General features: G+C 38.4%; 54 protein-coding genes and 2 pseudogenes (1 of these 56 cut by a window edge). 36 read left to right on the top strand and 20 right to left on the bottom strand.

All coding sequences use genetic code 11. From position 1 onward, the window contains the following. From RM539_RS15370 to RM539_RS20140, 13 genes and pseudogenes are all read left to right on the top strand, one after another. A pseudogene (locus tag RM539_RS15370) lies at positions 1 to 219 on the top strand (sulfite exporter TauE/SafE family protein); the annotation flags it as partial. A gap of 1,137 nt (positions 220 to 1,356) precedes the next feature. Continuing rightward, entirely contained in the window at positions 1,357 to 1,875 is a 519-nt protein-coding gene (locus RM539_RS15365; RefSeq protein ID WP_311504301.1) for an RNA polymerase sigma-70 factor, read from the top strand. Between the two features lie 140 nt (positions 1,876 to 2,015). After that, a complete protein-coding gene (locus tag RM539_RS15360) occupies positions 2,016 to 3,149 on the top strand; it encodes a FecR family protein (protein ID WP_311504300.1) in 1,134 nt (377 codons plus the stop codon). A gap of 110 nt (positions 3,150 to 3,259) precedes the next feature. Continuing rightward, on the top strand, positions 3,260 to 6,931 hold the full coding sequence (locus RM539_RS15355; RefSeq protein WP_311504299.1) for a SusC/RagA family TonB-linked outer membrane protein: 3,672 nt from the start codon (positions 3,260 to 3,262) through the stop codon (positions 6,929 to 6,931). 10 nt (positions 6,932 to 6,941) lie between these two features. Beyond that, positions 6,942 to 8,375 (top strand): RagB/SusD family nutrient uptake outer membrane protein, encoded by a 1,434-nt coding sequence (locus RM539_RS15350; RefSeq protein ID WP_311504298.1) that lies wholly within the window; start codon positions 6,942 to 6,944, stop codon positions 8,373 to 8,375. 54 nt (positions 8,376 to 8,429) lie between these two features. Next, positions 8,430 to 9,575, top strand: coding sequence for a redoxin domain-containing protein (locus RM539_RS15345; protein WP_311504297.1), 1,146 nt, complete (start codon positions 8,430 to 8,432; stop codon positions 9,573 to 9,575). A gap of 59 nt (positions 9,576 to 9,634) precedes the next feature. Continuing rightward, the gene (locus RM539_RS15340; protein WP_311504296.1) at positions 9,635 to 10,681 is read left to right on the top strand and encodes a thioredoxin family protein; all 1,047 of its coding nucleotides are present in this window, start codon (positions 9,635 to 9,637) and stop codon (positions 10,679 to 10,681) included. Between the two features lie 154 nt (positions 10,682 to 10,835). Continuing rightward, positions 10,836 to 11,975 (top strand): redoxin domain-containing protein, encoded by a 1,140-nt coding sequence (locus RM539_RS15335; protein WP_311504295.1) that lies wholly within the window; start codon positions 10,836 to 10,838, stop codon positions 11,973 to 11,975. Between the two features lie 163 nt (positions 11,976 to 12,138). Then, complete coding sequence (locus RM539_RS15330; protein ID WP_432264634.1) at positions 12,139 to 14,169, top strand: protein-disulfide reductase DsbD family protein; 2,031 nt, start codon at positions 12,139 to 12,141, stop codon at positions 14,167 to 14,169. A gap of 18 nt (positions 14,170 to 14,187) precedes the next feature. Then, entirely contained in the window at positions 14,188 to 17,010 is a 2,823-nt protein-coding gene (locus RM539_RS15325) for a M16 family metallopeptidase (protein WP_311504294.1), read from the top strand. A gap of 100 nt (positions 17,011 to 17,110) precedes the next feature. Beyond that, positions 17,111 to 19,825 (top strand): M16 family metallopeptidase, encoded by a 2,715-nt coding sequence (locus tag RM539_RS15320; protein WP_311504293.1) that lies wholly within the window; start codon positions 17,111 to 17,113, stop codon positions 19,823 to 19,825. Positions 19,826 to 19,955: 130 nt separating this feature from the next. Then, positions 19,956 to 21,419, top strand: coding sequence for an aminotransferase class V-fold PLP-dependent enzyme (locus RM539_RS15315; protein ID WP_311504292.1), 1,464 nt, complete (start codon positions 19,956 to 19,958; stop codon positions 21,417 to 21,419). A gap of 209 nt (positions 21,420 to 21,628) precedes the next feature. Then, positions 21,629 to 21,813: pseudogene (locus RM539_RS20140) on the top strand (transposase); the annotation flags it as partial. 151 nt (positions 21,814 to 21,964) lie between these two features. Here the strand turns inward: RM539_RS20140 and RM539_RS15310 are convergent. From RM539_RS15310 to RM539_RS15300, 3 genes are all read right to left on the bottom strand, one after another. Continuing rightward, positions 21,965 to 22,444 carry a hypothetical protein gene (locus RM539_RS15310; RefSeq protein WP_311504291.1) on the bottom strand — a complete coding sequence of 160 codons (480 nt, stop codon included), beginning with the start codon at positions 22,442 to 22,444 and terminating at the stop codon, positions 21,965 to 21,967. A 120-nt stretch (positions 22,445 to 22,564) separates the two neighbouring features. Then, positions 22,565 to 23,425: an SDR family oxidoreductase gene (locus RM539_RS15305; RefSeq protein WP_311504290.1), complete on the bottom strand. Its 861-nt coding sequence runs from the start codon at positions 23,423 to 23,425 to the stop codon at positions 22,565 to 22,567. A 37-nt stretch (positions 23,426 to 23,462) separates the two neighbouring features. After that, entirely contained in the window at positions 23,463 to 23,918 is a 456-nt protein-coding gene (locus RM539_RS15300) for a VOC family protein (RefSeq protein WP_311504289.1), read from the bottom strand. Positions 23,919 to 24,039: 121 nt separating this feature from the next. Between RM539_RS15300 and RM539_RS15295 the strand changes: the two genes are divergently transcribed. Then, positions 24,040 to 24,462: a winged helix-turn-helix transcriptional regulator gene (locus RM539_RS15295; protein ID WP_311504288.1), complete on the top strand. Its 423-nt coding sequence runs from the start codon at positions 24,040 to 24,042 to the stop codon at positions 24,460 to 24,462. Positions 24,463 to 24,626: 164 nt separating this feature from the next. On the opposite strand, the gene RM539_RS15290 is transcribed toward RM539_RS15295, so the two are convergent. The 3 genes from RM539_RS15290 to RM539_RS15280 all read right to left on the bottom strand — a co-directional run bounded on the left by RM539_RS15290 (position 24,627) and on the right by RM539_RS15280 (position 27,705). Further along, complete coding sequence (locus tag RM539_RS15290) at positions 24,627 to 25,544, bottom strand: helix-turn-helix domain-containing protein (protein WP_311504287.1); 918 nt, start codon at positions 25,542 to 25,544, stop codon at positions 24,627 to 24,629. A gap of 87 nt (positions 25,545 to 25,631) precedes the next feature. Beyond that, a complete protein-coding gene (locus tag RM539_RS15285) occupies positions 25,632 to 26,537 on the bottom strand; it encodes an NmrA family NAD(P)-binding protein (protein ID WP_311504286.1) in 906 nt (301 codons plus the stop codon). Positions 26,538 to 26,655: 118 nt separating this feature from the next. Then, positions 26,656 to 27,705 carry a zinc-dependent alcohol dehydrogenase family protein gene (locus RM539_RS15280; RefSeq protein WP_311504285.1) on the bottom strand — a complete coding sequence of 350 codons (1,050 nt, stop codon included), beginning with the start codon at positions 27,703 to 27,705 and terminating at the stop codon, positions 26,656 to 26,658. Between the two features lie 110 nt (positions 27,706 to 27,815). Between RM539_RS15280 and RM539_RS15275 the strand changes: the two genes are divergently transcribed. Next, positions 27,816 to 28,187 carry a winged helix-turn-helix transcriptional regulator gene (locus RM539_RS15275; protein ID WP_311504284.1) on the top strand — a complete coding sequence of 124 codons (372 nt, stop codon included), beginning with the start codon at positions 27,816 to 27,818 and terminating at the stop codon, positions 28,185 to 28,187. A gap of 25 nt (positions 28,188 to 28,212) precedes the next feature. Here RM539_RS15275 and RM539_RS15270 read toward each other — a convergent pair whose 3' ends face one another. The 10 genes from RM539_RS15270 to RM539_RS15225 all read right to left on the bottom strand — a co-directional run bounded on the left by RM539_RS15270 (position 28,213) and on the right by RM539_RS15225 (position 34,745). Beyond that, complete coding sequence (locus tag RM539_RS15270; RefSeq protein WP_311504283.1) at positions 28,213 to 28,689, bottom strand: helix-turn-helix domain-containing protein; 477 nt, start codon at positions 28,687 to 28,689, stop codon at positions 28,213 to 28,215. A 99-nt stretch (positions 28,690 to 28,788) separates the two neighbouring features. Further along, positions 28,789 to 29,127: a hypothetical protein gene (locus tag RM539_RS15265; protein WP_311504282.1), complete on the bottom strand. Its 339-nt coding sequence runs from the start codon at positions 29,125 to 29,127 to the stop codon at positions 28,789 to 28,791. Positions 29,128 to 29,134: 7 nt separating this feature from the next. Then, positions 29,135 to 29,986, bottom strand: a complete 852-nt coding sequence (locus RM539_RS15260; RefSeq protein WP_311504281.1) for an SDR family NAD(P)-dependent oxidoreductase — start codon at positions 29,984 to 29,986, stop codon at positions 29,135 to 29,137. Between the two features lie 271 nt (positions 29,987 to 30,257). After that, positions 30,258 to 30,626 carry a DUF4260 domain-containing protein gene (locus RM539_RS15255; protein ID WP_311504280.1) on the bottom strand — a complete coding sequence of 123 codons (369 nt, stop codon included), beginning with the start codon at positions 30,624 to 30,626 and terminating at the stop codon, positions 30,258 to 30,260. Between the two features lie 70 nt (positions 30,627 to 30,696). Continuing rightward, positions 30,697 to 31,275: a Crp/Fnr family transcriptional regulator gene (locus RM539_RS15250; RefSeq protein WP_311504279.1), complete on the bottom strand. Its 579-nt coding sequence runs from the start codon at positions 31,273 to 31,275 to the stop codon at positions 30,697 to 30,699. Between the two features lie 159 nt (positions 31,276 to 31,434). Continuing rightward, a complete protein-coding gene (locus RM539_RS15245) occupies positions 31,435 to 32,346 on the bottom strand; it encodes a helix-turn-helix domain-containing protein (protein ID WP_311504278.1) in 912 nt (303 codons plus the stop codon). Between the two features lie 40 nt (positions 32,347 to 32,386). Then, on the bottom strand, positions 32,387 to 32,815 hold the full coding sequence (locus RM539_RS15240) for an SRPBCC family protein (protein ID WP_311504277.1): 429 nt from the start codon (positions 32,813 to 32,815) through the stop codon (positions 32,387 to 32,389). A 22-nt stretch (positions 32,816 to 32,837) separates the two neighbouring features. Beyond that, on the bottom strand, positions 32,838 to 33,587 hold the full coding sequence (locus RM539_RS15235) for an SDR family NAD(P)-dependent oxidoreductase (RefSeq protein ID WP_311504276.1): 750 nt from the start codon (positions 33,585 to 33,587) through the stop codon (positions 32,838 to 32,840). A 218-nt stretch (positions 33,588 to 33,805) separates the two neighbouring features. Beyond that, positions 33,806 to 34,105 carry a putative quinol monooxygenase gene (locus RM539_RS15230; protein WP_311504275.1) on the bottom strand — a complete coding sequence of 100 codons (300 nt, stop codon included), beginning with the start codon at positions 34,103 to 34,105 and terminating at the stop codon, positions 33,806 to 33,808. Positions 34,106 to 34,115: 10 nt separating this feature from the next. Further along, the gene (locus RM539_RS15225; protein WP_311504274.1) at positions 34,116 to 34,745 is read right to left on the bottom strand and encodes an NAD(P)H-dependent oxidoreductase; all 630 of its coding nucleotides are present in this window, start codon (positions 34,743 to 34,745) and stop codon (positions 34,116 to 34,118) included. Between the two features lie 104 nt (positions 34,746 to 34,849). Here RM539_RS15225 and RM539_RS15220 point away from each other — a divergent pair, with 104 nt between their 5' ends. Next, positions 34,850 to 35,203 carry a winged helix-turn-helix transcriptional regulator gene (locus RM539_RS15220; protein ID WP_311504273.1) on the top strand — a complete coding sequence of 118 codons (354 nt, stop codon included), beginning with the start codon at positions 34,850 to 34,852 and terminating at the stop codon, positions 35,201 to 35,203. A 57-nt stretch (positions 35,204 to 35,260) separates the two neighbouring features. On the opposite strand, the gene RM539_RS15215 is transcribed toward RM539_RS15220, so the two are convergent. The 3 genes from RM539_RS15215 to RM539_RS15205 all read right to left on the bottom strand — a co-directional run bounded on the left by RM539_RS15215 (position 35,261) and on the right by RM539_RS15205 (position 37,603). Then, positions 35,261 to 36,175, bottom strand: coding sequence for a helix-turn-helix domain-containing protein (locus RM539_RS15215; RefSeq protein WP_311504272.1), 915 nt, complete (start codon positions 36,173 to 36,175; stop codon positions 35,261 to 35,263). 21 nt (positions 36,176 to 36,196) lie between these two features. Continuing rightward, positions 36,197 to 36,937, bottom strand: a complete 741-nt coding sequence (locus RM539_RS15210; protein ID WP_311504271.1) for an SDR family oxidoreductase — start codon at positions 36,935 to 36,937, stop codon at positions 36,197 to 36,199. A gap of 111 nt (positions 36,938 to 37,048) precedes the next feature. After that, the gene (locus RM539_RS15205; RefSeq protein ID WP_311504270.1) at positions 37,049 to 37,603 is read right to left on the bottom strand and encodes a TetR/AcrR family transcriptional regulator; all 555 of its coding nucleotides are present in this window, start codon (positions 37,601 to 37,603) and stop codon (positions 37,049 to 37,051) included. Positions 37,604 to 37,663: 60 nt separating this feature from the next. Here RM539_RS15205 and RM539_RS15200 point away from each other — a divergent pair, with 60 nt between their 5' ends. The 5 genes from RM539_RS15200 to RM539_RS15180 all read left to right on the top strand — a co-directional run bounded on the left by RM539_RS15200 (position 37,664) and on the right by RM539_RS15180 (position 41,325). Further along, a complete protein-coding gene (locus RM539_RS15200; RefSeq protein ID WP_311504269.1) occupies positions 37,664 to 38,311 on the top strand; it encodes an NAD(P)-dependent oxidoreductase in 648 nt (215 codons plus the stop codon). Positions 38,312 to 38,319: 8 nt separating this feature from the next. Then, positions 38,320 to 39,243 carry an oxidoreductase gene (locus tag RM539_RS15195; protein WP_311504268.1) on the top strand — a complete coding sequence of 308 codons (924 nt, stop codon included), beginning with the start codon at positions 38,320 to 38,322 and terminating at the stop codon, positions 39,241 to 39,243. A 450-nt stretch (positions 39,244 to 39,693) separates the two neighbouring features. Continuing rightward, a complete protein-coding gene (locus tag RM539_RS15190; protein WP_311504267.1) occupies positions 39,694 to 39,978 on the top strand; it encodes a helix-turn-helix domain-containing protein in 285 nt (94 codons plus the stop codon). Positions 39,979 to 40,064: 86 nt separating this feature from the next. Further along, positions 40,065 to 40,679, top strand: a complete 615-nt coding sequence (locus tag RM539_RS15185) for a hypothetical protein (RefSeq protein WP_311504266.1) — start codon at positions 40,065 to 40,067, stop codon at positions 40,677 to 40,679. Then, positions 40,663 to 41,325 (top strand): P-loop NTPase family protein, encoded by a 663-nt coding sequence (locus RM539_RS15180; protein ID WP_311504265.1) that lies wholly within the window; start codon positions 40,663 to 40,665, stop codon positions 41,323 to 41,325. Before RM539_RS15185 ends, RM539_RS15180 begins: the two co-directional genes overlap by 17 nt. 135 nt (positions 41,326 to 41,460) lie before the next feature. On the opposite strand, the gene RM539_RS15175 is transcribed toward RM539_RS15180, so the two are convergent. After that, positions 41,461 to 42,228 (bottom strand): class I SAM-dependent methyltransferase, encoded by a 768-nt coding sequence (locus RM539_RS15175; protein WP_311504264.1) that lies wholly within the window; start codon positions 42,226 to 42,228, stop codon positions 41,461 to 41,463. A gap of 571 nt (positions 42,229 to 42,799) precedes the next feature. Here RM539_RS15175 and RM539_RS15170 point away from each other — a divergent pair. The 15 genes from RM539_RS15170 to RM539_RS15100 form a co-directional block, all read left to right on the top strand. Then, positions 42,800 to 43,090, top strand: a complete 291-nt coding sequence (locus RM539_RS15170; protein ID WP_311504263.1) for a hypothetical protein — start codon at positions 42,800 to 42,802, stop codon at positions 43,088 to 43,090. After that, positions 43,090 to 43,383: a hypothetical protein gene (locus tag RM539_RS15165; protein WP_311504262.1), complete on the top strand. Its 294-nt coding sequence runs from the start codon at positions 43,090 to 43,092 to the stop codon at positions 43,381 to 43,383. Before RM539_RS15170 ends, RM539_RS15165 begins: the two co-directional genes overlap by 1 nt. Beyond that, positions 43,361 to 45,766 carry a TraG family conjugative transposon ATPase gene (locus RM539_RS15160; RefSeq protein WP_311504261.1) on the top strand — a complete coding sequence of 802 codons (2,406 nt, stop codon included), beginning with the start codon at positions 43,361 to 43,363 and terminating at the stop codon, positions 45,764 to 45,766. The genes RM539_RS15165 and RM539_RS15160 overlap by 23 nt, the downstream gene beginning before the upstream one ends. A gap of 4 nt (positions 45,767 to 45,770) precedes the next feature. Then, on the top strand, positions 45,771 to 46,352 hold the full coding sequence (locus tag RM539_RS15155) for a conjugal transfer protein (RefSeq protein ID WP_311504260.1): 582 nt from the start codon (positions 45,771 to 45,773) through the stop codon (positions 46,350 to 46,352). Positions 46,353 to 46,371: 19 nt separating this feature from the next. Beyond that, the gene (locus RM539_RS15150; protein WP_311504259.1) at positions 46,372 to 47,196 is read left to right on the top strand and encodes a hypothetical protein; all 825 of its coding nucleotides are present in this window, start codon (positions 46,372 to 46,374) and stop codon (positions 47,194 to 47,196) included. Between the two features lie 17 nt (positions 47,197 to 47,213). Further along, positions 47,214 to 47,834: a conjugal transfer protein TraK gene (locus RM539_RS15145; protein WP_311504258.1), complete on the top strand. Its 621-nt coding sequence runs from the start codon at positions 47,214 to 47,216 to the stop codon at positions 47,832 to 47,834. Between the two features lie 22 nt (positions 47,835 to 47,856). After that, complete coding sequence (gene traM / locus RM539_RS15140) at positions 47,857 to 48,789, top strand: conjugative transposon protein TraM (RefSeq protein WP_311504257.1); 933 nt, start codon at positions 47,857 to 47,859, stop codon at positions 48,787 to 48,789. A gap of 11 nt (positions 48,790 to 48,800) precedes the next feature. After that, a complete protein-coding gene (locus tag RM539_RS15135; protein WP_311504256.1) occupies positions 48,801 to 49,640 on the top strand; it encodes a DUF4138 domain-containing protein in 840 nt (279 codons plus the stop codon). 591 nt (positions 49,641 to 50,231) lie between these two features. Further along, a complete protein-coding gene (locus tag RM539_RS15130; RefSeq protein ID WP_311504302.1) occupies positions 50,232 to 50,582 on the top strand; it encodes a single-stranded DNA-binding protein in 351 nt (116 codons plus the stop codon). Positions 50,583 to 50,664: 82 nt separating this feature from the next. Then, positions 50,665 to 51,114, top strand: a complete 450-nt coding sequence (locus RM539_RS15125) for a JAB domain-containing protein (protein ID WP_311504255.1) — start codon at positions 50,665 to 50,667, stop codon at positions 51,112 to 51,114. 420 nt (positions 51,115 to 51,534) lie between these two features. Further along, positions 51,535 to 51,924, top strand: a complete 390-nt coding sequence (locus RM539_RS15120) for a BfmA/BtgA family mobilization protein (protein ID WP_311504254.1) — start codon at positions 51,535 to 51,537, stop codon at positions 51,922 to 51,924. A gap of 11 nt (positions 51,925 to 51,935) precedes the next feature. Next, positions 51,936 to 52,964, top strand: coding sequence for a MobB family relaxase (gene mobB / locus RM539_RS15115; RefSeq protein ID WP_311504253.1), 1,029 nt, complete (start codon positions 51,936 to 51,938; stop codon positions 52,962 to 52,964). Positions 52,965 to 52,979: 15 nt separating this feature from the next. After that, a complete protein-coding gene (locus RM539_RS15110; RefSeq protein WP_311504252.1) occupies positions 52,980 to 54,575 on the top strand; it encodes a type IV secretory system conjugative DNA transfer family protein in 1,596 nt (531 codons plus the stop codon). Between the two features lie 133 nt (positions 54,576 to 54,708). Continuing rightward, the gene (locus RM539_RS15105) at positions 54,709 to 54,948 is read left to right on the top strand and encodes a porin family protein (protein ID WP_311504251.1); all 240 of its coding nucleotides are present in this window, start codon (positions 54,709 to 54,711) and stop codon (positions 54,946 to 54,948) included. Continuing rightward, positions 54,930 to 55,146: the 5' portion of a DUF2490 domain-containing protein gene (locus RM539_RS15100; RefSeq protein ID WP_311504250.1), read on the top strand. The gene runs 137 nt beyond the window's last position; only the first 217 of its 354 coding nucleotides appear in the window; its start codon is at positions 54,930 to 54,932; the stop codon falls past the right edge of the window. The genes RM539_RS15105 and RM539_RS15100 overlap by 19 nt, the downstream gene beginning before the upstream one ends.

The raw sequence follows: 55,146 nt of genomic DNA, 5'->3' as shown, positions 1-55,146 counted from the left end.
GTGGTTTTTGGCCTTGGCACCATCCCACTTATGACCACTGCCATCTGGATAGGGAACTTACTATCGGGAAAAGTCATGCAGCATATTAAAAAAGCAGTACCGGTATTTCTGGCTATTATAGCCGTTATGTTTATTTTACGAGGCTTGGGGCTGGGGATTCCATATGTTTCTCCAAAAGATATTACGGAACAGGCGAACTCTAAATATGAATGTCATTAAATTACTGATGATATGAATTTCCTACAGAAGATTTATAAGTCAAAGCGGGAATTTCTAAAATGGCTACATTGTTTTTGTGATAAAATCCAATTAATCGAGCATTTATCATGCAAAATTAATAAAGTTTCAGTTAAAGATGGAACGGGAAGATGATATGGATTAGTTTCTCAATTGAGAGATATCTGTTAACTGCCGTACGGCTTTTTAATTAGGTGGATCCATTGCGAATTTGTCGTTACTTGTAAGATTCCTTATTGAGCCAAAAAATTTTATTCAGCTCATTTTTCAATTGGGATCTATAATTGATTACTAAACAATAACCATAAATCGAAGATTTTGACCAATAGCTCAAGTATATCAAAAGTAACTACTTAATTTTAAGCACTACTCTAATAAAAGAGTAAGATATTCCCGGTTATTGGTCTTGCTTCTCTCTTGAATTCACTCTTTTATAAATGCTTGTTTATTTCAGTAAGGTTGTTCTTAAGTGAAGAAAAGAGATTTCAGAAATATTAATATCTCTACCTGTTTCCAATTCAGTTTTATACATACCATCTTTAATATAAACATTCTTGTAGAATCTTAAATATCAGCTTTATTTTTGCGACCTCTTTATCGGGTAATAATTGTATAAGTGTGGGATTGTCATAATTATAATCTAAATCCAATCGTTCATTGCTTTCCATATAGTCTCTGGCAACTGTTGAAGATTGTCTAGTGTTGATTCAGAAAAAAATCATCTTGAGCAGATTTATTTCATTTGCATCCAGCAGTTGCCATGATTGCAAGGGCGGAGAAGATATAAATAATTCTTCTCATGAATTCTAATGTTTTGGAAATTTTATATCTTTTAGGTAGTTTGGGGTTTGCTTCGGCTGTTATCTAATAGTGCTAAGCTGTAATTATTTTAATTAACCTTCAACGACTCTAGCTATCCTATAATGAGTAAAAAGGTACATCATAATTGAATGTTTTCAATTATGATGTTTTCAGAAATTGAAGTAAAAAAGTATTAGTTCGTAATTCAGTTAACGATTAATTATAAATTATCCAATTGTTGTTTTGTTGTTAAAGATACCTTAAGAATTTAGATAATTTATATTTATATTCACTGCGGTTTATAAAGGAAATCAAAATTTGAATGATTCAGCACTAACTTTAAAAGAATTCAGAGAGCTTTTTCAATCGCTCTATCCCTCCCTTTGTCTTTTCGCCAATTCATACCTGAAAAATACCGGCATTAGTAAAGATGTAACCCAGGAGGTGTTTATAAATGTTTGGGAGAAGAAGGTGAAATTTACCTCATATGCTGCGGCAAAATCCTTTTTATATACTGCGGTAAAAAATAAATGCATCGATCATCTGCGCTCTTCTCGGGTAAGACTTACAGAGCATTCAGTAGAGGTAGATTTGCTTGAACAAGAGGATATGAAAAGCTTTTTTTATAAAGAAGCTTTATCTGCTGAAACAGCTGGAATAATAAAAAAAACTATCGATGAACTTCCGCCTAAATGCAGAGAAATTATGAGGCTTTCATTGAAAGAATTAACAAATCCTGAAATAGCGGAAGAATTATCAATTTCCATCAATACTGTTAAAACTCAAAAGAAAATTGCCTATTCAAAATTGAGATCGATTCTTCAACAACGGCCTTAAAACAAAGGTTCATGGGATAAGTCACATCTTTTTCTAATACAGTATCCCTAGTATTTTAAAAATAAATTTAATAAAAACTTGAACTTTTCTTCACCCTCTCTTAAGATTCATTCGTTTTATGAGTGGAAAGCATGATGAAAATGAATCAAATTGAAAAAGTTCTTGACTATTCAAAAAAACTGGCTGAAGCTGTTTTTAAAGGAAAAGACATACCAACATATAAAAAAGATTTTCCTCTTCAAGAGGAGGATATAAATGAAGTAGTTAAGGATTTTCGTGAGCAGGATTCCAATCATCAAAAATTACTTAATGAAATTGATACAGAGAAAGATTGGGAAGAACTAAGCTTAAAGATTTCACCAGCCAAAAGAAGATTTTCTTTTATGAAATATGCTGCTGTTTTTTTGGTGATCTTTGGTATTTCTGCTCTGTTTTTTATGAACCATCAGCCTGAGGAGGGGCAGCAACCTTATGTGATTAGTGCAGGTACAGATAAAGCTACGCTCACATTGGGGAATGGTGAATCCATTGTCCTAACAAAAGGAGATGATTACTCTGATGAAAATGCGCACGCTGAAGACAGCCGATTGGTTTATAATTCAAAGGTCAAGAATCAGAAACTAATTTTTAATTCATTAACGATCCCGAGAGGAGGACAATTCTTTGTCCGTTTGTCTGACGGAACAAAAGTCTGGATGAACTCGGAAACAAAACTGAAGTATCCGGTTCATTTTATCGAGGGCCAACCCAGAAAGGTGGAGCTGTTATATGGTGAGGCTTATTTTGAAGTTACACATAGCACTGAGCACCGCGGGGATTCTTTTGTTGTTCAAACCGAAGGTCAGGAAATAGAAGTATTGGGAACCCAGTTTAATATTACAGCTTATAAAGAAACCCAGACAATTTGTACAACGCTTGTAAAAGGAAGAGTGAGTATAGAAAACCAAATTTCACAAAAACTACTGAAACCCGGTCAACAAGCCACAAATACAGGAAATAACGAGCTTATAAAGATTAAGGATGTGGATGTGTCTTATTCCACAGCCTGGAAAGATGGTTTATTTATGTTTCACAATGAGCCTTTGGAAAAAATGATGGCACAGTTGTCTCGCTGGTATGATATAGAGGTGATCTTCAAAAATTCTAAAAAGAAGAGATACACATTTTCAGGTACGCTTGAGAGAGAAGATAACATTACTAAACTGCTTAATACCCTTGAAAAAACAGGAGAAGTAAAATTTAATATAAAAGAAAATAAAATTATGATAAAATAATAAAATAAAAAAGGAATTAAAGTTCGCACCTTCCACAGCATCAAACTGAAATTCCTTTATAGTTCAATTACTTAAATCAACTGAATATTTAAATAATCATCTACAAATTTATGAAAAATAATTTGATCTCTACCTATGGTCTTTATGGCTATAGACTTCACCTGTTATTCATGAAAACCTTTATTTTTTTACTATGTACAACAGCTTTTGCTTTTAGTCCTAATAATGGTTTTTCTCAGGATGCTCCTATAAGCATCAATAAGGACCAAGCGCTAAAATTGGATGAAGTGTTTGATTTGATACAGTCTCAGACCGATTATCTGTTTATATATCGGTATGACAATATTAAAGATGCTCCGGTCATTCATGTCAAAGAAGGAGTAATAAAAACTTCAGAATTATTGACAATGGGCCTCGATCGCTTGGGGTATACTTATAAATTCTTTGAGAATACGGTGATCGTAAGTAAAAAAGAAAAAGAGCCAGAGCCTAATGTTCTTCAGGTAAACGTTCCGGTTACGGGTGTAGTGCAGGACTCCTTAGATATGCCTCTGGCCGGTGTCACTGTAATGGTTAGGGGAGAGCAAAAAGCTGTAGCCACTAATCTTGAAGGAGAGTTCAGGATGAAAAGTGTAGCGCTGGGTTCAACTTTAGTTTTTACCCACGTTGGTTATCTTTCTAAGGAAGTGGAAATTATTTCGGCGGAATTTGCTAAAAACCTTGAAATTACTTTACAACAAAATATAGGAGAATTAGAAGAAGTCACCTTGGTATCTACAGGTTATCAGACGATATCGAAAGAGCGGAGTGCCGGTTCATATTCAAAACCCGATATGGAGGTATTTCGAAACCGCGGTTTTAGTATGAATGTTACAGATCGTTTGGATGGTCTCGTACCCGGGCTTACCATAAATAAAAGCCCAGGAGCTGAAATTAATAATCCTGTATTAGTAAGAGGCTTGTCGTCATTATCCCTTAACTCCAGCCCTTTAATTGTAGTTGATGGGGTGCCTGTAGCAGATGTTGCTCCCCGAACTACCAGTGAACTTGCGTTATCAGGACTTTTAAATATCAATCCACAGGATATCAGGGATATAACGGTTTTAAAAGATGCTACGGCAGCCTCTATTTGGGGGGCCAGGGCAGCAAATGGAGTAATTGTGATCAACACCAAAAAAGGTTCTTCTACCGGTGATATTGAATTCCAATATGATACGTTCCTAACAATTGAGGGGAGGCCAGATCAGGATTATTTGAATACTCTTAATAGTAGGGAATTTATTCAGGTCGCTGAAGATATTTTTGATCCTACGATTAGACCCTATGAGTCTGTTACTGCTTATGGAACAGGTGGTAGTGGTATACCGCCACATGAACGAATTTTATATGATCGATATCGTGGAGTGATAAGCGAAGGCACTGCAAGAAGACGATTGGACAGCCTTTCGGATATAGATAATACCGGCCAGATTAGTAGGCTATTGTATCGCCCGTCTGTACTTACCACACATACCCTTTCTGTATCTGCCGGTAAAAAAGGATATACTTTTTACGGTTCAGGAAATTATACGGGCACACAAAGTACTACCCCCGGGCAAAAAGATGACCGGTATAAATTAAACCTGAGACAGACTTTTGAAATTGGAGAGCGTTTTAATTTTGATTTAATCACAGATATTACCTATCAGGACAGGTTCAGCCCTAACAGTATAAACGCCGATAGTCGTTTTTTGCCCTATCAACTATTTAGGGATTCCAATGGCAATAACATAGAAATGTCTTATATGACGGAATTAAACGACTCTATAAGAAATGCTTATGAAGATGCAGCTCGTCTTGATTTAAGCTATACACCGTTAGATGAAGTGAATTATGCTTATAATGAAAATGTAACAAAGTCCATTAGAAATGTACTGGGTGTAAACATCAATATTTTTGATGGATTAAGTCTTCGCGGGACCTACAGCTATACAGCTAATTCAGTTGAAAACGAAAATTACGTAGATCACCTTGCCATAGGTCAAAGAACAGAAGTTGCCGAATTTACAGTGGTGGATGAACCAGGAGCTGATCCACAATACCTGCTGCCTAATACCGGCGGCAAATATACGGTTAGAAATTCAGATGTAGAGGCCTGGACTATTCGAAACCAGTTGTCTTATGTTAAGGACTGGAATAACAGGATGCATCAGCTTAATATGATTGTGGGACAGGAATCCCAGGAACAGTTGAGTATCAGTAAGACCAGTGAAGTTAGGGGGTATGACGACAGGTTACAGAGTTATGAACAAATAGATTATGGGGCATTGCAGCAAGTTCCTTATGTTGTTAAGCCTAATCAATTAAATCGTCCTGATATTGGACCGCAATATGTAATTAGTAGTTTTACCATAGCAGATGGACGTTATTTTAGACGGGGTGAGACATTGACCAGGTTTACATCTTATTATGGTAATATTGCCTACACTTTCAATCAGAAATATTCATTTAATGGGAGTGTAAGGAATGACCAGAGTAATCTGTTTGGTTTAGATAAATCAGCCCAAAACAAGCCCGTATGGAGTGCAGGAGCCAAATGGGATTTAGGTAAAGAATCTTTTTTGAATGGTGCCGCTTGGTTGAATTCGTTGGCTTTGAGAGGGACCTATGGTATTGCAGGTAATGCTCCAAGTCCGGGTGACGCCGCCTCATTCGATATATTATCGCCTACGGGGTCTTTTTTCTTTCCAACCGGTATAGGGTTGAGTATTTCAACTCCCGGGAACAGTAAATTGAGTTGGGAGCGTACCGCAACCACTAACCTTGGTATAGATTTTAATATCCTTGGTCGAATTTCAGGTTCGGCAGATTATTATCATAGAAAAACTACTGATCTTTTAGGTTTTGTCCCTACTAATCCATTTACGGGATATAGCAGTGTTTATGGAAACCTGGGTGATCTGGAAAATAAAGGTTTTGAATTGGGCTTGCAGAGTAGGAATTTAATTCTTCAGGATTTTTCATGGACTTCTACCCTAAACATAGCCTTTAATGAAAATATCATTACTAATCTTAATTTAACCCAGGAAATCACTTCTGGTGACGCAAGGGTAACCAGCCCTAGGCCTGCTGAAGGTTATGCTTCTTTCCCACTTTTTGCTTACGATTATGCAGGACTTAATGAGAATGGAGATCCGCAAATACGCCTGGCAGATGGTACGGTTACTAGTGATCCTAACGTAGCTACTTTAGATGATATTAAGTTTATGGGAACTACCCAGCCCAAATGGAATGGAGGTTTTGGAAATACTTTCCGCTATAAAAACCTTTCATTGAATGTAAATACGGTATTTAGCCTCGGGCATGTAATGCGCCGGGATGTAAATACATTCTATTCTGGGACAAGACTGGATTCTCAAAATTTTTCTTTTAATACCGGGAACATCAATGATGAGTTTTTGGATAGATGGAGGGAACCGGGTGATGAGGCTTTCACAGACGTCCCCCGTCACTCCCCTGCTCCAGACAGTAATCGTGAAATAAATTATTATACCTATGGGGATAATAATGTGATAAGCGGTTCATTTATAAAAATCAGGGATATCAACCTGATCTATCGCTTACCTCAAAATCTGTTTCGAGGATCGGGTATAGAACTGGTCACGGTAAGGGGGCAGATATCAAATCTTCTATTATGGGCCAATAATGACTATGGAATAGATCCGGAATATCATTTCTATCAGGGAAGAAGGTCACTTAGGCCGGGAAATAGAATGACCCTGGGATTAAATGTAAAATTCTAAAAATAAATTTATGAAACTATATATCGATAAAGTATTATATAAAATACTTCTTTTAATTCTGAGTGTTTGTACGCTCGGTTCCTGCCAGGATGATTTCCTTGAAGTAATCCCAAAGGGACAGCTCATAGCCGAAAAAGTTGTGGATTATGATCAAATGTTCTACAATCTTCGCCTTATAAATATATCAACTGCTAATGCACAGGTTCCTTTAAGTCCGGAAATCCTCGCCTTCGAGCCTTATTTTAGTAACGAAGCTTTGCGTACCCAAAGATTATATCGTTGGGAAGGGCTGGTTTATGACGACGAAGAAAATGCGGGTGAACTTGAAAACACGATGGAAAACCTGTACATCTATAATAAGATTATAAACGAGGTTCTTGAAGCTACTGAAGGTACTGAACAGAAAAAACTTTCTCTACAGGCTGAAGCAAAAGCCGGAAGGGCCTGGGTCTATTTTCTTCTGGTAAATTATTATGGCATGCCTTACAACGAAGAGACTTCTTCTACAGATTTGGGTTTTCCAATAATAACAGAAGCAGATCTTACAGGTACCGATTTTAGCAGGGCAACAGTGGAAGAAAATTACCAATTTATTGTACAAGATCTTACAGAGGCTATACCAAATTTACCGACTAATGTAGAAAGCAGGTTTAGGTTTACCCAGGCTGCCGGGAAAGCCCTTTTAGGCCGCGTCTATACCTTTATGGGAAGATTCGAAGAGGCCCACCCCATGTTAAACGACGCATTAGATCAAATGGGCAATATGGGAATTGATGTAAGGCTTACCGATTATAATGCCGGGGAACAAAGTAACAACCTAAGAGTAGATACCTATCCTGAAATTCTATATGGGAAGCAGTTTAATAACTCATGGGCATCCCCATATTCAGTAGGTTCAATTGCCGTGAAGCCCGAAGTAATGGAATTATATCAAGAAACTGATTTACGTTTTCAGCTTCTTTATGAATCTACTGCACGCGACGGGAAGGAATATCCTGTAGAAGGAGCTTATAGAAAAACTGTATCTTCAAATACGTTCTTTGGTGTGGGGGTGCCCGAAATATACCTTTTTGATGCTGAAGTAAAATGCCGTCTTAATGATCTAGCAGGTGCTGTAGAGGTGCTTGAAGACTTCCGTTCTCACAGAATGCCTCCCGAAAATGCAGCGGTACCTGCCGATATTGCATCAAATCGAGAAGCCCTCCTTCAATTTATATTTGACGAACGTCTGCGAGAATTTGCGGCGCAGGGATTCCATTGGTTTGATATAAGGAGGTTGACTGTAGATCCTGATATTCCTACTCCTGTTTCTGATTATACCCATACAGTTTATAATGCCGATGGTTCGGTAAAAGGGGAATACCAGCTAACTCAGGAACGTTTGGTACTTCGTTTTCCAGAAACAGTTATGGATCAAAATCCTAATTTAATAAACAACGATTAAGAAAATATAACAACAGAAGGCATTTTAAAATGCCTTCTGTTAAATAAAAAAGCAATGAAAAAAATTTTCTTTATAGTAGCCTCCTGTTTATTAATTATTATTGCCTGTAAAGATGATAAGTCTTCCGAAGCAGCAGCAGTAGAAGGTTTTGTGATTCAAGGAAAGATGGATACGCTTCAGCCTTCTTCAATGGCCTTGCTTTCTTATAAACAAAATGATTCTACTTATCTGGATTCTACGATGGTAAAGGATGGGAAATTTCAATTTGAAGGGGAAGTTGCTCATCCGGATAATGCTAATATAAGTATCCGCCATGGCAATGAATTTCCAGAGAAATCCTGGAACAGGGATACCTATTCATTTTATATTGAAAATAGCGAAATAGAGATCACTGCTTCAGATTCTATTAAAAAGGCGGAGATAAAAGGTTCTAAGCTTACAAACCAGTCCATTGAATTCAGCAAAGTGATGAACCCGTATCGGGAAAAGATTCAAACCTTGAGTCGTGGCCTGCAGGGTAAGCCTCAAGATGATGCTTATATGGCTACGGTTGATACCATTAAAGCAACCGGGAAAAAGGCAGAAGATTATGCCCGTAAATTTATTGAAGATCACCGGAATTCTTACATAGCGCTGCAAACTTTTGCAAACTATGAACTGGGGTATAATTTTGATCCTAAAGTTGCCGAAGCAGAATACGATAAATTTAGCGCAGATGTTCGTAACACTCCCTTAGGCGAAAGAGTTTGGGATAAGATTGCCCTTGCTAAAAAAACCTCTGTAGGGGAAAAAGCGATCGACTTTACACAAACTACTTTGGAAGGAGAAGAATTCAGTTTAAATTCTTTGAAAGGAAAATATGTACTTATAGATTTTTGGGCCAGCTGGTGTGTGCCCTGCAGAATGGAAAATCCATTTGTGGTAAAGGCATATAACGAGTATAAAGACAAAAATTTCGAGATCGTGGGTATTTCTCTGGACGAAAGCAAAAAACCGTGGGAGAAAGCCGTTGAAAAAGACGGTTTGCCATGGATTCATGTGAGCGATTTGAAAGGGTTTAAAAATGAAGCGGCACAAGCTTATGGAATTACTGCCATACCTCAAAACTTTTTAATTAATCCTGAAGGAATCATAATCGATAAAAATCTTCGTGGAGAAGATGTGGCGGCAAGGCTTTCAGAAATATTTAAAAAAAGCTAATTGATGCTATTCCTGTATCTAAAAACGATAATATTCGCATACTACATTAAAAATAATTTATGAAAAAAATCACATTTCTTGTTTACTTTCTTTTTATTCAACTTATATCCTTTAGTCAGGGCACCAAATTTTCTAAGGTGGATTTAGATCAAGCTATTAATAAGGCCAAAGAAGAGAATAAGTACATCTTCATAGACTTTTATACCAACTGGTGTGCGCCATGTAAGTTGATGGATAGGGATGTTTTTCCTCAAGAACAGGTAGGCAATTATTTTAATGAAAAGTTTGTAAGCATAAAAGTAAATGCCGAAAAAGAAGGTGTTGACCTAGCTAAGAAATATAATATAAAGGCTTACCCTACATTTGTGATATTGGATGAAAATGGCAATTTGGTACACCTATTTGCAGGAGGCGTTCTGGATGGAGAAAAGTTTATTAAGAAGGTCGATCAATCTTTTAATCCTGAAAAAGCTTATGGCGTTCTTAAAAAACGTTACGATTCTGGTAAAAGGGACATAGAGTTGCAATCTGCTTATTTACAGGCATTGATTAATACGCATACCATAAAACCAGATTCGCTGGTGGATGTATTCTATAATGGTCTTAGCAAAGAAGAAAAAATAAGCGAAGAAACCTTATTTGTTTTTGAAATGTTTGCACCTCTCGATTCTGAAAGGGCAAATTTCCTCGAAACAAATCGGAATAAATTCAGAAAGGTAGCAGGGACTAAAAAAGTAGATTCGATTTTAAGAAGTAAATACGAATCTTATTTCACCAAGATCGTAAAAGGATACGCTCAGGATACGTCGGTTAGAGAATTGGAAAAAATAGAAGAACATGTGGTATCACTTGGAATATCAAATTTAAAAGCGCTACCCGTATTCGAGTCAGGAGCACGATTACAACTCACAAAAAAAGGAAAAGAAGATTTTCTGAAGGAAGTAGAAAATACCATTCCCAAACTGACCAACAATGAAAAAGACATAATGCTGTACTTAATTGTTCCTGGCCTGAAAAAGATTTTAAGCGATAAGGAGAAAGAAAATTTAATCGCAATGGTTAGTGATGAGGATGTTAAAGGTTATATAACCAGGAGTATAAATTAAGCTCCTATTAAAACTGATCTGTCCTGGGTTAGACTAGCCCCAAAATAATATCCTATTTCATTAAGATGAAATGGCCTAAACTAAGAATATTTAATTTAAAAGGTCTTTTAAGTAATAGTTTTACACCCTAAGTCCTTTCCAAATATATTTATCAATGAAAAGAATATTTTATATCACGGTCTTTTCGCTACTGGCGTTAAACTCGTGTAAAAACAAGGAAACCGCTGAAGAAAAAGAAGAAGGTTTCGTAATACATGGAGAGATCGGCCAATTAGAAGATTCTTCCATGGCGGTTCTTTCCTATAAGCAAAATGACTCTACGGTAACCGATTCTGCCAAGGTTGAAAACGGTGAATTTAGATTTGGCGGAAAGCTTATTCATCCGGCAGAAGCTGTAATCAGTTTACGACACGGGGAAACTTTTCCTGAACAACAGTGGCAAAGTGATTCCTATCACTTGATTATTGAAAATAGTGAAATAGAGCTTACCGCTAATGATTCCATAAAAAAAGCAAAACTAAAAGGTTCTGTGTTAAACGATCAGTCTGCGGAAATAGAAAAAATGACTAGGCCTTTAACAGATGAAATTATTGCCTTGTATGCGAGAATGAAAGGCAGAAGTGAAGAAGATAAGTGGTCTACTTATGACACCATTCAGGTTTATGTGGATAGTATAAAAGCTGTTGCGCATAAATTTATTGTGGAACACCCGGATTCTTATGTGGCTTTACAAAGATTTTTACGTCATGAAATGCCTAAGAATTTTGATCCTGAGAAAGCAGAGGATTTGTTTAAAAAATTCCCCGAAGATCTGCGCAATACGCCTACAGGAAAACAAATTGCAGACAAAATCGCAATCGCTAAAAAATCTATGATAGGGAAAGAAGCGATGGATTTTACCCAAACTACTCTAGAAGGAGAGGAATTCAGATTGAGTTCCCTGAAGGGCAAATATGTGCTGATTGATTTTTGGGCTGCCTGGTGTAAACCCTGCAGGGCAGAAAACCCTAACGTGGTAAAAGCTTACAACCGGTATAAGGATGAAAATTTTGAAATTGTGGGAGTTTCGCTTGATGCCAGCAAAGAGCAGTGGAAAGGAGCTGTAGAAAAAGACGGACTCCCCTGGATACATGTAAGCGACCTCAAATATTGGCAAAATGAAGTTGCTCAACAGTATGGAATTAAATCGGTGCCGGCAAACCTCCTTATTGATCCTGATGGAATAATTATAGCTAAAAATCTTAGGGGAGAAGCGCTTACGAAACGCCTTTCAGAGATCCTCGGAAATGTCTAATTTTTATTTTTTCGATTGTCTGATTTGAAATTATCTATTAAATAAATCAGATTAATTCAGCTATCTAACTGTTCTTCTGGAGATGTTATTCCATCTTCGGGTTTCTTTCATATAATCCTTTGCCAAGCAAAAAAAATTAAAAGCTATTCAGCTATTCAAAACAATGATATCAGTGAAAACAAAACATATAAGGATTAATATTTACAAACTATGCCTTACAATTCTCTTGTTATTTCAGGCTAATGAGGTTTTATCTCAAATTTATGACCCTGTTTCATGGGAAACAAGTGTTGAAAAAATTAGTGGCAATGATTATGAATTGATTATTAAAGCTACAATTGAACCAGGATGGCATCTTTATGCACAAAATATAGATGAAGGAGGGCCTGTACCTACTTCTTTTAAATTCTCACCGAATGGTAAGTTTAATTTGCAGGGAGAGACCGCGCAATCCAATCCTCATACTGTGTATGATGATATTTTTGAGATGGAAACCTCGTTTTATGAGGATAGAGCAGAATTCCGGCAGAAAATATCACTGGAGGAGCCCGGTGTAGCTGTAATAGAGGGAGAGGTGACCTTTATGGTTTGCGATGACACCCAATGTCTCCCTCCCGAAACCAAAATACTTACATTTAAATTAGCATCAACAGGAAAAGCACAATTAACCGGGGAAAAAAATGCTGCTGATAAGGGTAATGATCTGAAAGAGAATGAGAATACGGAGATTGAAGATAAAACTGTCCAGGATATTAATTCGTCCAATGAACGAAGTTTCTGGGGAATATTTTTCATAGCCTTTCTCTCAGGCTTTGCCGCTTTACTAACTCCCTGTGTGTTCCCCATGATTCCGATGACTGTTAGTTTCTTTACTAAGCAAAGCAAGACCAAAAGTGCCGGGATACGTAATGCTGTTTTTTATGGAGTATGTATTATCATTATTTATGTTATTCTCGGAAGCCTTGTAACCTTGATTTTTGGAGCAGATGCCCTCAATGCACTTTCCACCAATGTCTGGTTTAACCTCATATTTTTCCTTTTACTGCTGATTTTTGCCTTTTCCTTTCTAGGTGCTTTTGAGCTTGTTCTGCCCAGTTCCTGGTCTACTCGCATCGATTCCAAAGCCGATCGTGGTGGGGTAATTGGGATCTTTTTTATGGCATTAGCTTTGGCAGTAGTTTCCTTTTCTTGTACCGGACCCATTGTGGGAACCCTTTTGGTACAGGCGGCTTCAGAAGGTGGTTTTGCTCCTTTGGTAGGGATGCTGGGATTTTCCTCGGCCATAGCAATTCCATTTACACTTTTCGCCGCATTTCCGGGATGGTTGAATTCCCTTCCACGTTCAGGTGGTTGGTTAAATACGGTAAAGGCTGTTTTAGGTTTTTTGGAGCTTGCCCTGGCATTTAAATTTTTAAGCAATGCAGATCTTGTACTACAATTACATTTGCTGGAAAGGGAAACCTTTCTGGCTATTTGGATCGCAATTTTCGGAACACTCACTTTATATCTTTTCGGTAAGATTAATTTACCTCATGATAGCCCGCTACCTCATATTTCTGTTGGAAGGTTGTCTTTAGGTATTTTCGTATTGGCCTTTACCCTTTATCTGATTCCCGGATTGTGGGGTGCCCCTTTACAATGGGTAAGTGGTTTCCCCCCACCGGGCCAGTACAGCGAATCTCCTTATGGGGTAGGTAACAGCAGGGGAGGACTTACATCGGGAAGTCCGGATTTGCCTGAGGGTGCAGAGTTGGGGCCGCACGATATCCCGTCCTTTCATGATTATGAAACGGGTATGGTTTACGCCACTAAAGAAGACAAACCGGTGTTGCTTGACTTTACAGGCTATGCCTGTGTGAATTGCCGTAAGATGGAAGAGCGGGTATGGAGTGATCCCAAAGTGTTGCAGGTGCTAAAAAATGATTTGGTATTGATCTCCCTGTATGTGGATGATAAAAAAGCTCTTCCTGAAGAAGAGCAATATGTCTCGAAAACCACCGGGAAGAAAATTGAAACGGTAGGAAATAAATGGAGTGACTTCCAGATAAAAAATTATAAGGCAAATGCCCAACCTTATTATGTGCTTTTAGACAATAAAGGGAAAAATCTGAACGCTCCCACAGCTTATGATCCTGATATTGATTCTTATCTGAACTGGCTAAATGAAGGCATCAAAAACTATCATGAAAAGTAAAGAATATTAAAAATAATTATGAAAATTCATATCAAATATCTTTTGGCGCAGATGCTGGCACTGGTGTTTTGTTTCCACATCACAAAAGTTCAGTCCCAGGATAAAACGGAATTAAAACCCGCTAATATCACTACCGGGGTGCTGGAAAATGGAATGCATTATTATATCATGCATAATGAAAATCCGAGAGGAAGAGCGGCGATGTATTTTGCTCAAAATGTAGGTTCTATTCTAGAAGAAGAGAATCAGCGGGGGCTTGCCCATTTCCTGGAACATATGGCGTTTAACGGAACCGAGCATTTCAAGAACAAGGAAATGCTGGAATATTTGGAGAAAAACGGGATGAAATTTGGAAGTGAAATAAATGCCTCCACGCATTATGACGAGACTATTTATAAAATTCATAATATCCCGGTACAAAATGAACAATTGCTCGATTCCCTATTATTAATTCTTCATGACTGGTCTGGAAGCCTAACGCTTTCCGAAGAAGAAATTGATAATGAGCGAGGAGTAGTAAGGGAAGAATGGCGAACTAGGTATACTGCGCAAAGAAAGGCTTCAGATAGTGTTATGAATCAGGGTTTATTGAAGGGTTCTCGATATGCAAAGAGAGGAGCAATAGGTACGATGGAGGTAATCAATAATTTTGAATATGAGGAACTGCGCAATTATTACAAGAAATGGTACAGGCCGGATCTTCAGGCCGTAATTATCGTAGGTGATATTGATGAAAAAAAAATGGAAGAAAAAGTGAAAGAGCTTTTTTCAAAAATTCCGCTTAAAAAAGACAGGCCAAAACGTAAGAAATATGATGTTAAAGTAAGAGATGACTTCACCTACATGAATATCGCAAATAATGAATTGGGGGGTGCTCCTTCTGTAGAATATTATTTAAGGTATGAGGTGGATAACTCTCAAAGTTCGGCAGAGATAATGAAAAACGAAGTGAAGCTAAGCATGCTCAATTCCATTTTAGACCACCGTCTTTCAAGCATTGCTGAATCACCCACGAGCCCGGTGTATACAGCCCGATTTTCATCAAATGATTTTAAATTGCCAAAAAATATAGGAATTCTTAAAATTACGCTTCAGCCTAAAAAAGACAGTTTGCTGCCAGCATTAAAACTAGCGGCTACCGAGTTAAAAAGATTTTATTTATATGGGGCGACCTCGAAAGAATTTGATGGATTTAAGTATTCCAAGGAGCAGAGGTTTAAAAGTGCCATCAAAAAAGGTGGAAGTAGCAATATTTACCATGCCATAGAAATTTCCGAGGCATTTTTCAACGATCATCCATATATGGATTATAAAGAATCCAATCAATACCAGTTGGATTATGTTAAAAATTTGAAAAATGAGGATTTATTAAAATTCTTTAGAAAGTATTACTCCCTTAACGGCAATGTTGTTGCGATCCTTGGCTCTGATGAAATTCAATACCCTTCAAAAAAAGAAGTAATGAATACTGTTACCACCGCGAAAAATTCTCAACCTGAGCCTTATAAAGAGGTTGAAGTCAAAGAGAAAAAACTATTTGATCTTGAACTACAGGGAGGAAATATTATCAGCGAAGAACATTTGGAAGGAGGTGAAGCTACAAAATTTATTCTTTCTAATGGGGCACGGGTTTGGCTTTACGAGAGGATTAATGCGAATGAAGATATTGTTTTCTTTAAAGCAAAAAGTCCTGGTGGAAGATCTCAACTTAAAGAAGAATTACTTGCCAGCTCGGTTTATGCCCCTGTTTTTGCAGAGGCTTCCGGCCTTGCCAACCTCAATAGAAAGGAATTACGAAAATCACGAGAAGTGATGGCTCCCGGGGTAAAAATTAATGAATATGAAGAAGTCCTGGAACGATATGTAGATAAAAACAATATCGAAAATTTATTAAAAGGTGTTCATTTAACATTTACCCACCCTAGGTTCGATGATGTGATTTTTGATGTTACCAAACAGCCGCTGGAAAATATGAACTCCATGTTGCAGGCCAGAACTCAAAGCACGCTGTCCGATTCACTACAAATGGCCATAGCTAATTACAGCCCACGGGAGGTGCATTTAAATGAAGAGCTTCTTAATGAGCTTTCTATGGAAGATATGGAAACCGTTTACCGGGATCGAATAAAAAATGCCGCCGATTTCAAGTTTGTTTTTATGGGAAATTTGGACAGGGAAAAATTTATTCCGCTTATCAAAAAATATATAGGTAGTATTCCTGGGAATGATTCAATTGAAAATATTATAGATCATAACCTCAGACCGAAAAAGGGAATTGAAAAAGTGCATATGGTGCGAGAAATGCAAACACCCCAAACTACAGTGAGTATATATATTACTGAAGAATTAAAATATAACGAAACCAATAAACTGGCTATTAATATCATTGAGCAATTATTGACGAAGCGTTATATGGAAAGGATCCGTGAAGAAGAAGGAGGTACATACGGTGTAAGGGTAAAGGGAGATCTTAAGTATATACCCGAAGATCATTTTACATTAACCATCAATTTTAATTGTAATCCTGATAAGGCCGATAAGCTTGTAGAAATAGTTTATGAAGAGCTGGATGCCCTTTCCAATAATATTGACCCTGCAGAATTTATTGAAATAAAGGCAAATCTCAAAAAGGAGATCAACGACGAAAAGACAAATACCAGGAATTATTTTGAAAAAGTAATTGCCAGCATAGAAACTAATTCTTCAATATCTGATAATGAAGAGGATCTGCAAAGATTGGAAGCTATTACGCCTGAAGATATTAAACAAGTGGCGAAAAAGATTAATAAAGATCCCAGGATTGTAGAAGGTATCCTTATGCCTGAAAAAGAAAAAATATAACTTAATAAGAAAAAATATAAATTCAATGAAATTCAAAACATGCTTATTTCTGTTGTTAGCGCTATGCTTTCAACTCGTTTTTGCACAAGAAAATGTAAAAATGAAACCGGCAACTATTACTAACGGTGTCCTTGAGAATGGTTTACATTATTATATCATGCATAATGAAGAGCCTAAAAACAGGGCTTCCTTTTATTTTGCTCAAAATGTAGGTTCTATTCTGGAAAATGACGAACAACAGGGACTGGCCCATTTTCTGGAACACATGGCTTTTAACGGCACCCAGAACTTCAAAGATAAAGGAATGCTGGAATACCTTGAAAAGAACGGGATCAAATTCGGTTCAGAGATTAATGCTTTTACCAATTTTGATGAAACGGTTTATAATATCAATCAGGTTCCTGTCGAAAATAAAAAACTTATCGATTCTGTCTTGCTCGTATTGCACGACTGGTCAGGTTATTTGTCCCTTACCGATGCTGAAATTGATAAAGAACGTGGTGTAATTAATGAAGAATGGAGAACGCGTAATACAGCAAATTTTCGGGCAAACTCAAAAATTTGGCTGGAAGGTTTACTGGTAGATTCCAAGTATGGTAAAAGAATGCCAATAGGTAAAATGGATGTGGTGAACAATTTTGAGTATGATGCATTGCGGAATTATTACAGAAAATGGTACAGGCCAGATCAGCAGGCGGTTATTGTGGTTGGGGATATAGATCCGGAACAAATGGAGCAAAAGGTTCGGAAGGTTTTTAGTTCTATTCCTCTAAAGGATAATCTGCCAGAACGGCCTTTGTTTGATATGCCCATTAATGAAGAGCTTATCTATCTTACATCCCAGGATGAAGAATTGGGAGAACCTTCTATTCAATACATGCTTAAAAGCAATACGCCCCATTTAACCGCTGAAGAAGGGATGAAAAACGATTTATTAAATAGGTTTTTAGGCTATATTTTTAATAATCGGATGACTGAATTAACCCGTAAGGAAAGCAGCCCTGCCCTGGGTATAGGGTTTGGAGTGCAGGAATTTGTACGGCCACTCCAGGTAATGAGCGTAGGTATTCAGCCTAAGAAGGACAGTTTGCTTAGTGCACTGGAATTTAGCCTTACCGAATTTAAGCGTTTTTCAAAATACGGAGCTACGTCCGAAGAGATCAAGCGGGCACAGGCCGCTTATACAACAAATCTTGAAAGTGCTAAAAAAAATATTGAAAAGCGCAGGAACGATTCTTATGCTCACCAGATTTACAATGCATTTTTCAAGAAGGAGCCTGTACCCGATTATAGTTGGAGCCTGGATTTCCGAAAAGAATTCGTTAATCAGATCGATAATAACTTAATTCTCGAGCAACTTACTAAATTCCAAACTGAAAAAGGTAAGGTTATCGGTATTACCGGATCCGATAAATATAGTTATCCTAAAAAAGAGCAAGTAGTAAGCGTGCAACAAAAAGTTGCCAAAAAAGACCCGGAACCGTTTGAAGAGTCAGCGATGGATAAGCAACTTGTTACAGGAAATCTTCCCGGTACTACCTTAGTTTCAGAGGCGAAAATCGACAGAATTGATGCAAAAAAATATATAATGGATAATGGTCTTACGCTAGTGCTTTACCCTACAGATTTTGATACAGAAAAAATCTTTATGCAAGCCTTTAGTATGGGGGGAAGTTCTCTTTTAGACGAGCCGGTATTGCCTGATGCCGCTATGGCCACCCAGTTAGTAGCCCAGTCTGGATTGGGAGAACTAGATAGAATAGAGCTCAATAAATTTTTGGCAGGTAAAGAAACTTCACTTTCAGTAAATATAGGGACTTATAGTGAGGCTCTAGGCGGGCGCAGTTCTCAAGACGATTTGGAAACCTTGATGCAGGAAATTTATATGCAGTTTACAGCTCCACGATTCGATTCATCAGCTGTTAGAATTATTAAGGAGAGCATGGAAAAAAGCTTGGTCGCGAGACAGAACAATGTACAAAGTGCTTTTCAGGATTCTTTAAGCTTGGCTAAATCTGGTTACAGTAAACGCACTACGATTTTCAATGAAAAGTTTATAGAAAACTTCGACCTGGAAGATGCCAGGGAGGTATATAAGGATCGTATCTCTAACGCTAGTGATTTTACTTTTGTTTTTGTGGGAGATTTTGAGGAAGATCAATTTCTTGATTTGGCAAAAAAATATCTAGGAAGTATACCTGGTACTAGTAAGAAAGAAGCCCCTAAAAATCATAATCTGCGTCCCAATATAGGAGTTACCAAAGTGCATATGAGCCGGGAAATGCAGACTCCCCAAAGTACGATACAGGTTTACATGAATGGTGATGTTTCCTATAGTAGGAAAAACAGCTTGATGATGTATATGGTGTCCCAACTTCTTAACAAGAAATATATGGACCGTGTACGTGAGGATGAGGGCGGAAGCTATGGTGTACGCGTAGGTGGTAGCCTGCAAAAATATCCAGAGCCGCAATTCAACCTGGTTGTGAATTTTAATTGTAACCCCGATAAGACCCAGAGGCTTTTAGAGATCGTTTATGAAAATATCAAAAATCTAACTGATGAGATTGATTCTGCTGATTTTAAGGAAGTAAAAAACAATATGGAAAAGTCAATTGTTGAAAACCAGGAGGATAATGCATATTGGCTAAAAAACATTGCTGAAAATCTTAAAAATGATCAGGAGGTTACTACTCAGGAATCTTTCCTGAAAAACCTCGAAGAAATCTCAATTAAAGACATTAAGGAGTTTGCAGAACAAATAAATAATGCTCAACCCCGGATAGTAGAGGGAATTTTAACTCCGAAAACATAAGAAACTTAAGCATAGCATTTTTTGAAGTTTGAATTAGCCGACAAAACATCTTAAATGTATGCGAAGTTAATAGGCCCTTACCATCAGGTCGGGCCTCATTAACTTATATTGATAAATTAAAAATATCCTAATGGAAAATTTAGAGGAATATTTTGAAGTATATAGATCTCAGGTAATAGGGAACGGGCAGTACTATAAGACATCTTATGGAGATCAAAAACTTTGCTACGCCGACTGGACAGCAAGCGGAAGACTATACCGTCCCATTGAGCAAAACATTTCTGAAGAAATAGGTACGTGGCTAAGTAATGTTCACTCGGAGACTTCTTTTACAGGTGCAATTATGACACGAGCTTACGAAAGGGCTCGAAAGGTAATTAAAGCACATGTACATGCCGGAAAAGAAGATGTACTAATTCCATGTGGCACCGGAATGACAGGCGCCTTGGCTCGCCTTCAACGTATTTTAGGATTGCGAATCCCTGAGCGTTTTCGGGATAAGATAGCCATAAAAGAAGAAGAGAGACCAGTGGTGCTGATCTCTCACATGGAGCATCATTCCAATCATACTTCATGGTTAGAAACCATTTGTAAGGTAGAAGTTATTCCTCCGGATTCTGAAGGATTGATAGATTTAGTTGCTCTGGAAAAATTACTGTCTCTATATAAGGGCCGGGAACTGTATGTTTCGGTTACGGCATGCTCTAATGTTACCGGAATCCAGACACCTTATCATAACATTGCTGCACTTACACATCAGTACGAAGGAAAATTTTTTGTGGATCTGGCCTGTAGCGCTCCTTATGTTGAAATAAATATGCATCCCGAAAACCCTGATGAGAAAATGGATGCTATCTTTTTCTCTCCCCACAAGTTTCTTGGTGGTCCTGGTAGTTGTGGTATCTTAATTTTTAACAAAGAATTGTACAAAAATAAAATTCCTGATGAACCCGGTGGGGGAACAGTTGTATTTACTGATCCATGGGGAAACCACATTTACAAGCAGGATATAGAACAGCGGGAAGATGGAGGAACTCCTGGTTTCCTACAAACCATAAAAGCCGCTTTGGCTATCCAACTAAAGGAAACTATGACCGTAAAACGAATTCAGAAACGTGAAGAAGAAATCAATAAACTAGTTTTTTCCATGCTAGGAGATATAGATTCATGTAATATTCTGGCGGAAGAACAAAAAGAACGACTTTCCATTTTTTCCTTTTATCTGGAAGATCTGCATTACGAGTTAGTGGTACAAATACTTAGCGATAGGTTTGGCATACAATCACGTGGAGGTTGTTCCTGTGCCGGCACCTATGGACATTACCTGATGCATATAAATGAGGATGATTCTAAACGAATCAAGATGGACAGTGAATTCGGTTGTACCCTCAATAAACCAGGGTGGATACGTGTTTCTTTTCACCCTACGATGACTAATAATGAAGTAGCCTACATTTGTGAAGCAATCCGCCAAATTGATGAAAATGGCAAAGACTGGAGTAAGGATTATAAAAGGACTACAGATGGCTTCCATTCACTGCTGGGAAAAGAAGAGATCGATGTGAAACAGTTTTTTATTCTGGAGGAGGGATAGTAAGTTCAAATCCTAAAGAAGGTGAAAGCTGGACGCTGTATGATCGGAAATGAAGAACAGGAATTGTAGAAGAAAGTGCTTGGCCAGTTTAACTCTGGCAAAAGCCCTCTTGGTGCAGATGGGTTTTTTACGCTTAAGAACGTAATTGAAAAACCCTTACAATATGAGCTTCTAAATTAATTTAAAGGGAGATATGGGGCAGTAAATAACCTGTGGTCGTAGAAAGCTGGCAGTGCAACTGGGAGCAGCTATCCCATTATTTTCAGTACACTGAACCTATTAGGAAATCATCTACACCACTAATGCAATAGAAGCCTTCCACCGCCAGATCAGGAAAGTCAGCAAAACTAAAGGAGCTTTTACTAATGATATGTCACTCCTTAAGCCGGTCTACCTGGTCAAAAAAACATTGAGAAAAAATAGACAGCCCCTTTGCATTATTGGAGCCTTACGATCCAATAACTTTATATTAAATTTGAGGAGGATATCATTGGACGCCAATTCAGACAGAGTTTAATTTACAGACCCTTTTAGATTGAAATACCTCAATCCACCTTTTTGTAGACTATTTCATAATTCGCTTCCGTATTTGTACTGTAACCACTAAAAATCAAAGTACTATCTGTGATTTTTAGTTTTTCACAACGTTCTTTTTCAATTATAATAAAAATAATATCAGAATAGGTAGTGTTCTTTATATTATTCACTTCAAAGGGACATTTGCTCGAAATTTCAAATGCTCTAAATTTAGGCTCCTCCACCACACCTTCTTCTGTAAATTTAGCTTCCTGTTCTCTAATCTCAACACTTCGGAAGGGATATTCAGGCTCTTTCCATTTTCCCTGAAGATTTTTAATAATTTGATCTTTATTCAGGTTTGAAGATTGGTTTATTGCTCCTTTGCTTTCTTCAACTACCGTTTCATTAATTGTAGGTTCTTTTTCTTCTGAAGTTGTTGTTTTGTTCTTGCAAGAAAGAAAAACAACAAATACAACTAATACAAGAAAATATTGTTTTGAATTCATAAATTCATCTTTATATTTAAATTTTACCTAAATATCTTCCTTTCAATTCTTATTTTATTATTAATGTAAAATACAACCATTAGCCCTACTCGAAGGCTAATGGTTGTAGATATTTAAAAATCAGCCCATATATTTTTCCAAAAATCTTGATTTCATTTCAGCCCGAGCCTCAATAAATTCTTTGTCAGTACCTTCAGCAATAATATCTAAAGGAAAACGAAGAGGCCTCTCCCCATCTTCCATTTCAATAAGTTCTTTTATTCCATCGGCAATGAGTTGTGGATCTGGATTATATTGTTCCATTTTACGTTGAAATGCAGATCCCAAGGCATTGAACTGTTCAGACCCTACAGGTTCGTAAGCTTCGGCAATTTTCTGTTTATCGCCGTGAAAGCCAGGTTTTTCATTCCTCCCCATCTCTGTTGGATAAACGCCAGGTTGTATAGAGACATTGTCAATTCCAAATTGCTTTAATTCTTCTTGTAATCCTTCCGTAATACTTTCAACCCCAAATTTTGATGCAAGATACGGAATCATAAATGGCAAAGTATGTGCACTTGCTCCTGAAGTAATATTAATGATTAATCCACTACGATTTTTGCGCATACTAGGAAGTACTGCCTGATAGGTTCGTAATATGCCATAAAAATTGACCTCGAACATATTTTTAACCTGATCGATACTATAAGCCTCCAAAAGACCAAATCCATTAACCGCTGCATTGTTTACCAATACATCAATTTTTTGATGTTTTTGTAGTGTTTTTTCAAAAGCTTCCTGTACTGAAGAATCTTCAATAACATCTATTTCAACGACATCTACATTCGGTAATTGGGAAAGTTCCCGGGCTACCTCTTTGTTTTTACCTGTGATGCCCCTCATTCCCGCTATAACCTTATACCCTTCTTTTGCCAGTGTAATGGTGGTTAATTTGCCAAATCCTGTGCTTGTTCCTGTTATAAAAACTGTTTTACTCATCATTAAATTAGTTAAAAATTATACTTTTTGTTTTCGTTAATTATGCCACTGTGTTTGATTGAAAAATATTGATCCGGTTACCGTCAGGGTCTAAAATTATTGTAGAGAATAATCGGTCTTCTGCCAGATAGCGCTCTTTCCATAAAAAGTCTACCCCTTTCTGAGTTAACTCCTGAGTGGCCAACTTTAAATCTTCTACTTTAAAGACAATCGCTTTACTTCCTATCACACTTGGTGCAGCCTCTGTTCTTGCATCCTTTTCAATGGATTCAACATACTGGTTTTCTGAATTTTGTAGGATTTCCAGTTTTATTCCCGCACCTTCCAGAAAAGCCATATTTAAAGTTCCTTTTGTATCAGGAATGGTCTCTTGAGCTAGCAATTTAAAGCCGAGAGCATCGGCATACCAGGCTACAGCTTTATCTACATCCGATACCACGAATGCAACATTATAAATAGTCAAGGTTCTTAAGCCTGAATTACTTTTTTCTTCCATAAAATTGGTTTTTGATCCTGTCTAGTAATTTTTAAATTAAAACTACTTGCTTTTTGCAAGTGTAAATATACGTAACTACTTTTGATTTACAAGTAGTTTATTTTTTTAGTATTTTTGTGCTATGAAAAAGACTAAGAAGAAATCTAATTGTCCAATAAATTCTGCTTTAGAAGTATTTGGGGATAAATGGACATTTTTAATTGTGCGTGATATAATGTTTAATGGAAAACATTATTATGGAGAGTTCTTAAATGCTGAAGAAAAGATCTCGACAAATATTTTAGCAGATAGGTTAAGCTTACTGGAGCAATCAGGTATTATCACTAAAACGAAGGATAACAACCACAAATCAAAATTTGTGTATCGACTGACTCAAAAGGGTATTGACCTTTTACCTATTTTATTAGAATTTATCGTATGGTCTTCCAAATACGATAAAGATGTTGATGAGGATAATACATTTTTTGAATCAATTAGAAAAGATAAGATTAAAATGCTTGACGAAATATCTAACAAGCTAAAAAATGAGTTGATAGAGCACTAATACAATCTACTTTAATTTTTGTAGCGCTTTTTCTCTTCTGAAGTTTCTTAAGCCTTCATCTCTATTAATTAATCAAGGCTATTTATAAAAAGAAAAATTAGTAGTCGTATTCATTGTAATAGAAGAGTAATGGAGAAGTGATTTCTATGATTTAAAAACACTCACTATTGCAGGCTTTTATTAGAGGTCCTAAATTCCTGAGGAGTACTTCCAGTATATTTTTTATAATAATTTATAAAATGAGAATCTTCTTTAAAATTTAAGACCCAAGCGATTTGTTTTATTCCCCAGTTTGAATGAAGTAAGATAATATTTGCTTCCTGAATTATCTTATCCCTAATAATGGTAGATGTAGTTTTTCCTAAGTAGGTTTTTAAATTCCTATTGAGAGATGCAACGGTTGTCCCCAAATTTTTTGCAAAATCATTAGGGGAACGCAGTTGTAAAGGATGATCTTTTCTTACCGAAAGAAATTGGTTATCCAGCATAGTTAAAAAACGTTCGGTCAAACTATGATTTGGATTATTAGCCCCTGTGTCTGGGGTATCAACACTTAGTTTTTGTGTATAATGAATAAGATCAAACAATCTGTTTGTGATTAATTGTTCTTTAAAAGCATATGAAGATTTAAACTCTAATTTCAACTGCTGCATTATATGAAACAATTCTTCATATGTGTCTTTTTCTAGAGAATAAATATAGATTTCCCCCGGTGTAAATACCGGTAGTGACCACAAATTGATTCTGCTGGAGTTGTTTAAGAAATTTTCAGAAAAAACACAGTACTCTCCCTTAAAATTCTCATCTAAAGTTTCGAAACTTGCTCTGGTTCTGGGATTTACAAATACAATTGATTTACCTCCGACCTCTACTTTTTTATTCTGAAAAGAATATACACCCTTACCCTCTAACAGCGCTATTTTAAAAAAATATTTACGTTGGTAATTACGACATTCTGCCTCATTTTGCTTAAGGTCTTCCCAATCTAAAATATCAAAAAAACCTGGAGAGGTCTTTTTTTCAGGTGAAATAGAATTCAAGAAGTATTTATAAAAACGATCTATGGTTAACGGTCTCTTCATAATTCATTCCCATTTTAGAATGTATAAAGGTGCCTAAAACACCTTTATACATTTAAATTACTTACTAAGATAAGAATCGAAATCCTTTTATTGAAAATTTTCCTTCATCCATTGATTTAAATTTAGGGTTGAAATATCATTCTGAAAATTGAAGGTTTTGGACATAGGCCAAGAGACTCCCGGATCTGTAAATACTAACCTATACTTCTTAAGATTATCGTCGGGTTCTTCAGCGAGTTCACTTTTTAGGAAGTTTTCATCCCAAAGTACCCGATCTATTTTAAAATTAAAAAACTCTTCAACCCTATCGGCTATCTCCTTAAATGTCAGTGTCTCTCCAGAAACAAATACTACTTCATCAATAATTTCAGGTTTATGAAACAAAACGGTGATAGTTAATTTTCCAATATCATCACAAGAAGTTAACGTGAGGGAATTTTGCCAATCACCTAAGGCATTTACCTTTTTTTCTGAAAGCCTGATCACACCAAAATCTTCTCTAAATAAAAAACTTGTGATCATTCCCACAGAAAGTATTATCCAATTTGTAGAATTTTGTTGCCTTAATAGGTCTCTGACATCCAATTGTTCATCAAATAATGGTTGCGCACTTCCTCTGCCTATTTTATCATAATCTACCCCGAACTGCCAAGGAATATATTTCTTTATATTAGCTTTTAATACAGCTTTGGTTATTTTTATCTGCATTCCAGCTCCTATAGAAAAACCACTACAACTTATAACTGTATCGTATTCTTTAATTACGTTAGCTAATTCAGCTATACTGTTTTCTTTTAAGTTCAAGGGTACTGGATCAGCATTCACCTGTTTTAAAACCTTCAATACTTTATCATCTTGTTCAAATACCTCAGGCAAATCCAATACTCCTATTTTTTCTAACTCTATATTGTTTGCCGTGACGTATTTGTTTAGATTACTGATCATTGCAATACCCAGTTCACCTGTACCAATAATTAAAATTGAATCTTTCATTTTCATTCTTTTTTGCCGTTATTAATGAATCATTTACTTTTCAAAAGTAGCAAAGACGAGATGTGAATGAGGTGCAAAAAAAGTGCTTTGTATTGCAAAAAAGGTGTCTCAATATGAACTAATCGATTTCTATTACAATCTTTCCGAATAAATCTTTTGAGGTGGCAGCTTTGTAAGCTTCTACCGCTTCGTTAAAGGGAAATACTTTATGAATTGGAGGTTTAAAATCGTGCGTATTGATAAAGTCTACCAAATCTAAGTGAGCAGCTGTACTTCCTACGGCCGTGCCTCGAATGGAAGCTCCTTTCATCATTAAATTCACAAAATTAGGCGCCTTATCTGCATAATCAAAAAGTCCCATAAAGGCAATTTCACCTCCAAATCCTACGGCAGCAATAGTCTGATCGATAGCAGATCCCCCTACGGTGTTAATTACTTTAGAGGCACCTCCGTAAGAATCAAATATAACTTCACCCCACTTTTCTTCTTCACTATAATTTACCGAATTGGTTATTCCAAGCTCGCTTAATTTATCCAATTTTTCTTGCTGGCTGGACGTTCCTATTACTTCAGCACCGGCCGCTTTGGCAAATAGCAAGGAAAAAAGCGAAACCCCACCGGTTCCTAAACCTAGCACTTTATCCTTTTCTGTTAAAGGTCTGGCATAAGGGCGGTCTCCATTTACCGCCGTCCAAGCAGTGAGTGCTGCACAGGGAATGGTGGCCGCTTCGATTAAAGTCCATTTTTCCGGAGCTAAGGCGATTCTTTCAGCATTTAGTATGATATATTCCGCTAAAACCCCGTGATGCCCTTCTGATCCAAGTCCAAAATCCAGACCGGGAATCGGAGGTCCATCTGCCCATTCTTCCGGAGTGTAAATACTAGTCACCTTATCACCCTCGTGCCATTTGGTAACATTTTCACCAAGCTTATAGATAATACCTGCTCCATCTGAAAGGGGAATGATATCGGAAGAAACCGCACCGCCGTACATTCCCTGAAGTACAATTTGATCCCGGTAATTGATTGAAGCAGCTTTCATTTTAATCCGTACCTGGCCTGGTCCCGGTTCCGGGATAGCTACATCCTCGATTTCGAGGCCGTCCAGCGTTGTTTCACCCGCCTTTAGTACCCAACGTCTCATTGTATCGGTTTTAGTCGTTTCCATATATAAAAATTTTATTTTGAGTAAAATTAATTATATTTACTTTCCAATTTACAGTACTTTCCATTTGGAAAGCACTTTCCAAACAGAAAGCACACGTTAACACTGAAACTATGATTAAGGAAAAAGAAAATCCAAATGTAAAAAATGGTCATCCCGATGAATGTGCAGAATGGATCTTACCAGTTAGAGATGCCCTTGACGTGCTATATGGACGCTGGAAATTACCAATAATTATTTCTTTAACCTTTGGAGATAAAAGGTTTACACAAATTCGAGATGAAATTCCAGGTTTAACTGATAAAAGCTTATCAAAAGAGTTGAAAGAATTGGAAGGCAACCAATTAATCACTAGAACAGTTTTTGACACTTTCCCTCCTAGGGTAATGTATTCTATTACTGCACACGGACGTTCACTGGAAAAAGTAATTAATGAGTTACGGGATTGGGGCAATCAACACCGGGAAAAAATAATTAATTCTTAATAAGTTTATTTTAGGAACTTAGCCATCAATTAAAGCTTGTTCTAAACTCCAACGGCGTTAAATCTGTCTTTCGTTTAAAAAGCCTATTAAAGGATTGAGAATACTCAAAGCCCAATTCGTAAGCAATTTCAGCCACAGAAAGAGAGGAAGCGCTCAATAACACTTTCGCATTTTCAATTAATTTATTGTGAATATGCTGCTGGGCACTTTGCCCTGTGAGAGAACGTAATAAATCGCTTAAATATCCGGGAGACATATGTAAACAATCGGCAAGATATTGAACCGAAGGAATTCCGTCTTCAATTGGTTTTTGCATTTCAAAATATTCATTTAAAACTGTTTCAAATTTCAGCAATACATCGTTATTAGTAGCTTTTCGGGTAATAAACTGCCTATTATAAAAACGATTTGCATACTGCAGAAGAAGTTCTATATGGGAAACAATTAAATCCTGACTATAATGATCAATATTATTTTTTAATTCGTCCTGCATTTGATGCATAAGGAAGATAATTATTTTGTCCTCCTTTTCAGAAAGGTGCAGGGCTTCCGCCGTGGAATAAGAAAAGAATCCATAATCCCCTATAATTTTTGCTAATACCTACTTTCGAATTAGATCCGGTTTAAAAACCAACATATATCCTGATACGGGATCATCGGTAACATCGGTTACAGAAAAAATTTGTCCTGGTTTAGTAAAACTCATTAAACCCTCATCAAAATCATAATTGCGTTGCCCGTATTTAAATTTTCCAGAAGATCCTTTTTTACAGGCAACACAATAAAAATCATAATAAAAGCTTTTCCAAATTTCTGTATTTTCAAACTTCAGCAGTTCAAAATCGATTATACTTATTAAAGGATGATCGGGTCCTGAGAGACCAAATAATCTATGAAGTTTCGTAATGGAATCAATTCTATAAGGGGCAGCTTTTTTCACGATATAATTATTTGAAATCAGTAGATAAAGATAAAGATTTCCATTTTTCCATCTCTTTTTCTTCGTTTTTACGTACCTCAAAAATAGCGTTGTAGGTATCGGAACCTAAGGGGAGATGTAATGGCGGATTGGACATTTCAGTGATTTTGAGTAATACTTCTGCTAATTTTTCAGGATCACCTAATTGTTTACCATCAAACCCAATAAACTGTTCAACCTGTTTATCTAAATTATAGGCATCTATTTTATTTTTCGCTACATTCAGACTATCCTCATTCATAAAATTTGTTCGAAATGTTCCTGGTGCAAGAATTGTTACTTTTATTCCAAATGGAGCGACTTCTTGAGCAAGAGCTTCAGATAACCCGATAACAGCAAATTTTGAAGCATTATAGCTTCCATTGCCCGCATAACCCATATAACCCATCATAGATGAAGTATTAATGATATGACCAGATTTTTGCCCGCGTAAATGTGGTAAGACGTTTCTAATAATAGTGGCCATTGCAAACACATTTACATTCATTGTTTCTCTGAACTCATTATCACTTAGTTCTTCGATATTGCCTAATAGGTTATACCCTGCATTATTGATCACAACATCTATTCGGCCAAATTTTTCTATGCCGCTAGCAATAGCGTTTTCAACAGCTGTTTCTTTAGTAATATCCAACTTTACAGGAAGTAAATTATCCTTGTAATCTCCAATTTTTTCTAAAAGCATTTCCGTATTTCTGGAAGTGGCGATCACTTTTCCGCCGTTTTTTAAAACTGTTTTTGTGATTTCAAGCCCCATTCCTTTAGATACTCCTGTAATAAACCATACTTTTGGTTTAGCATTTTTCTTTTGATTTTCCATAATTATAATTTTTATCAATTATGGCACAAAATTGAGAAGATATTAGGTTGAAAAAGTAACTGATTTGAAGACATCAGTAACCGGATTGAGAAATTTTGCCGAAAAGATAATAGAAGAATTTAATTCATAGATGAATTTTAGCAAAATTAGAATAGTTATTAAACCGGGTTTCGCTTTGAATTACTTACTAAAAGAACTCAAAGCCCCCTTCAAAAGCGACTTCATTTAAAGAAAGGAGAGGTTGTTGGTAGCAAGGTATTTCCGGCTTCGCTCAATCTTTTTTTCCAATCCATCCCAAGTGCGTGTTTTTAAAATTGTCTTCAAATTTTAGTCCGTAGCCAAAAATCCTGTCCATCGCAGAATGACCAAATAAAATCACGCCCGCTAGAGTTAGTGGGGGATTATTCAACCAAAATCCCAAAAGCAAAATGCCAACAGCCAACAATTTGTGATGAAATAAATTATAAATCCAGGCTCCTATTTTGGTGTTAACCAAATACCCAATCATCGACACATCAGGTAACAGTATGGAGACAGGAAGAACCCACCAGGCATAATCCAGTTGGTTAAATAAAAGGATTGAAAGTAAAAATTGTTCTAATTCTTCAAGTTTTATAAGGTTACCCATTGCTTTCATCATTGCTATATTTATTTGTTATTGTTCAATGATCAAAGGTCTTATACTTAAAATCAGCATCCCTTGATAAAAATCAAGAATTTTGATGTTGCCGTTTTCTTATTCTACTGAGTGTTTCGGCTGTCATACCAAGAACGGAAGCGATATATTGCAAAGGCACCTGGTTGAACAACTCTTTGTTTTGTTCAAAATACAAATCATATCTTTCTTCTGCCGTCATTGACAAATGAGAAAAAACCCGATCTTCCAGCATTCCAAAACACTTTAGGATCAATCGTTTTTCAATCACGTTCCATTTTGGAAACGTTTTGCAGAGTTTGAGATAATTAGTTTTGGTAATGGTCAATAATTCTGTTGCGGTAAGGGCTTGTATTGTCCAACGATTTGGCTGGTCAAAAAAGAATCCCATTACTTCTGTAAGTAGGAAGTTTTCGGTAGAAATCCATTGGGTGATTTCTTTTCCATCTGATAAAGCATACACTCTTAGAATACCTGATTTTACAAAACTTAATTTATCACAGATTTTATCAGGCTGGGTAAAAAAATCATTTTTTTGAAGCTTTTCTTCGCAAAAATAGGAACGAATAATAGACACCTCTTCATTTGATAGTTCCCCAAAATGTTCCTTTATTAAAATTTCTAAATTTTTCACAACTAATTTTCTGTATTCAAACTAAGGTCAATTTTTTATTCCTTCTAAAAATAGCGCTATCCTAATAAAATTGATACACTCTTCTCTAATTTCATTTTCACTATGGACGTTGAAAAACAATTAATAAATTCCTTGCCCGCAGATTATATTTAACCAAACCTAAAATGATTGTTTAAATTGTGTAGGGGAAAGTTCTGTTTTTGATTTGAACAATTTACTAAAGGATTGTGGGTAGTCAAAACCCAGTTCAAAGGCTACCTCACTTACGGAAAGATTAGTGGTAGAGAGTTTTTCCTTCGCCACCTCTATAATCTTTTGATGGATATGTTGCTGAGTGCTTTGTCCCGTATGAGCTTTCAGCAAACTACTCAGATAACCTGCCGATAAGTTTAGTTGATCTGAAACAAATTGAACTGTAGGCAAACCTAAAGATTTCAGATTATTATTTTTGAAATAATTATTTAGCAAGTCTTCCAGCTTTTCCAATATCTGGTGACTGCTTACTTTTCTGGTTAAAAATTGCCTCTCATAATAGCGTTCTGAGTAATTTAATAGTGTTTCAATTTGGGAAATAATGATCTGTTGGCTGAACCGGTCAAGGTTGTTGCTACATTCACTTTCAACATTAGAAACAATGGCATTGAGGGTTTGTTCTTCTTTTTCAGAAAGGAAAAGAGCCTCATTAACCGAATAACTAAAAAATTCATAACCTTTTATTTTTTTGGCAAGGGACGATCCCCAAAAGAAGTCTGGATGAACCATTAGCATCCATCCTTTAGGGTTGTCTAGACTATTTGTTTTAATACCGAATACTTGCCGAGGTGCCAGAAATAGCAATACCCCATCATCAAAGTCATACTGTTGCTGCCCGTATATCAAAGTAGTATTTGGGTGGCGCTTCAATGCGATGGAGTAAAAGTTTGAAGTGATACTGTAGGGCTCATCTTCTTCAAGGATTAGGTCTTCAAAATCTACCACGCTAATTAGCGGATGTTCTGGAGCTGGCAATCCCCTAAACTTATGATATTCGCTAATCGATATAAACGCATATGGTGTCTTGTATCCCTTCATTTTGAGCTAAAATGTGATATATAAATATACCATCTTAAAATTAAATATTCTTTTCAAGAAGCTGCTTTAAATTTTCCCCAAGCAAATGATCCCAACCCCATTCAAAACGCTCTCTTTTAAAATGAGGATGATCTGGAAAACTGCCTAAACCTGTTTGGGTGACTTGTAATTTTGTTGTTTTTTCCTTTTCTGAAAATAATTCAAATATCACTTCTGAATTTCCTGAATATCCCTGATAGGCCCAATTATGGGCTAATGCTTTTCCTTCCACTACCCGGGTAACCACCCATTCTTTTTGATATTGAGCATTATCATCTTCAAACTGAAACTTAAACCCAACTTTAGGTTCAAATTTTTGAAGTTGAGGAAAATACCATATTTTCATTTGATTAGTAGAGGTCAAGGCCTGCCATACTTTATCGATTGAAACATTATATATAAACTCTTTTATTAAGGGCGTATCGCTCATAATTTAGATTTAAAAGTTTTAATTAATGAAAAGTATACCCACCATCTACCGTTAAGATTTGACCTGTCATAAATTCTGAAGCTTCACTCACAAGAAAAAGACAAGAACCTACAATATCTTTGGGCGTTGCCTCACGTTTGATGCTGCGCACCTGGACAGTTTGATCCAGCATTTCCTTCGAAAAGCCATCATTTTTTTCAATCCCTTCTGTGATTGTCATACCGGGTGCAATAGCGTTGACCGTAATTCCGTCCTCACCAACTTCTGTTGCGAGGGATCGGGTCATAGAAACAATGGCTCCCTTACTGGATACGTAATGCAATAAAAAAGGAGTTCCCATAAAAGTAGTAGCCGAAGTAAGGTTAACGATACGTCCCCACTTTTTTTCACGCATATGTGGCACTACCGCACGACTACATAGAAACGGCACAAGGGTATTTGTGGTTAAAACCCGGGACCATTCTTCCGGATCGATTTTATCAAAAGGTTTAGGGGTTAGTGCTGATGCTAATGCTGCATTATTAATTAAAATATCAACCCCACCGTGCCGTTTGTTGATATCTTCAAAACAATTTTTAACGCTAATTTCATCAGCAAGATCGCATTGTATCTGTTCAATTTCGGATGAATTATCACTTTCTTGTCTGTTAATATCAATGCCTATAACATAAGCACCTGTAGTGGCAAGCTCCTCTGCGATAGCTTTTCCTATTCCGGTGGCCGATCCTGTTACCACAGCTACTTTTCCGTTTAATTCAACTAATTTTTTCATAACTCATCATTTTAAATGAATTGCTTTCACGCTTTCGTTCAAGCAATTAAATCAGTTATGAAATTAGTGGAATAGCACGGGATATATGTGTTCAAATCCTATGATTACATAATGAAATCTGAGGTCGGCAACTTTTTCCCCTACATCCATTCATTTTAGACTCAACCTCTAAAAAGGCTTGAGATTTAAAATTGTAGGGGGTTTATCAAAAAAATAAATCAATCCCTTGGATCTCTTTCATTTGTAGCATCATATTTCTTCACTTCGTTTTTCATTTTTGATCCCCATTTCTTAAATAAGGAAATTACCTCTGCCTGGGCCAGATGCTTATCCAATGATTTTTGGTCTTTCCAACGCTCAAGAACCAGCATACTTCCGGTGCTCTTATCATCTAATGTGAATGATATGGAAACACATCCCGGATTTTTAAGTCCCAAAGGAATGGTTTCTCGCGCCTCTTTCACAAAAGCTTCTATATCTGACGAGCTTACATAAACGTTTCCTGCTATAATAATCATAATTGATCTGTTAGTCTATTTTAGTTACAAATTCAGCTAAAGGCAATCTTACTTTTTTAAGGTTTATTATGGAATCTTTTTCTTCGTCACGGTAGCCAATAGACATAATCACCGCAGTCGTTAAACCTTTCTCTTTCAGACCTAAAAGCTTGTCAAATTTTTTTGGATCAAAACCTTCCATAGGTGTCGCGTCAATCTTAAGCTCTGCTGCAGCAATTAAGGCAGTACCTAAGCCTATATAAGCTTGCTTTATAGCCCATTGTGTATTTTCTTCAGAAGTATTATTCAAAAAAAAGTTCGCTAAGCCGGCTTTAAATTCATTTAATGTATCCAGGGGAATCTTTCTTTCAGAAGCCACACGTTGCATATAATCATCAATATGCTTATTGGTTACATCATTAAAGGCAGCAAAAACCAGGAGGTGTGAAGAATTAATAATCTGGTTGTTAAAAGAGTCTTCTCCCAGTTGCGCTCGTAATGTTTCGTTTTCAATAATGTATAAACGGTACGGTTGCAGGCCAGTGGATGAAGCTGACAAATTAATTGCCTGAACTATTTGTTCAATATTTTCCTCGCTTACTCTGGTATCATTATACTTTTTAGTTGCGTACCGCCAATTTAAAGCTTCTATTAATCTCATATATTAAATATTTTAATTTTTGGTAAACATAAGTAAAGGCTGTTTATATTTGTAACTTTGTGACAAAAAGTAATAGTGACATTTGAGTAACCAAGTAGCAACCTATGAAACATACTGAAGAGAATCCCATTAAGAAATGCGGGCAAAAAATTATGGCGATCCACGATACGATGGATGTACTGAATGGTAAATGGAAAGTTTCCATTATTGCCTGTTTATGCTTTACCCCTATGCGGTATTCCGAATTGTTGAAAGAAGTACACGGAATCTCAGGAAAAATGCTAAGTAGGGAACTGAAGGATTTAGAAATGAACGGACTGATCAAGCGGAATGTATTGGATACACAGCCTGTAATTGTAAAATATGAAATAACCGAATACGGAGCATCACTTAAAGATCTCACGGAAGTAATTGCAGATTGGGGACTAAAACATAGAGAAAGAATTATTAATTCATAAGGTTTAGTAAATAAAATTAATCGGCATTGGCTTAACTATTTATAAAACTTATCCTAGTTAAAATAAACTTTTAAATTCAGTAGGGGAATGATTGGTTTTTGATTTAAATAACTTGCTAAAGGATTGTGGATGTTCAAAACCAAGCTGATAAGCAACTTCAGCAACAGAAAGCGATGAGATGCTTAATAATTCTTTTGCTTTTTCTATTAATTGGTGCTGAATGTATTGCTGCGTAGTCTTGCCGGTGAGCACGCGTAACAGATCACTCAAATAGCGTTGGGATAGACCGAGTTGGTCGCTAATAAAAGTAACTGAAGGCAAGCCGTTATCCAATCCGCTTTTATCTTGAAAATACTGCTGCAAAATTTGATCTAGAGAATGAATAATTTCGTGATTAGCAATTTTTCGTGTAATAAACTGCCGGTTGTAAAAACGCTTACTATAGCTTAACAATAAGCCGAGTTGTGAGACTAACACATCCTGACTAAAATGATCGATATTTTCTTCTAATTCTACATTTATCGTCTGTAATAACTGTTTTATTATCGCTTTTTCTTTGGCCGACAAATGTAATGCCTCCGAAATGTGATAAGTAAAGAATCCGTAGCTCGTTATTTCACTCCCCAGCGGATACTTCCTAATAAAATCAGGATGAAAGTACAGCGCATACCCCTCATAGCTTTCTAAATTTTCATAGGGCGTAACAATTTGGCCAGGTTTTAAAAATGCCATTCCACCTTCTTCAAAATCGTAATAATCCTGCCCATACTTTATCTTTCCACTGAAGGTATTTTTAAATGAGATTTTATAAAAATCAACACATAATTTTTGCTCACTGTCTATCTCCTGTTGTGGTGTTTTGTTATAATCTACCACCGCAAAAAGAGGGTGTTGTGGAGCGGGCAATCCCAAATAGCGCATCAATGCAGATATGCTCTTAAAATGTTTTATTTCTGAATTACTCGCTCCCATAACATTGAAGATAAACTATATTTAGTTTTGAACCGCTGGTCTAATCACAATATCACCAATTTCCACTTCTTCGGGTTGACTTATAGCATAGGCTACAGCATCAGCAATCGCATCGGGGCTTATGGCAATTTCATCACGGCTTTTTAAAATAGCGGTTCGCATCTGGTCGTTCTTAATGTTTTCTGCAAAAGCGGTATCCACAAAACCAGGAGAAATACCGGTAATTCGGATAGATCCATCCGATTCCTGCCTAAAAGCTTCAGCAATCGTCCTTACCGCATTTTTTGTTCCTGCATAAACGCCCATTGTAGGAGTTATGGTAAGGCCGGCAGTAGAAATTATATTTACGATATGTCCGGATTTTTGTTTTTTGAATACGGGTATCGCGGCTGCCATTCCGTATAAAGTTCCGTTCAGGTTGACATTGATCATTTGCTGCCAGCCTTCCACATCCAGTTCATCAATCTGACTTAACTGACTAATTCCTGCGTTATTCACCATCACATCCAGTTTTCCAAATTCAGCTACGGCTTTGTCAACCAATTTGGTTAAGTCTGCTCTATTTTGAACATCTGCGATTACGTAGCTTGCCTCTCCGCCATCTTTAATAATATTTTCTACAATTTCCTCTAACTCTTCTTCCCTACGCGCGGCGAGAACTACTTTAGCTCCTTTGGCAGCCAGGTTTATAGCGATTGATTTTCCAATTCCACCACTGGCTCCTGTTATAGCAACTACTTTTCCATTAATTCGATCTTCCATAATTCTTTTTTTAGATGAGATACAAATTTCTAGTTACTATGGTTGGAAAAAGTAGCTCAATTCGTAAATGTTGTAGTTAGGTTTGCAGAATATTTTATCCACGGTAAATAATCATTCACTTTTAATAGTCGCCTGTACCAATAGTCTAATTTGTTCTTCAACCTCTTCTATAGTCTTACCATTTTTCTTAAATCCAGATATGGCTTCGGCAAAAATTCCTGCTAATTGCTTTGGGCTTAAACCCCCGTTTAAACTATCTTTTGGTAAAAACTTCAGAACGTTTTCTATATCTTTTATAAACATCTGAGTGATTTCATTCATTGTTTCCTGTACGAATGGAAATGTACTTTCGTAAAGTTCCCTGGCTTCATCAGATTTGATGAGTTCTTCTTGTAATTCCAACACCCATAGTTGAAAGACTTTATCCAATTTTTCTAAAGGTTCATCAATTTTTTCAATTTCTCGTTTCACCTTCTGAGTGATTTCATCCGCCAATTTTCTTATCACACTATCATAAATAGCTTCTTTCCCATTAAATACAGTATATAACAAAGGCCTGGACATTTGTGAGGCTTTAGCTATATCACTCATATTTACTTTGGTATACCCATATTTTAAAAAAAGCTGCTGTGCGGCATTTATAATAATTCGCCTCTTATCATTCATAAAATGTCTAATTATTTTACAGTTCTTGACAAATTTACTAATTTTGTCAAAAGTAATAAAATGGAAAGTGAAAAAATTAAAATAGCTATTGTTGGGGCTACCGGACTTGCAGGCGGGGCAGTGGTAGATGAAGTCTTGAGTAAAGGTTATGAGGTAGTTGCAGTGGTTAGAAATCCTGAGAAAGTTGAAGCCTCAGATAAATTGTCTGTCGTTAAAGGGAACGTACTGAATTATGACAGCCTCATTCAGGCATTTAAAAATGCGGATGCTGTGATTAGCTGTATAGGTCCTGCCGATGACTTTAACCCAGGAACATTAATGTCAGAAGGTACTGCCAATATTGTTCAAGCCTGCGAGGTAAATAATATAGAAAAATTTGTGATGATGAGCGGTATCATTCAATCTGAAGGCAAAAAGCAACCGCTTATAAACCGACTGGTCCTCAAACTTATCAAAGCAGTATATAGAAAGGTAGTAAGTGATAAAATAATAGCCGAGAAATTTGTGCAAAAGAGTTCTTTACAGTGGGTAATTGTGAGACCTGCAGGTTTACAATCTAAAGGTGAAATTGAAGAGTCGGTAAAAGCAGCACCCAATATTGCTGTTTCTCCATTAAAAAGAATTAGCATAAAAACCTGTGCATTCCATTTGGTAAGAGCCGTTGAAGATTTGAGCTGGAACAAGCAAATTATTCACGTAGGAAAATAAAATGAATAATGATGACAAAAACTGATTTTACAATCGATAGAAATTTAAGCGAGAAACTTATTTTTATAACCGGAGCAAATTCAGGCCTCGGATTTGAAACCACTAAATTTTTTGCTGAAAAGAAAGCCACGGTTATTATGGCCTGCCGAAATATGCAAAAGGCCCAAAAAGCAAAGAATTTAATTCTTGAGGAATATCCGGAAGCAAAACTATCTGTAATAGAACTTGATCTTGCAGATATGGATTCCATTCGAAAATGTGCTGCAGCTTTCAATAAAACTTATGAAAAACTTGATGTTTTAATAAACAATGCCGGGGTTATGGTTCCACCTTACTCCAAAACCAAGCAAGGATTTGAACTTCAATTCGGCACTAATTTTCTAGGTCATTTTGCGCTTACCGGTCTTGTAATGCCTGCATTGCTAAAAACTGAAAATTCCAGAGTTGTAAGCTTATCCAGCCTGGCTTCAAGAATTGGAAAAATAGATTTTGAGGACTTGCAAAGTGAACGTAAAGACTATAAAAAATGGCCTGCCTACGGCCAGAGCAAATTAGCAGATTTGATCTTCAGCAAAGAACTGGCAAGACGATTAGAAAATATAAACTCTTCCTCCATTTCCGTAGCAGCACATCCGGGTGGTTCGCCAACCAATTTACAAAGATCAAGCAGTTTTTTAATGAAGTACATTCTTACTCCCCTAATTTCTCATCCACCGGAAAAAGCGGCTTTACCTACCATTAGAGCGGCTTGTGATCCTACTGTTGAAAATGGCTCTTACTGGGGTCCATCTGGATTTTTTGAATTGACAGGAAAACCCGAAAAAGCCAAAATTCCATTACGCGCTAAAGATATTGATACAGCTAAACGGCTTTGGAATGAAGCCAAAGGATTAACAGGAGTTACCTATCCCTTTGGTTCTGGTAAAGAATAATTTTTACTGATATAGAAGCTCATTAAAATAGCTAAAATGATAATTTTAAAAATCCATTAGCTGTTATAGTACATAAAGCGTCAGGAGCTTTAATTTTATAATCTATTCGAACTCTTGAATTTTATCGTTCCATAAGAGCCATTTGTAATTTCAATTGGCTCTTTTTTTTGTTAAAGGCTTTCGTACTACGATTTTCTCTCCGGGAAAATACAAGGGCTTTTGATGAACAATTTGCTTAAAATATCACTGGTTTTAAGGTTGTCAAATCCTTTAAAATAGCCATAAATCCTGCTAAATAAATAGTGTTAAAATTTGTCGTAGTACGACACACACTACGAAAGATTCTCCCTCATCCTTGTCAGCTTTGTCCTGAAAGTTTCTTTAACCAATCCCACTGCTTCCAATGAAGATCGGATCCGGAGGCGGTGGGATTATTTAAAACAAATTCTTATGCCAACAAGTATTATCAACACAGATGATCTTCGGGAGTTTAAAATGGAACTGCTCGAAGAAATTAAAATCTTACTGGACCAACAGTCCTCCGGAACATTAAAGCAGTATTTTAAATCTTCAGATTTGATGGAGTTTCTACAGATTAGCTCTGGAACCCTCCATACCTTGCGTAGCAATGGAACCCTGCCTTACACTAAAATTGGAGGGATTATCTATTACGAGGCCGCTGATGTTCAGAAGCTTATGGATGCACATCGCATCCAGCATAATTCCGGTTTTTGATCATGAATTATATTCGTCAACTTAATTTGGCCTTTGAGCTGTTTTATTCTGATGATCGGCTCAATCCATCTCATATCAGCCTGTATATGGCGCTATTCCAGGAATGGAATAGTAGCCGTTTTGCCGATACGTTTTTTATCAATCGCAGGGAGATGATGAATGCTGCTAAGATCGGTGCTAAATCCACCTATCATCGCTGTGTCAGGGAGCTGGATAGATGGAACTACCTTTCTTATTTTCCTTCAAATAATCCCTACAAGGGGAGTAAGATCATGATGACTGTTTTCGGGACAGCTTATGAATCGACTATGGAACGCTACCCTCCCAAGACAGAACAACTTGAGGACAACTACCGTCCCGGGGAAGGACAGCTGGTGGTACCTTCTATAAACAGTATTAAACAAGAAAACATATCCAAAGGGAAAAAGCCCGCCCATGAGAAAGAAGTTATTGATTTTTTTAAAAAACGTTCTTGTGGTATACAGGAGGCACTTACTTTTTTTAAACATTATCAGGCAGTAGGGTGGAAGATGAGTAGTGGAAGTGAAATCCTGGACTGGTGCAGTGCAGCTGAAAAATGGATGCTAAAGCTACAAAACCCCGGAAAGGAAATTAAAGCGTCCCGTAGAGGAACAGGTACAAGTAAACCTTGGGACCACCTGAAAACTACAAAAGATAAAAATTATGGAGAATCCCTCTAAAATAATCGAAGGCGGAGTGGAATACTCTCTTGGAGATTTTGACGGAACTACCGTGCATTATGACTTCCATCGAATCCTGATCTATCTAGATGCTAAAGGCAAACTCCTGTTCGGAGGGAATTTCAAAATACATAAATCGGATCGCCCAGTGTTGCGCAAGCTGTGCGCTTACACTATTCGTGATGCTCATACCTGTAAAGCTCTTGGAATTGATTTAAAAAAAGGCCTGTTGCTTAGCGGGCCCGTAGGTTGCGGGAAAACAAGCCTGATGAAACTTCTACGTCATCTGGTTCCGGGCAGTCGCCATTATGAAATGATCCCCAGCCGAAATGTTGTCTTCAGTTTTAATCACTTAGGTTATAAAACCATTGAGGATTACGGTGATAGCGGGTGCTTCTGTTTTGATGATCTGGGAGTGGAGCCTATTGGCCGCCACTATGGTAAAGACTGTAATGTGCTGGGCGAAGTACTGCTTTCCCGTTATGAACTGTACCTGGCCAGTAAAGGCCGGATCAAAACACATGCGACTACAAATCTTAATGCGGAAGAACTGGAAGATATCTATGGCAATAGGGTACGTAGCAGGATGCGGGAATTTTTTAATCTTATTGCCTTTGGAAAGAATACCCGGGATAAACGGGCATGATTAGTATCAAAGCGATTGTTTCGTATGATAGGATTAAACATTTTTTATACATTTCCCTCCATAATCAGAAATTTTCTTTGGATCAGAAATTTATGTAATATAAGTTGATACATCAGTTCTTTGTTGGCAAGTATGCTATTTATAAGCTATAATTTGTAATCTTTTATAATCAGCATACCATTTATTTTTTTTGAACAATAAAGGTTTTAAAGCCTTTTCAGTTTCTAATATTATTTGATCTACATCTTCTTTTGAGACATTATCGAAAAAATGCTTTCCGAACATTTCTAACCAGTCTTTAATGCCGGATTTAGCATCAGTTAATTCCGTGGGACGATCGTAGTGTTTGGCATATTTAACTTTAAAATTTTGTTTTTCTAACGCTGAAGTGTACTCTCCAATTGAAGGGAAATACCAAATCTCAGTCTGAGATTGTTTTAGATATCCATTTTGAGCTAAACTATTTCTTAAGCTGTATATAATTGTCTCTACATTACCTCTTCCACCGAATTCCGCTACAAATCTTCCTCCCGGCTTCAAACTCTCGTAAATTGATTGAATAGCAGCTTGATAATCTTTTACCCAATGTAGCGTAGCATTAGAAAAAACGGCATCAAATTCTTCTGTAGATTTTATGTTTTCAGCGCTTCCTATTTGAAAATTAATAGTTGCAAAATTTTCTTTTGCACTTTTAATCATTTCCGGAGATTTATCTATTCCAATAACTTCTTTTGATAGTTTGCTAATCTGATTGGTTAATTCACCGGTACCACAACCTAAATCTAAAATTTTTTCATTCTTATTCGGATCTAATAAGTCGACCAGAGATTCACCATAATTGTATACAAAAGAATGTTTATTCATGTATAGTTCTGCATTCCAATTATTATCCATTGCGCTCATATATTTGCTGTTAAAGTTGGCTACTTATATTTAGGATTGGGTTCAGAGAGGTAGTATGGTTCCGCCAGGCACAAGCCAAATCTTTTGCATTATGTGGTTACCTTCTTTTTTCCAATAACCAAACTAACTATTCTATTGGGATTAGCAATTACTCAAATCTAATCTTTATTAACGCTGTTAGTAAATGCTTTTTCTCCCAGGGCTTGTTCATAAATAATATTTACAAGATCTCACCAAGCCGGAATTGTCTATAAAATCCAGCACCATTTATGCCGGGCAAAAGGAAATAATATTTTCAATGCGCTACCGGATAATCCTTTCCTGTTCTAAACTTCTTCGCTGCTGTTCCTGCCGGAATCTGCCGTTTTGCCACTATTATCTAGGATAAGGTTTTTCAGTTATTAACAGCTTTAGGTTTTGGTTGCCATAAATTTATATGGCTTTGAACTCCTTTGAATACAAATAACATCAAAGGAATTGTTGTTCACAACTTTATGATTTTCAGCTATATATCTCCGCTGTTTTCTAATTTGAGATCAGATAATCAGCAGTTTAACTTAAATCTAAAGTGATGAAAAAAATTAACTATTTCAGTTTAGCAGGCGCCTTCCTTGTGACTGTCCCTGCTTTTGCGCAAATCGGTGGTATAGAAAATTCCGTACAGGAGATCTCCGATATCATTCGTGCAATCTTCCCAGTGCTTCTGGGGGTGATTTTCCTGGTGGGCTTCTTGTTTAATGCCGGGCATTTTTTCGGGGAAAACACCGATCTTAAAAAAGGGGTTAGCAGGGTACTGGTGTTTGTCCTGATTACCGGTGCTGTGGTTGGTATTTTCACCTACCTCGTAACAATGGCGGTCTGATGAAACGCTATATCGCTTACCGGGATATCCGTAAAGAAGCCCTGATCATGGGATTGCCCTTACTGCTTTTTGCCGTGCAGATCGCCGTCTTAGTGCTTTCCCTGTTGATTGCCATTTTTGCTTTTAATTTACTGATGATCCTTGTCCTTATTGTAATGAATATCGGGCTTTACTTTGGTTTTCTTCATTATACCCGTTTGACCCGCAGGGTCACCTTCATCTGTGTATTTCCTAAGCTGATCAGTAATAAACCTGTTAATCCTTATCCTGATGAAAGTAATGAACCTGTATAAGCAGCCCCCGCTGGCCGCTGTATCAGATAACCTGGTATTCGCCTCCAATGGTAATATAATCCTGGGCTACGCCGTGGAACTGCCGGAAGTGTATTCCCTCTCGGAAAAAGATTTTGAAACGCTACACGGCACCTGGTTTCAGGCGCTGAAAAGCCTTCCTTCCCGGTGTATAGTACATAAACAGGATGTTTACCAAAAGCAGGAGTATAAGACGGAGCAATTGCCGGGAACTTCTTTCCTGGAAAAAGCCACCCGGAAACATTTTGAAGGGCGGGAGTTCCTGGAGCACCGGTGTTATCTTTTCTTTTGCTGGCCAGGTAATAAAAGCTTTAATCATACAAAATATGTGAACCCGTTTAAAGCGGTCAGTAAGAAAGTAATCTCCGGCGAAAATGAACTGCTTGAACGGTTCCAGACGGCCGTACAGGATGTGGTGCATTTTCTAAATCAAAGTCAAAGACTCAGCCTAATTCCTTTAAAAGAGGAGGAGGTGATTTCCTTTGCTCATGATTATTTTAACGGGTTTAATGAAGGCGTGGATACCGATATCCTGCTGGGTGATCAGCATATCCAGGTAGGAGAACATTACATGGATGTAATGGCTGTACAACATGAGACCGCCTTCGGGGACCAGTTGCAGACCAGCCGCCCGGGTACACATTTTACTTCGGAGGAATTCAGCTTTCATCAGGGTTTTATTGATGGCTTCGGCCTGGAGCTTTATGAGAACCATATCGTCAACCAGTTACTCATCCTTGACGATACCATCCTCTGGCGCAAACAGCTGGAGAAAAGAATGGAGGCGCTGAAGAAAAGTGCCAATTTCGGGACGCAGAATTTAGTGGTACTGGAGAAGATCAGGTCGGTACTAAATGCTATCAACCATGATGAACAGACCAGGATCATCCGGGGACAACTCAGTATTCTTTACTGGCACCGGGACCCCAATAAGTTGAAGGACATTGCCGCGGGAATAAAGGCCATCTGCAAACAGCTTGACATAAGACCTTACGCGCCAATAGCGGGAGCAAGAAAGCAGTATTTTTTAAATAGCTTTTTTGCCTTTACCTCTAATTTTTCCAATGATGACCTGTATGTAACCGATTTAAAACATGCCCTTTGCCTATGGCTGCATAGCGGGAATTATAAATCTGACCCCCGGGGGGTGGTCTTTAATGACCGGCAATATAATATCCCGGTAGTAAAGGATGTGTGGGATGAGAAAAAAAGAAGGATCAGGGCCCGTAATTTTGCCATTTTTGCGCCTACCGGGGAAGGCAAATCCTTCCTGGCCAACAATATCCTCCGCCAGTATTTTGAACAGGGTCTGCGCCTGGTAATCATTGACCTGGGAGGATCTTATGCTAAATTTGCCAAACTCTATCCCGGGCAGTACATAGTGCTCCGGTACCAGCCAGGCAAATCTCTTGGGATCAATCCTTTTTATTTGCCCAATGCTACCCGCCCTGCCCCGGAACACCTGGAAGAGCTGGCGGTGTTTGTACTGGAGTTACTCTCCTCGGGAGTTTCCGGGGCCAAGGAAGAAACCGTGGCCTTAAAGAAATTGCTACAGGCGTATTACAATTCAGTGGCTTCCCCACACCACCTGGAGGGTTTTTACCGGTTTATAGAACGGGAACAGGAAGATATCCTGGAACGCCTGGGTATTCACCCCGGCTACTTTGAGCTTCAGCGTTTCCTCCATATCATGTCGGAGTACGTGGGCAGCGGCCTGTATAGTTATTTATTTCGTCAGCAGGAAGGCCAGTCCTACCGCCTGGAAGAGAAGCGTCTGATTATTTTTGAACTTGATGAAGTAAGAGATAATAAAGAAATCCTTTCTATTATGCTGAAACTAATCAAAACAGCAATTCAAAGGTCTATCTGGAGCAACCGCAGCGAAAAAGGCATCATCCTCTTTGATGAGTTTGCCAAGCAACTCAAATTCGCCAACGTGCTGGAGAGCGTGGAATTCTATTACCAGGCCATCCGCAAGCAAAACGGTGCCATCGGGATCATCCTGCAGTCTATTAACCAGTTGTCGGCCAATAGCACCGCCGCGAGTATTCTCGAAAATACCCAGGTGATCTACAGCCTGCGCAATGAAAAAGGCTACGAGGACCTGGTAGCCAGGTTAAAATTTTCCGCCCATGACCTGAACCAGTTAAAGTCGATTACCAATAACCTGAGTGGCCCCCGGAAGTATACGGAAGTCTTTATCAAGATAGGGAAGGAGAGCAATATTTTTCGTCTGGAAGTACCCCCGGAAGCCTACGCGGCATACCTGACAGATGGAGCTGAAAACGAAGCCATCATGGCTATTTATGAAAAGACAGGCGATATGGAACGCGCCATCACGGAATATATCAACACTAAAACTTAATAAGATGCAAACCAAAAACAAAATTTTTGGACTGGCCCTGTCAATGGCCCTGCTAGTACCCGCAGGCGCCGCCTGCCAGGGGATGCCGGTTTATGATAATACCAACTTTATCAGCCTGGCCAAATCCCTGATAGAATCCGCCAAACAGACTACACAGCTTTTAAAAACCGTGGAATTCCTAAAAAAGCAAAAAGAGAATATTGAAAAAGTCAATGCGGTGGTGCGTCAGCTGAAAGCGGTGAGGGAACTCACCCGAAATCATCAGCGCCTTTATGAAAGGCTGCGTACAGATGTCCGGGAGATACTGAATTCGCCATATATCCACCCGGAGGAATTCAGCCGGATCTCCAATTCCTTTGATGCCATTATAGAGCTCTCACTAAGAGATCTGGATTTTATTGACCAGGTGCTTTCAAGTGATTTCCTGAAAATGACCGATGCGGACCGGACACAAATACTTAATGAAAAAGAAGAAATGTCCCGGGAACTGCTGCTACAGGTAGACCGGCAGCTTAGGCGCTACCGTGATATTATTGCTTTTCGCCAGCTGCAGGAGCAGCTGAATTCCCGCCAGACAGGGAGGTAACCTTTAAAGATATAAAACAATGGAGCTGGGACTGGAATATGTAAATGCCGTATTTGAGACGGTAAAGACCAATGTCTTTATGGAATATACCATGCTGGGGATGAAAAGCCTTGCTGTGCTCCTATTCCTGGTCAACATCCTTAAAAAATACCAGGAAGGCATGGTGGATAAGGACGGGATTACCTGGGGACTGCGTCCGGTAGACCTGGTACGGAATTTAACTGTAGTGCTGCTCGTACTATGTGCATCCGAAATCCTGGGATTGCTGGATCAGTTACTGGTGAGTATTGAATCGCAGTTCATGGAGACGGCTCCCGCTCTGGTTCCCCTGCGTCTGCAGGAAATGGAAATTGAAGATGATCCCGGTGCCTTTGATGTGATGACCAAAGCGATGATGGCTCTTTATGAAGCACTGTTTACCCCGCTATATTCCGTGAAAGTGCTGTCGTTTATTGTCGGGGTATTCCTGTGGATCCTGGATTTGTTTATCTACCCTTTATTTCTGGCAGAGCGTTTTTTTATCCTGGGGATTATGCAGGTATTTTTTCCGCTGATCATCAGCCTTTCGGTATTTGAAAAATTCCGTTCCATGGCCTATTCCTTTTTTCGTTTATATGTCGCGGTATATATGTTGGTGCCGGCATTTTTCCTGGTGAATGTTTTTATCAACGAGCTTTACCGGGAAATCAATACCAGTTTTTGGGAGAACCTGCTGGGCAGCGCTTCAGAGAACCAGGTCGTTATCAACCTGGTGGAAGCTGGATCCATAGCTTTTATTGTGCTCCTGAAGTTTAAACTTTATAAACGGGCCACCTCCTTTACGCTTAGATTGTTTACTTCCTAACCTTTAATATATCATTTATGTCTAAGAAAATTTCTCCTTATCGTAATATCTTCCAGGTGCTGAAACTCAATCGCCTGGTGAGTATCAGCGTAAGTATCGGGGCGTTTTGCGCCTGTATGTTCTCAGGATTTCTGGTCTACAAAATGCATCGGGATGCTGTAGAGCATGCCTTTGCTATTAATACCAGGGGAGAAGTTATTCCCCTAAGCTGGCAGCTGCGCCGGGATAACCTTAAAGTGGAAGCCCTTGCGCACCTGGAATTGTTTCACCGTTACTTCTACGGGCTTTCCCCGGCTGGCTACCAAGAGCAGCTTGAAAAAGCCTTATGGCTGGGAAATAGCACTGTGGATAATGTGTATCGCCAGAAAAGGGCAGATGGGGTATATAACCGGATTTTGCAATATGCCCTTGTTCAGCAAATCGATACCGTGAAGTCGGAAGTAGAGCTGGACCAGGCACCTTATTCCTTTCGTACCCGTACGGTTTTCCGCATTAACCGGGGAATGATTGAGGATACCTATGAACTTATTACAACAGGGAAACTGCTGCCCGTGGAACGCCGGTTTCCGGAGAATACCCACGGGCTGCTTATTACGGACTTTTTTGAAGCGCGTTTGCACAAACTTCCTGTAGAATAGATGTTTTATTTGAAAATTTTGAATGATGAAAATTGATAAGAAAAAAGTAGTATTTGGCTCCATACTGATTTGTGTCCTGGTCTTTATTCTTTCCTATAGCCTGATGATTTTTCGAAGTGACAAAGAACAGGAACAGGAGGTGCTTTCCGATCCGGAAGTACCGCAGTTAAAAGAGGAATCTGAATTCTATAATTCCAGGTTGGAGGCCATTAATGATCTCCAGGAACAAAAGCCGTCCCTGGCCCCGAGCCTTTATGATGAAATCGAAGAGGAACAGCAGGAGTGGTCGGAGGCTCAAAACAGGATCCTGGCGGATTCTATACCTGAAAAGGAAACATGGACGATGGACTCCTGGAGTTTTAACCGTGAAGATGCTAAGGACAGTGTTTCAGGTGCTCTGCCGGAAAAGCAGCAGATTGTTCCTGCGGAATCAGCTGCTTCCAAAACAGAAGGAACTTCTGCCGTGGAACTGGCCCTGGCCCAGGAGCTGTTTTTTAGCAGTACAACTGTTCATCAGACTTTGATGAGCGGCAAAACGGATGCTGTTATTCATGTTTTTGTAGACGGGCAACAGTTGGTTCGGGCGAATTCGCGTCTGCGCATGCGGCTAAGCCAAGACACCTGGATAGGAGGGGAATACCTGCAGCGGCTCAAGCCGGTGTATGGCTTTGTCAGTTTTAGACCTAACCGTGTGATGCTTTCCATTACGCAGGTAATGCACCTGCCGGTTTCCCTAAAAGCTTATGATATTCAGGATGGCAGCGAAGGGATCTACGTGGAAAATAATTTCCGGGCAGAGGCTTCAAGGGAAACCCTGGATGATGTACTGGGGGAAATCAATATTCCCACGGTTCCCCAGGTAGGGGGACTTACCAGGCTGTTTCAAAAACATAACCGCAATATAAAGGTAAGTATTACCGATCGCTATCAATTACTGCTTAAACCGGAACTCTAAAATTTATTTTTATGAAAACTTCAATCAAACTTTTTGTGTTGACCAGCTTCTATGTCCTGCTTAATAGCAATTTTCTTTATGCACAGGCATATAAGGCTCCTGATACCATCTATGCCAATGACCACCAGCAGGTCGCCCTCTTCTTTCCGGCTCCGATCCGCCAGGCAGTCACCGGGGCTCCTTATATGGTATTTACTTATAATAAGGATCATCCGCAGTACTTCGGGCTCCTGCAGGCCAAAGAAGGAGCGATTAGCAACCTGTTTGTAATCGATCAGCAGGGAAAGGTGTTTTCCTTTGTTTTGAAGTACAGGGAAGACCTGCCGCATTTCTATTATTTCTTTACTGAAGAAGACGCGGTGGGAAGTGAAGCTCCTTTAAAAAAGAATTCTGTAGAAACTGCTAAAGCAAAATCTTCTCCCTACCTGGAGCGGCTCTCGGAGCACTTTCTACGCAGGGCAAAAGGAACACTCCGGCGCCGGGAAAATTCTGGCGTTGTACTGCAGGTAAAAGATATCGTGTTTCACAACGAGCGTTTTTTCGTAGTGATGGAAATAAACAATTCCTCCGGGATCAGCTATGAGCCTGATCAGTTCGGGTTTTATATCAGTACCAAAAAGCAGGGAAAAAGAAAGTCCATGCAAACGCTTCCTTTGGAAATACTATATGCACATAGTGTTCCGGAAAAAGTTTTAGCGGGAACAACCGATAGGTTTGTGGTGGTGCTTCCAAAAATCACTTTGCCGAATAACAAGGAAATAATGGCCAGGCTTTTTGAAAAGCAAGGGGCAAGGAATATCGAACTGAAACTTTTTAAAAGACATATCAATGGCAGTAATAAAGGGAAGTGATATTGATCCGGGTACTATGGATGCGGTAGAGGTGAGATTGGTCAAAAATCCGCTCAGCACATTCCCTCCACTTCGCAGAAAAAGCTTATTTCGGGGAAAGCGCTTCGGCTTAACAATATATAGGAACTTCCCGTTTTGTCTTTACGTTTCGTGCTTCCGGTTTGCTATCGATGGAGTCGGAGCACTTCACTTCAATACAAAACCGGAATGAGATTGAGCCTGCTTGGTATTCCATAGTTGCATTTGGCTGCGCTTCCTGTGTTTTTATACTTCACAGGGTTCTTTAGCCTTACTTCCGGCCCAGTCACTGTACTTCCCTTTTTTTGTTTGCAAAGATACCAGGATTTAGAAGTTAGCCGCACTGCATAAGCCAGTCGTACCTCCTTTTTATAAGTGCTCCCTAATTCTAAATCCTGTAAAATGTATCAGCAACAAAAAGGTAACAGCGACGGCACTACGGGAAGTAAATCTAAAATGAATCTTATGAAATCGTACAAAAACATCAAAAAGGAAGCGCAGCCAAAAAAACAAAAAAAGGAAAACGCTCAGGATACAAAAAGTAAATCAATGTTTAATTTAAATTTTTCAATTATGAGTAATCTACGTAACAAAGTACAGCTGATCGGGAATGTTGGAAACACTCCTGAAATCAAAAACCTTGGAAGCGGCAAAAAAGTAGCCGGATTTTCTATCGCCACTAATGACTTCTATCGCACTTCAGGTGGTGAAAAAGTACAGGATACCCAGTGGCATAATATTGTGGCCTGGGGGAAAACCGCTGAAATTGTGGAGAAATATGTGAGCAAAGGCAAAGAAATTGCCATTGAAGGAAAACTTACTTCCCGCTCTTATGAAGCCGGGGACGGCAGCAAAAAATATGTAACTGAAATTATTGCCGGTGAAATCCTCCTGCTTGGCGGAAATACTGCTAATGACGCCTAAAATTCAGCTTTAAATAAGAGGGCGGTTCGAACCCATTCTAATCCCGCCCTCTTTTCATTATTAACCCTTTAATAGAATAAAAATGAAATCTAAAGTTAATGAAATATCGATAAAATACAGGGATAGTTTTAAAGTAAAAGAAGCTCCTAAGATCAGCTCCTCCCTTTGCGCTAAAGAACTGCTTTTTAACCAGTGGAATAAAGACCATATCGCCCTGCATGAATGTTTTAAAGTCATGCTCTTAAATAATGCCAATAGGGTAAAAGGTATATTTGAAGTCTCCACAGGAGGGATTACGGGAACTTTAGTGGATGTGCGTATTGTATTTGCGGTGGCCTTAAAGTCATTAGCTACGGCGATAATCATTGCGCACAACCATCCCTCCGGAACTTTAAGACCTAGTGAAAATGATAAAAGCCTGACCCGTAAAATTAAAAGTGCGGGGGAGTTTTTGGATATCAAACTGCTGGACCATCTTATTATTACTCCCGATGGCCGTTACTATAGTTTTGCCGATGAAGGGATTTTATAACACCCAAACCGCTGCTTCTAAGTAGCGGTTTTTTCTATTTTATCTTTATGATGTATTAAAATTTAATAATATTGAACTGACTTTTTTTAACTCCGATCTTCACAAGAAGGCGCATTTTTTTATGACTTTCAAAAGGCGCCATTACATAGAAGTTTAACATAGGAACGGGAATATATTCCTAAAACAGTAGCGGTTTGCCGATAAGGGAAATCGTGGCATTTTTGATCCGGCCCGCCGGGAAAAAAGGACAAGCAAGAGGGTAACACGCTACGCGATGTTACAGGTCCTTTGTATTAAACTAATTAATTGGTTATCAATTAGTTGGTTTCTTACACAAATGCCTGGTTGAGAAGAGGGGAGCTGGTTTTTTACTAAAAAGTGCCGGCAGCCCGTATTTTCCGTTCGAATTTTTACTAAAAAATGGATACCTCACACCAAAAAGAGCCTTTTGAAACCTTTAAGCTTAAAGCTTCGGTAGGTCGGAAATTCAGGAAATATGCCAGGCATTTGGGGTGCTCCCAATCGATGACCCTGCTGCTGATGCTGGAATTTTTTGAGACCAATCAGCTTTCTCCTAAAGAGCATATGGGGCCGCATATGCAGACCCTGGAACGCTTGGTTAAAAAACGTATTGACGCCCTGATCGCCATCGTCCGAAGTATCGAAAAAAACCAGACTAAGCCCACCACCCTGATGTTGCAGTCTTTATTCGAAGAGGAGCATAGCCCATCCGAACCCAAATTCAAAGAAAAGAAGTTTCAGGAAAAAGAGGAACCGGTGCAGTTTCGTGAAAAGAAATCAAATAATTAAATACTTAGCTCATGTACATCACTATCTCTCCACAAAAAACAGGTGGCGCTTTTCCTAAAAGCAGTGCCGGTTTTGTCAGTTACCTGGAAAAGGAAAATGAAGGGAAATCCCTGGAAAATCAGGAGTTCTTTTTTAACCAGGAAGAAGACCGGGTGGATCCTGAAACGGTCATTCAGGAAATTGACGGCAATACCGCTAAACTTAAAAGTTCAGAACCGAAATTCTATTCTGTCACCTTAAATCCAAGTGCCTACGAACTGAAAAATGTGCAGTCCAATGAACAGCTGAAAGCATATACCCGGGAGGTCATGAAAGCTTACGCCCAGTCCTTTAACCGGGACATTGACGGAAGGCCGGTCAATGTAAATGACCTGAAATATTTTGCCAAGCTGGAAACGCAGCGCACTTACAAAGGAACGGATTGGAAGATCAAAGAAAACCAGCCTTATGCCACCCGTATCCTGAAACTTAAAAACGAAATGAGGCGTATCCGGCAGGGGGAGCAGTCGGGGAACCTCAAATCCCTGCAGCAGCAAATGGATAAGCTGGAAAGAGAAGCCCCGCACCAGCTAAACGGGCAGCGGATTACCCAGGGCATGCCCAAAGAAGGCAACCAGGCGCATATCCATATTATCATCAGCCGCAAAGATGCCTCCAACAGGTATAGCCTCTCCCCGGGTAGTAAATACAAAGCTTCGCAGGTAGTGATGAATGGAAAGATGGTTCAGAGAGGCTTTGACCGGGATCATTTCTTTAAACAGGCGGAAAAAGTTTTCGATCAGAAATTTGGTTACCGGAGAAATTTCGTGGAATCCTACCAGGCCCGGAAGATGTTTCTTCAGCAGCCAAAGAATTACCTGCAGCAGTTGGCCAAATTACCCACTCCTGAAAAGCGAATTGCTTTCCGGATGCTCAGGGCCGCAGGCCTGCCAAATTTACCTTCCATTCCCACCAATAAGGTACAACTGGCTTTAAAAACTTTTAAAAGCCTAAAACGGGGAGTGGAGATTGCTTTAAAATCAGGTTCAATCGGTATATAAAAAAGTTAAATCGTCATGTTAATAAATCTGTTTCATCCCTTGGTGGTCCTGTCCCTTTGGTGTTTTGCCGGGGGAGGTTTCCTGGCCCTGTTTAAATATTCAAAATATGGTTTCTGGCTCAACCTGGTGCTGCTGGGGTTGTTGTTAGGGCTGTTAAGCTTCCGGTACCCGGAAGGAGAGAGCTTGCGACTCATCCTTTGCTATGGCTGCCCGTTATTGCTGATCAACACCGCCCTTTACGTGTTTTTCGGTAAAGAGGCTTTGGATGAAAACGTGGAGGAAAAATACCGGGTAAACTTTAAGACTGCTAAAGGGAAATTTTCGATTGCAAATGTTCGTCGCGGTGTATCCATCATCGGGGCTGCCGGGAGCGGAAAAACGGAAAGCGTGGTTTATCCTTTTCTGCAACATTTCCGCAGGTATAACTTCTCCGGGGTCATCCATGATTATAAAGATTTTGAGCTTACCGAAATGGCTTATCCGCTATTTAAAGATAGTGAGGTTCCCTTCTATATTATTTCCTTCGATAAGATCGTGCACCGGGTCAATCCGATTGCCCCGCGTTACCTCCCCAACGAGGAAAGCGTCAATGAAGTTTCCCGGGTGCTGCTGGAAAACCTTTTGGAACAGAAAGAAAGCGGCAGCTTCGGTGCTTCCAAATTTTTTAATGATGCCGTGGAAGGCCTGATCGGGGGAATTATCTGGCGCCTGCGTACGGATTACCAGGAGTATTGTACGCTGCCGCACCTTATTGCTATCTACCAGCTGCTGGATACCGATAGCCTGATTGCCTTCCTCTCCGGGAACCAGACCTCCAAAGCAATGGCCAGTGCTTTTATCCAGGGTAAGGATTCTGAACGGCAAACCGCAGGGGTAAAAAGTACCCTGGCCAATGCCCTGAAGAAAATCACCACCGAAAAGATCTTTTATGTGCTCTCCGGGAATGAAGTGCCCCTGGATATTAATAACCCGGAAAATCCTGCCGTCATCTCCATGGTCAATAATCCTAAGTATGATTCCGCTTATTCGCCGATTATCGCCACCATCATGCATACCATTATTAAGCAAATGAGTACCCGAAACCGGGAATCTTCTTTTGTGCTGATGGAAGAGGCCCCGACCATTCGGCTGCTCAATATGCACCGGGTCCCGGCTACCCTTCGCAGTTACGATATTGCTACGCTTTACGTGATGCAGGATAAAATCCAGAACGACCTCATGTACGGGGAAAAGGCCAGTAAGGCTATTTTAAGCAATTTATCCTACCAGTTTTTCGGAAAGGCTAATGACCCGGATACGGCAAGATATTATGAACGATTTTTTGAACTGGTGAAGCAACCTACTACCAGTGTAAACAGAAGTCATAGCCTTGATTTTGATACCCGCGTGACCACAGGAGAGCGGGAGGTGGCAAAGATCAGGGCAAGCCGGTTTTTTACTCTAAAGCCGGGGGAGTTTGTGGTATATGCGGATGGGGAGGAAAAGGTTCTTGATTTTAAGCTTAGAGAGATAAAAAGAACCTTGTTTACACGGGAAGAGGTACTGCAAGATGATGTGAGGAAATGTTTTGATGAAATATTTTCAGAGATAAAAGATATGTTTGAAAGCTAATCTGGGTATTATTAGCACAAAATTTTCCTCCTGATTGTAGCGCCTTTAAATTAGTATTATATACATCATTATTTCTTGCAAACCCCAGGAAAGATGCGTTAAATGAAGTATCTTTAGTATAAGATCTTTAGCCATGGAAAGAAAGATTTTCACCCCTCTCGCCCTTATATGTTTTCTAATTATTTCAGCTCAAAATCCGGAAAATATGGTGGGTTCGTGGATGCTTATTTCTGGCCAGCACAAAATTTCTAAAAACTGGAGTATTCCTACTATCACTATTCTTCAACATTATCGTGTTTATGAAGATTTTCAATTTGTGCTGGCTCGAACAGGTTTAAGTTATAGGTTTAATCCATGGTACAAGCTACTTTAGGCTATGATTATTTTCATTCAGAATCCTTTGATGGCTCAGGAGCTTCTGGAAAAGATCAAAACAGGCTTTTTGAGGAGCTGGTGCTGAAGAATGCCTATGGGAAACTTGGTCTCTCTCACCGTTACCGCCTGGAAACCATCTGGACCAGTCAAAATTCTGAACATAGCTTTGGTCACCGCACAAGGTATAGGTTACATT

Source organism: Autumnicola musiva, assembly GCF_031846585.1.
Lineage (GTDB): Bacteria > Bacteroidota > Bacteroidia > Flavobacteriales > Flavobacteriaceae > Autumnicola > Autumnicola musiva.
This window is presented reverse-complemented; position numbering and strand designations above follow the sequence as displayed.

Excerpts from the sequence above, each read along its gene's own strand:
- RM539_RS15245 (WP_311504278.1), bottom strand. The coding sequence starts at position 32,346 with ATGAAGGGATACAAGACACCATATGCGTTTATATCGATTAGCGAATAT.
- RM539_RS15215 (WP_311504272.1), bottom strand. The coding sequence starts at position 36,175 with ATGGGAGCGAGTAATTCAGAAATAAAACATTTTAAGAGCATATCTGCA.
- RM539_RS15325 (WP_311504294.1), top strand. The coding sequence starts at position 14,188 with ATGAAAATTCATATCAAATATCTTTTGGCGCAGATGCTGGCACTGGTG.
- RM539_RS15305 (WP_311504290.1), bottom strand. The coding sequence starts at position 23,425 with ATGATGAGTAAAACAGTTTTTATAACAGGAACAAGCACAGGATTTGGC.
- RM539_RS15255 (WP_311504280.1), bottom strand. The coding sequence starts at position 30,626 with ATGATGAAAGCAATGGGTAACCTTATAAAACTTGAAGAATTAGAACAA.
- RM539_RS15150 (WP_311504259.1), top strand. The coding sequence starts at position 46,372 with ATGGAGCTGGGACTGGAATATGTAAATGCCGTATTTGAGACGGTAAAG.
- RM539_RS15190 (WP_311504267.1), top strand. The coding sequence starts at position 39,694 with ATGCCAACAAGTATTATCAACACAGATGATCTTCGGGAGTTTAAAATG.
- RM539_RS15200 (WP_311504269.1), top strand. The coding sequence starts at position 37,664 with ATGGAAAGTGAAAAAATTAAAATAGCTATTGTTGGGGCTACCGGACTT.
- RM539_RS15355 (WP_311504299.1), top strand. The coding sequence starts at position 3,260 with ATGAAAAATAATTTGATCTCTACCTATGGTCTTTATGGCTATAGACTT.
- mobB (WP_311504253.1), top strand. The coding sequence starts at position 51,936 with ATGTACATCACTATCTCTCCACAAAAAACAGGTGGCGCTTTTCCTAAA.
- RM539_RS15300 (WP_311504289.1), bottom strand. The coding sequence starts at position 23,918 with ATGGAAGAAAAAAGTAATTCAGGCTTAAGAACCTTGACTATTTATAAT.
- RM539_RS15240 (WP_311504277.1), bottom strand. The coding sequence starts at position 32,815 with ATGAGCGATACGCCCTTAATAAAAGAGTTTATATATAATGTTTCAATC.
- RM539_RS15230 (WP_311504275.1), bottom strand. The coding sequence starts at position 34,105 with ATGATTATTATAGCAGGAAACGTTTATGTAAGCTCGTCAGATATAGAA.
- RM539_RS15175 (WP_311504264.1), bottom strand. The coding sequence starts at position 42,228 with ATGAGCGCAATGGATAATAATTGGAATGCAGAACTATACATGAATAAA.
- RM539_RS15195 (WP_311504268.1), top strand. The coding sequence starts at position 38,320 with ATGATGACAAAAACTGATTTTACAATCGATAGAAATTTAAGCGAGAAA.
- RM539_RS15235 (WP_311504276.1), bottom strand. The coding sequence starts at position 33,587 with ATGAAAAAATTAGTTGAATTAAACGGAAAAGTAGCTGTGGTAACAGGA.
- RM539_RS15145 (WP_311504258.1), top strand. The coding sequence starts at position 47,214 with ATGTCTAAGAAAATTTCTCCTTATCGTAATATCTTCCAGGTGCTGAAA.
- RM539_RS15110 (WP_311504252.1), top strand. The coding sequence starts at position 52,980 with ATGTTAATAAATCTGTTTCATCCCTTGGTGGTCCTGTCCCTTTGGTGT.
- RM539_RS15320 (WP_311504293.1), top strand. The coding sequence starts at position 17,111 with ATGAAACCGGCAACTATTACTAACGGTGTCCTTGAGAATGGTTTACAT.
- RM539_RS15330 (WP_432264634.1), top strand. The coding sequence starts at position 12,139 with ATGATATCAGTGAAAACAAAACATATAAGGATTAATATTTACAAACTA.
- RM539_RS15310 (WP_311504291.1), bottom strand. The coding sequence starts at position 22,444 with ATGAATTCAAAACAATATTTTCTTGTATTAGTTGTATTTGTTGTTTTT.
- RM539_RS15180 (WP_311504265.1), top strand. The coding sequence starts at position 40,663 with ATGGAGAATCCCTCTAAAATAATCGAAGGCGGAGTGGAATACTCTCTT.
- RM539_RS15270 (WP_311504283.1), bottom strand. The coding sequence starts at position 28,689 with ATGCATCAAATGCAGGACGAATTAAAAAATAATATTGATCATTATAGT.
- RM539_RS15260 (WP_311504281.1), bottom strand. The coding sequence starts at position 29,986 with ATGGAAAATCAAAAGAAAAATGCTAAACCAAAAGTATGGTTTATTACA.
- RM539_RS15350 (WP_311504298.1), top strand. The coding sequence starts at position 6,942 with ATGAAACTATATATCGATAAAGTATTATATAAAATACTTCTTTTAATT.
- RM539_RS15225 (WP_311504274.1), bottom strand. The coding sequence starts at position 34,745 with ATGAGATTAATAGAAGCTTTAAATTGGCGGTACGCAACTAAAAAGTAT.
- RM539_RS15335 (WP_311504295.1), top strand. The coding sequence starts at position 10,836 with ATGAAAAGAATATTTTATATCACGGTCTTTTCGCTACTGGCGTTAAAC.
- RM539_RS15165 (WP_311504262.1), top strand. The coding sequence starts at position 43,090 with ATGAAACGCTATATCGCTTACCGGGATATCCGTAAAGAAGCCCTGATC.
- RM539_RS15220 (WP_311504273.1), top strand. The coding sequence starts at position 34,850 with ATGAAACATACTGAAGAGAATCCCATTAAGAAATGCGGGCAAAAAATT.
- RM539_RS15295 (WP_311504288.1), top strand. The coding sequence starts at position 24,040 with ATGAAAAAGACTAAGAAGAAATCTAATTGTCCAATAAATTCTGCTTTA.
- RM539_RS15130 (WP_311504302.1), top strand. The coding sequence starts at position 50,232 with ATGAGTAATCTACGTAACAAAGTACAGCTGATCGGGAATGTTGGAAAC.
- RM539_RS15185 (WP_311504266.1), top strand. The coding sequence starts at position 40,065 with ATGGCGCTATTCCAGGAATGGAATAGTAGCCGTTTTGCCGATACGTTT.
- RM539_RS15345 (WP_311504297.1), top strand. The coding sequence starts at position 8,430 with ATGAAAAAAATTTTCTTTATAGTAGCCTCCTGTTTATTAATTATTATT.
- RM539_RS15160 (WP_311504261.1), top strand. The coding sequence starts at position 43,361 with ATGAAAGTAATGAACCTGTATAAGCAGCCCCCGCTGGCCGCTGTATCA.
- traM (WP_311504257.1), top strand. The coding sequence starts at position 47,857 with ATGATGAAAATTGATAAGAAAAAAGTAGTATTTGGCTCCATACTGATT.
- RM539_RS15280 (WP_311504285.1), bottom strand. The coding sequence starts at position 27,705 with ATGGAAACGACTAAAACCGATACAATGAGACGTTGGGTACTAAAGGCG.
- RM539_RS15125 (WP_311504255.1), top strand. The coding sequence starts at position 50,665 with ATGAAATCTAAAGTTAATGAAATATCGATAAAATACAGGGATAGTTTT.
- RM539_RS15360 (WP_311504300.1), top strand. The coding sequence starts at position 2,016 with ATGAATCAAATTGAAAAAGTTCTTGACTATTCAAAAAAACTGGCTGAA.
- RM539_RS15155 (WP_311504260.1), top strand. The coding sequence starts at position 45,771 with ATGCAAACCAAAAACAAAATTTTTGGACTGGCCCTGTCAATGGCCCTG.
- RM539_RS15205 (WP_311504270.1), bottom strand. The coding sequence starts at position 37,603 with ATGAATGATAAGAGGCGAATTATTATAAATGCCGCACAGCAGCTTTTT.
- RM539_RS15315 (WP_311504292.1), top strand. The coding sequence starts at position 19,956 with ATGGAAAATTTAGAGGAATATTTTGAAGTATATAGATCTCAGGTAATA.
- RM539_RS15170 (WP_311504263.1), top strand. The coding sequence starts at position 42,800 with ATGAAAAAAATTAACTATTTCAGTTTAGCAGGCGCCTTCCTTGTGACT.
- RM539_RS15275 (WP_311504284.1), top strand. The coding sequence starts at position 27,816 with ATGATTAAGGAAAAAGAAAATCCAAATGTAAAAAATGGTCATCCCGAT.
- RM539_RS15210 (WP_311504271.1), bottom strand. The coding sequence starts at position 36,937 with ATGGAAGATCGAATTAATGGAAAAGTAGTTGCTATAACAGGAGCCAGT.
- RM539_RS15105 (WP_311504251.1), top strand. The coding sequence starts at position 54,709 with ATGGAAAGAAAGATTTTCACCCCTCTCGCCCTTATATGTTTTCTAATT.
- RM539_RS15340 (WP_311504296.1), top strand. The coding sequence starts at position 9,635 with ATGAAAAAAATCACATTTCTTGTTTACTTTCTTTTTATTCAACTTATA.
- RM539_RS15135 (WP_311504256.1), top strand. The coding sequence starts at position 48,801 with ATGAAAACTTCAATCAAACTTTTTGTGTTGACCAGCTTCTATGTCCTG.
- RM539_RS15285 (WP_311504286.1), bottom strand. The coding sequence starts at position 26,537 with ATGAAAGATTCAATTTTAATTATTGGTACAGGTGAACTGGGTATTGCA.
- RM539_RS15290 (WP_311504287.1), bottom strand. The coding sequence starts at position 25,544 with ATGAAGAGACCGTTAACCATAGATCGTTTTTATAAATACTTCTTGAAT.
- RM539_RS15120 (WP_311504254.1), top strand. The coding sequence starts at position 51,535 with ATGGATACCTCACACCAAAAAGAGCCTTTTGAAACCTTTAAGCTTAAA.